A 57,671-nucleotide genomic window follows, 5' to 3' on the forward strand; every position below is an offset into this window, starting at 1 on the left:
CTGACCCAAATCACACTAGGCGCTGCGGTAGGCGAAGTCGTATTAGGTAAAAAAGTGGGCAACCGCGCCATGCTTTGGGGCGCCATTGCCGGCACCTTGCCCGACCTGGATGTGGTGGCGAATGTGGTTTCCGATGAGATCAGTGCGCTGGCTTTCCACCGGGCCATTACTCACTCGGCGCTATTTGCGATAGTGGCACCCCTCGGAATGGCCTGGCTCACCCATCGCCTGTACATAAAACGCGAAGAGCGACAGGGAAGATTCCGGTACGATCTTACCAAGGTCTGGCTGGGGCTGATGGCCATCATCACGCTGGGAAGCATTGGTATGCCGATCGGTATTTTTGACACCCTCAAGATCGGTTTTGCGGTGAGTAGCACCATGATTGCGCTCGTAATCATGGTCTATACACGCGAGCGATGGCGAAAACGACAAAGTCTGAATAGTAATGCCAGTGTACGGGGCTGGGCCTGGCTGTTCTTCTGGGCCATTCTTACCCATCCGCTGCTGGATTGTTGTACGACTTACGGCACCCAACTGTTCCAGCCATTCTGGGACTATCGGGTCGCTTTTAATAATGTTTCCGTAGTAGATCCCCTGTATACCCTTCCGTTTCTGGTCTGCGTGATCATTGCCTCCCGTATCACCAATAATTATCCGCGCCGACGTCTATTCAACTGGCTGGGTATTGGGCTGAGCAGCGCCTACCTGCTCTTTACCTTTTTTAATAAATATCAGGTTGATCAGGTATTCCAGCGTTCCCTCGACGACGAGCAGATCGTCTATAAACGCTTTTCTACTTACCCCACCATTTTCAACAATCTGCTCTGGCAGGGAATTGCCGAGGGCGACAGCAATTATTACCACGGGGTCTATTCCATTCTGGACGAAGATCCCAAAGTGGAATCCTTCACCATCATTCCGAAAAATCACGAATTCCTGCATCCCCACGAAGGGGATCGGGTGATTGAGATCCTACAGTGGTTCTCCAATAATTATTACAGCGTTTCGAGGCTCGATGGCGGGGATCTGCAGTTTAATGACCTGCGTTTCGGTTCTATCGATCAGACCTTTGATGAAAGTAGCGATTACATATTTTCTTTCCGGCTTAGTCTGGATGAAGAACATATTATCGAGGCGCACCAGCGGAGGGCCCGTGGGCAGGCGGCCGAAAATGCAATGTCCGACCTGTGGGAACGCCTGAAGGGGAAATAACTCCCCTCCAGGACTTTTCTTTTTTTAGGCAAAAAATGCGAATATCCCCAATGCAGCCGAGACAAATCCCCAGTACTGCATTTTAATCCAGAAAAGCGTGTGATCGTTTTTAAACTCGATCTGTTCACCGGTCTGGTTGTCGGTCATTACCCTTCCCGGTGCGGCGTTCCATTTAGTGCCGAGGTACCAGACCGCGGCGCCTCCTAAAATGTAGCCAAAACCAGAAGCAATTGGAGTACTACCGAAAATGAGTTGAAAAATGAGGGCGGTGCCAAAGGGGATTACCAGGCTGAGGAAGCCCAGTCCTTTCCAAACAATCATGAGAAAAGTTTTTGTTATCAAAGAGAGTACTATCAGTGGCTAAGATAGCTTTTTCTCGCATATGAAACCGCCAAACTCCGGTGTAATTGCATCTCTCCCACCAAAATCTAATCATGAAAAGAATGCTATTCTCAATGCTCGCAGCAAGCCTGATCACGATCTTCGGCTGCGGGGAAACCACGCTACAATCGGATCAACTGGTACGTAAATGGGAAATGGGGACCATTATGCAAAACGGGCAGGACGTCAGTGATCAACACAATCCCGAAAACAATCGCTGGATCGAACTTAAGGCCGACGGCACCTTCGTCAGCGACGGCGATCCCTACGGACGCAATACCGGGAAGTGGAGCTACGATGAAACCACCAGTGAACTTTTTCTAGACAGCGATGCCGGCGAAGGAGACGACAGTTACTGGACCATCAGTTCCACCGGTGATCAGTTGGTACTGAAAGGCGCCCGCTCGGAATTCACCCGGGAATTCAGCATGGTCTGGAAAAAATAAGCGGAATAAACCGGCCCCGGTTTATTGCAGCTGCAGCTATTCAACCGCCGGAGGTGACTTGCGATCACTCCTGAACAGCGAAAGTCACTTCCGGTAATAGTTGTCCGTCGAACTGATTGGGCGTAACCGTCAGGTGCATCAGGCGGGCTAAAGTCGGTGCAATATCCACAGTAGCGACCCGCCGGTCAATCCTTTTAGCCGGCAACCCAAAGCCGTAATATACCATGGGAACGTGGTTATCGTATTCGTAAGGAGAACCGTGGCTCGACCCGTTGGCCGCGTAGGCAACCAGATAATTTTCCTTGTACCTCAGCTTAATATCGTGGCCCCGCCCCGGGAATGTGGATCGCTGATAAAGCTCCAGATAAGGGCGCGTGGGATGCTCGATCTCCAGATCTTCCTGTGTGAATGCATCTTCAATGAAATACATTTTTTCCAGCGCATCCGCGATCTTTTTGCGCAATTCCTCCGGTTTTATACCCTTTTTGCCGGCTTCCTGATAATTCAGGCTCACACCCGTATAATTAGCCGTGTGGATGATGGGCGAGCTAAGTCCCAGCGATTGCTGCATATTCTGATCAAACTGATCCATGATCTCCCGAAACTGGGTGATCGTGATCCGCTTGGCATCGATACCTTTTTCAGCGGCCACCTCCGGCATTGTCACTACTCCGTGATCCGCGCTCAGCACCACCAGGTAATTATCGCGTCCGACCTGCTGATCCAGGAAAGAAAAGAACTCTTCCAGGTATTCATCCAGCCGCAGATAATAATCCATGACCTCCTGGCTATCCGGCCCGAAATGATGGCCGATAGCATCGGCGGTGGAGCAGCTGATCATCAGCATATCCGGTACCTCGTCGGCTCCCAGCTGGTTGCGTGTGACCAGCTCACGGGCAAAACGCAGGGTGAACTTATCTCCGAAGGGAGTGGTCCAGAACATTTCCCGTTCCCGGGATTCCGGGCGTACGAAACCTCCCATGCGGATCTTGGTGTGCGGGAATTCGGGCAAGAAGCGGGCATTCTCCTGGATAACGCCGTCCGGTCCGGCCAGTCTTTCGTATACGGGATCATTGCCCAGTCTTTTATGCCAGCCCTTTTCGATCTCGTCTTTTAGATATTCCCGGCCTACCAGCTCTCTCGCCCACTGCGGATATCTGTTGCCGTAGTAAGACGAAGAGATGTAACGACTGTTGATATCATCGTACCAGTAAGCCTGATCCGGTTGTTTACCTCCGAGCAGGATCGCCGATCGATCTTTGAAAGCGACCGCATATACCTTACTCTGGCGTTGGTCCTTTTTCAACCAGTCTCCGATACCCGGTACCGCCAGACTCACGGGCGAATGACTGGGGCCGTTCTCATCCGCGCCTACCATAGAAGCCCTCGGATCCTCCACGGCGTACTGCATTTTTTGGGTGCTGCGGTTATAGAAATCATTGGCAATAATGCCGTGGCGTTGCGGATAGCAACCGGTAGAAAGGGTGGCATGCCCCGGAGCCGTCAGCGTCAGGCCGTGTTCATGGTGGGCATTTTCAAAGACCATCCCTTCTTCCCGCAGGCGCTTCAAACCGCCGGTATACAGACTGGAAAAACGATCGAGGTAAGAGGATCGCATCTGATCGACGGAAAGCAGGATCACCAGACGGGGAACAGGGTCTCCACCCTTATCCGTCATCACGGGTGGCTCGTAACTGGTGGGGGCGGAACTAACTTTTCGCCCACAGGACAGAAAAGTTAGTACAAGGACTAACAAAAAGGTATGTAAAAAAGGCAGCTTGTTCTTCATTGGAATATGCAATTGTCATGGGTAGATGATCAGCGGCAAGGTCCGGGATGGCTTCGGATTTTTTCCGAATGCTGTAGAAACCGGAATCGCTTTACCGGAGCAACCAGAATTATTTATTAAAGATACAATGGAATACCCCTTTGAGTTGTATCTTGATCCTCAAGAGGCCATTTTAAGTCTCCGACAACCGATACCGTTCCGCCCGGCATTAGCCGCCCAGGTTTTCCAATGCTTTGACTCCGGGGGAGACTACAATTAAAAATAGGCTACAAGATCCTGTAATTTCTTGACCATCAGAACCTGTACATTATGACCCGCAACTATCTGCTCGTTTTACTCCTGCTCATCAGTAGTTTGGCCTGTAAAACGAATCGCCCGCTTACTGATCCCAATTACCAGACTGCTATTGCCCAGGCGCGGAAACTGGTGCAGGATACCCGTCGTGACAGCCATTTCCCGGGAATTGCCGTAGCTGTTTCCGTTAAAGGCAAACTGGTTTGGTCCGAAGGTTTCGGTTTTGCCGATATCGCCGAGCAGGAACAGATCGATCCCGACCGCCATCTGTTCCGGATCGGCAGTATATCTAAACCACTGACGGCAACCGGGCTGGCTTTATTGTACCAACAGGGAAAAATAGATCTGGATGCCCCGATCCAGACGTACGTACCGTCTTTTCCGGAAAAGGAATACCCGATTAGCTTACGGCAACTCGGTGGTCATCTGGCGGGAATCCGGCACTATAACGGCACCGAATTCTTAAGCGACAAAAAATACGAAACCGTACTGGAAGGGCTGGATATCTTCCAGGATGATCCGCTTCTGCACGAACCCGGCTCCAAGTACGCCTACAGTAGTTACGGCTGGAACCTGATCAGTGCGGCTATGGAAACAGCCGCCGGCGAAGATTTTCTCAGCTACATGGAAGAGAAGGTTTTCGATCCGCTGGACCTGGAACACACCTTTGCGGAGCATATGGATCAAACTTATGAGGACCGGGTGAGTTTTTACGAACTGAAGAATGACCAGCTGGAATTGTCACCCTACGTCGATAACAGCTACAAGTGGGCCGGTGGTGGTTTTATCTCCACGGCGGAAGACATGATCCGCTTCGGCAATGCGCACATGCATCCCGGCTTTCTGAACGAAGAGACCTGGCTGACCTTTACCCGGAGCCAGACCGATAACAACGGAAAAATGACCAACTACGGCATCGGCTGGCGCAGTGGTGAGGATAACAAAGACCGGGAATGGTTCGGTCACAGCGGAGGCTCCGTGGGCGGCACCAGTTTTCTGGCTATATATCCGGAACAGGAGATCGTGGTGGTCACCCTGGTTAATCTAAGCAGTGCCCGACTCAATAATCTGCCGTTCCGGATCGCCAATCAGTTCCTTACTCAGTAATACTGATCAGTAGGAAGTCAAATTGATGCTGGTTCCCGTTGGGGGCGTAGGGGGCATCTCTCAAATAGCTGTAACGCACACCAAAATCTACTTCCAGCAAACGCAGGAAGCGAACATCGAAGCGCAACTCGGCACCGTAGGAAAATATGTCATTTTCGAAATTGAGCTGTCCGTAGTCGATAAATCCGTTCAGTTTGATCCGCTTGACGAAAGCCAGCGGACCGATCGCCAGATCCGGATAGGCGAGGGGCAGCGTATAATTGGCCGATAAGCGCACGATATCGTCCGCACCAATAGCTCCGTAGCCCCGCGGGTAGATGAAGAAATTGGAGAAGCGGTAATTATCCAGGCGGTCCAGTTTCTGGTATCCCGCATTCAGGTAAAACCCATGCGAGGGGAAGAAGGCCGGCAAATAAATATCTCCCCGGGTCACAAAATTGAATCCGGAAAATAAGTCATTGCCCACCGTCGCCCGGTATCGCGTATCGGTTACGATACCCCAGTGCGGCGTGAGGTGCTGTACCGCCTGCCTCCGGAACAGTCGCCAGCGCAATCGCAGATCGATGGCATTCAGATCCGTTTCGGCCAGAGGCTCCAGGTATAGATCCCGGAAACGGGGCGTATTATTGGGCCCAACATTGATCAGGGTATCGATACCGCGATCCGGGTTATCCACATTTCCCTGTGGGTTAACGTGAAAACGATCGAATCTGGCGATCAGATCCAGCCGGTGTACGGCATTGCCTTTGGAAAAATTGAATGGCAATTCCACCCCGGCGGTAAGCTTATTCTCCGTCCATTCTTCCACGTAGGAAGCAAAACGGACAATGGAATCGCTTTCCGCCCGGTAGTTGATCAGTCGGGCCGCGCGGTTCTGGTAGCTGTATCCCAGGGTAATGATCGGGAACAGCTCAGCGTACCGTAAATTGCTGCTGAAGGTCCATTCTTCTTCGTTCAGATTGTAATAGGCGCCGGCGTCGATGGACAGGGTGCCGAATTTATTATCGGAAAGAATGCTTGCCCCCACTTCCGGCGGATCCAGTTGCGGCAGCCAGGAATGAACGTTGATCAATCCGCTCGTTTTATTAAACTTCCGAACGGGGAATTTCTCGTCCGGCACCGTCGGCACGATCGTACCGCCCTCCTGTCGGGCCAGTTCTTCGGCATAGGTCGGTAATCGATCTTCTGGGGCGTTTACGTCGACTGTTCTCCAGGTACTTTCATCGAGCTCTTCCTTTAGTATATCAAAACCGTTGGTGCGAAAAGCGCTGTAGGCCAGCATCCGGCCGTTGGGAGAAACCGCCGGCTGAAATGCCCCGATCGGATCCTCCGTGATCTGCCGAATGGCGCCGCCACCGAGGGGAACCGTATAGATCTGATTGACGCCGGTATAACCCGCGGCGAAATAAACGTTATCGCCCCGTACTTCCGGATGGTTGAGCTGCCGGGGAGTAGCGGGCGTAATGGCCTCCATGCGGCCGGTAGCAGGATCAATTCTGTACAGTGCCTGTCTTTCGTTCCTTTGTCCGATCACCACGATGGCCGAACCGTCCGATGTCCAGCGCGGGAACTGAAAAAAGTAAACATCCGGATTGGGTATTTGCCGGATAACTTCCCCTCCGGCCGGATCGATCACCACCAGGCTACAAGTCCCGTTGGGCGTAACCTCTACGGCTACGATCCGGTCGCCCCTTTCGGTGATCGCCGGGGAGAAGTACTTGGATTGACTGGTTAGCTGCCGTTTGGAACCCGTGGATATATCGTAGGTACGGATCACGGAATAGGTCTGATTGGAACGGCGAAGATCAAATCCGTACTCCGCCCAGACCAGCCGGCCATTGCCCTGCGAAAGGGTGGACTCCGGTGCGCTCAGCAGTACCCCGGAGTTTGTCAGTTTTTGTTCTACGCCATCGGGACGCAAGCGATAGTACATCGGCAGTTGATCGTATCCCCTTTTCTCTACGACCAGGTCCGCGTCGTCCAGCCAGCGCGGATTGGTATAGTTGACGACCGTTTTTTTCCTAAAGCGATTTACAATGGGGCTTTCTTCCAGAGCCCGCGCGCCGGGGGCTCCGCTCTTCCATTTTGATTCCAGGTCCTGCCGCATGGCCTGGTAAAATTCCCTGGTACCGAGCCCGGTCCGTTTTTTCAGACTTTTACTAAGCGGGAAAAATAGCCCTTTATAACGGACGGCGTCGTTTACTACGCCGGACCACAGTTCCTCTCCGAAGCGGGTACGCCCGTAGCCCACCATATAATAACCCAGACTGTACCAGTTGGGCACAAAATCTTTCAGAGATCCGGCGGCGGCCTTTTCGTATCCATAGTCGATGCCGTCCAGTATCAGTGCCCGCTGTTCCATGGTGAATGCCGGTTGCCGGCCCCGACCGGACAGGGTGAGGGCCGTTTCCTGTACGGTAGCGTCGCCTTCGAAAAACCAACGCGGCAAAGCCGTAGCGGTAAAACCACCCCAGGCCCAGGAACCGAAGATCGAGCGGGCCAGACTGGTCAGTCCCCGGCGGGAATTTCCAAACTGCTTGACGTGCCGGAATTCGTGGATCGCCAACTGATCCAGCCAGTCCGTTGCCATATTAAAAGGAGTGGGGGTCAGGTAAAATTCCGAGCGGAACGGGCCAACCGTCACGAAGCCGTTGGGCACCACCGTCTGGTTTTGCAGCAGGATGGTGACCTTTTTCATTTTGTCGCCAATAGAGGCATTGTTGTGATCCCACAGATAGTGCGCCACATTTGCCACCCTTTGGGCCCGGATATCGTTCCCTTCCGGAAAGATAACCTGTACCTTATCGGTATTGATCTGCTGCCATTTCAGGCCAAAAGGGTTCGCTCCGATCGTATTGGCCGGGATCTGCGCGTGCAGGCTTACGCCCCATAACCCCAGCAAGAAGAGGATGAAAATTCTCATAAAAGCATTTTAAGGATGCTAATTTATTACAAAAAAAACTGGTCGACCAAGAAGGTCCGGAGATTAAGTGGAAGGAGGGAAACAAATCCTGGTCTTAACAGTTATACACGAAAGGAAATGAGAATAATTAGTGCCTTGTTGTCGTTTCCCGTAGAATAATAATTTTTTTTCTTGTTTTTTCAAGCGAGGTGATGGTACTTTGCATAAATATTCGAATGCAATAAGAAATGACTGATTTTTCATTTATAGCCAACGCACATCCCAACTATATAGAGTCCCTCTACGAACAATACCAAAGTGAACCGGAGGAATTGGAGAGTAGTTGGCGGGCCTTTTTTAAAGGTTTTGAGTACTCCAGTGGTGGGAACGGCAACGGCAGCCATACCGGCGGCGGCGTTGCTACTGAACAATTATCCAAAGAGCTGAAAGTACTTTCGCTCATTAAAGCATACCGCGACCGCGGCCACCTGTTGTCTACGACCAACCCGATCCGGACCCGCCGGGACCGGAAACCGACCGTGAACCTCGAAGACTTCGGCCTCAGCGAATCGGACCTGAAGCTGCCTTTCTTCGTCAGCAAGGAAGTAGGTCTGGAAAACGCGACGCTGGGCGAAATCCTGGCCAAATTGCGCCGGATCTACTGCGGTAATATCGGCTTTGAATACCATCACATCAACGACCGCGACCGCCGTCGCTGGATGCGCGCGCGCATCGAAGCCCACGATCCGGCCGACTACAATCTGAATAAAGGAGAAAAGCGCCGTATCCTGGAGAAATTGAACGGTGCGGTGATGTTCGAGCGCTTTCTGCACACCAAATATATCGGTCAGAAACGCTTCTCCCTGGAAGGTGGTGAAAACGCCATCGTGGCCCTGGACGGTATCATCCGGCAGGCTGCCAGCGACCGGGTGGAAGAGATCGTGATCGGGATGGCCCACCGGGGCCGTCTGAATGTACTGGCCAACATCATGGGTAAAACCTACGGCCAGATCTTCAACGAATTTGAAGGAACCGCCGTACCGGACCTCAGTTTTGGGGACGGTGACGTAAAATATCACCTGGGTTATTCTTCCCAGATCCAGATGGACGAAAAGCTCGTTCACCTGAAACTCGTACCGAACCCCTCCCACCTGGAGGCCGTCAATCCCGTAGTGGAAGGTTTCGCCCGGGCCAAAGCGGACATTCTTTACGAAAGTGATTACGATCGTATTCTGCCGATCCTCATTCACGGGGATGCCGCAGTAGCCGGTCAGGGTATCGTTTACGAAACGGTACAGATGAGTCAGCTGGAAGGTTATTACACCGGCGGTACCATCCACTTTGTGATCAATAACCAGATCGGGTTTACCACCGACTGGGATGATGCCCGTTCTTCCACCTATTCCACCGGCGCGGCGAGCGTGGTGCAGGCGCCCGTTTTCCACGTCAACGGGGATGATCCGGAAGCAGTGCTGTTCGTAGCCAAGATGGCGATGGAATACCGTCAGGAATTCAACAGCGATGTGTTCATCGATATGGTTTGCTACCGTAAACACGGCCACAACGAAGGGGATGATCCTCAGTATACCCAGCCGGAGATGTACCAGATCATCAACAACCACGCCGATCCGCGGGAGATCTACTCCAAAAAGCTGATCGAAAGAGGGGACCTGGACGCCGAACTGGCCAATGAACTGGAAAAGGAATTCTGGAACGTGCTGCAGGAACGTCTCGACGAGGTAAGAGAACACCCGCTGCCCTACGAATACCAGGAACCGGAACTGGCCTGGAAACAACTGAAAAAGAAAACCACGGCGGAAGACTACAGACAGTCACCGGAAACGGGCGTGGATCGTAAAACGATCGATAAGATCATCGATCACCTGATGACTCTGCCCAAGGGTTTCACACCACTGTCTAAAGTCAAACGTCTATATAAAGGCAAGCAGAAGTTGCTGGATGAAAACCAGCTGGACTGGGCAATGGCCGAATTGCTGGCCTATGGCACCATCCTCCTCGACGGACACCATATCCGGATGAGCGGTCAGGATGTTAAGCGGGGTACTTTCTCCCATCGGCACGCGGTGATCCGGGATGCCAAGACCTTTGAAGCCGTCAACCGCCTGGACAATATTGCCGTTCAGCAGGGTGAATTCCGCATCTTCAACTCCTTCCTCTCCGAATTCGGAGTACTGGGTTTTGAATACGGTTATTCGCTGGCCACGCCCGAAGCCCTGGTGATCTGGGAAGCGCAGTTCGGTGATTTCGCCAACGGCGCCCAGACGATGATCGACCAGTTCATTACGGCCGGCGAAAGTAAATGGCAACGGATGAGCGGTCTGGTTATGTTGCTGCCCCACGGCTACGAAGGCCAGGGACCGGAGCACTCCAGTGCCCGCCTGGAACGTTTTCTGCAGGCCTGTGCGGAGTTTAACATGACGGTAGCCAATGTGACTACCCCGGCCAACTTCTTCCACCTGCTGCGTCGCCAGCTGGCCCGGCCTTTCCGGAAACCACTGGTCGTAATGTCTCCGAAATCGCTGCTGCGTCATCCGGAGTGCATTTCCAGTATCGAAGAATTTGAAAGCGGACACCGTTTCCAGGAATTGATCGACGATCCGGAAATGGGGACAAAAGCGAATAAAAAAGTAAAACGGCTGCTGTTCTGTACCGGTAAGATCTATTACGATCTGCTGGCTTACAAACGCGAACAGGACCGTCAGGATGTAGCTATTGTCCGGCTGGAACAATTGTACCCGCTGCCCGGAAAACAGATCAATGCGGTATTCAAGAAATATCCGGAAGCCGATCCGATCTGGGTCCAGGAAGAGCCCAGCAATATGGGTTCCTGGCAATACATCAGCTCCATGATGCACAACGAAGAAGTTGGGCTGAATAAGGATCTGGCTTTTGTAGCCCGCAAATCCAGCGCGTCTCCGGCCAGTGGATTCAAAAAAGTACACGATGCCGAGCAGGCGGATATTATCCGCAAGGCTTTCGGTGATGATAAATAGCAGCCAGGCTTAACTGGATAAAAAAAGGGATACTGACCGGCTGGTCGGTATCCCTTTTTCATTTCCTGCTGTGCTGACATCAGATTGGCTTGGGCAATCCAACACAATTTGAGTGCAGTACATCCGGAAAAAAAACAACGTCAGCGGGAAATCTCCCGACGATGTCCGCCCGACCGATAGACGCTATTTGCCAATATAGTTGTTTGGTAAATTATCCTCTCCTGCGCTACTCCTCCCGGATCAGGGCACTTACCCGTTTGGCGCGCAGGGCCGGCGGTATACTGGCCATCAGTCCGATCGCCAAAACCGTCAGCACCACGATGATAAAATCAAAGAAGCGCAGACTAACCGGATAGCTGTCGATGGAAGCATTACCGGGGATGGTAATGATGCCCACCGTTTTCTGAAGTGTATAGATGCTGATGGCCAGAATGAAGCCGATGATGAGGCCGATTGCCGACAGCAGCAGTCCCTGGTTGAGGAAGATGTTACGGACCAGGTTGTCCGTAGCGCCCATCGATTTCAGGATCACGATATCCGATTTCTTTTCCAGCACGGCCATCCAGAGCGCCCCGATGAGGTTAAAGGCGATCATGATCATCATCAGACCGGCGATGGCGTAACTGAGCCATTTTTCGATCTTCATCAGCTTGAAAAAGGATTCCTGTTGCTGGTAGCGGTTCTTCACACTAAATTCTTCGCCCATAACCTCCTGGATCGCATCGATGGTCTGGTCGGTTTCAAAACCCGGCAGCAGTTTGATCTCCAGGGCGCTGAGCTGGTCACTCAATTGCAACAGACTCCGTACGAACTCCAGGTCCGAAAGGATGTATTCTTTATCAAATTCCTGCTGGGCAATAAAGGTGCCTACCGGATAGAGGTATTGCGTACGAAACGGCGTGGGATCCATGGGGTTAGGCCGGCGTTTGGCCATATACACCCCGATGCGATAAAAGGGATCTTCAATATCTACCGCCAGTTTGTTGCGGATACCGATCCCCATCACGCCGTAGGTGGATTCTTCATTTTTGAGCGCAAACTTACCTTCCCGCATGACCGAATCGACATTCGCCACATCTATATACTGATCGTCTACTCCTTTAATAATACCGAAGTCGACGTTTTCCTTGTACTTGAATACCGCCACTTCTTCCAAGGTGCGGGAGATAAAAGCCACTCCCGGTACGGATTTCAGTTTTTCGATCTTGATGCTATCCTCGGTAAAGGTCTTACCCTGCAGTGGGGCCACTTTCACATCCGGATCAAAATTGCTGTACATACCGGTGATCAGGTCCTCAAAACCATTGAATACGGATAATACCAACAATAGCGCAGCCGTACCTACCGCAATGCCGAATACCGCAATACCGGTGATGATATTGATCGCATTGGTGGATCGCTTGGCGAATAAATAGCGACGGGCTATTTGTAAGGATAAATTCATAGACCAAAAATAGGTAGGATACGGAGAAAAACGACGGTATCTCCTAAAATTATATGTTAGAACCTCTTTAATTTTTAGTATTTGGCCCGCGGCGCTTACCCATTTGCAGCTATTTGCCGAACCGGACCGACCGTACTCTCCGGGAAACCCTACGCTTTACATTTCAGTAGCGGACATAGGGTTCATCTTATCCGGGATCACTAAAACGCCCGGCTCCTGGAAATGTTTTAAGGCAGTGTCCGGTAGTCTTTCACCGGTTTAAAAGGAGATTTCACCCTTACCGTGGGTACATCTTAACGCCACCAGACACATCCTGGTGAACCTACACATCTTTCCACCTAAAGAATCACTATTATGAAAAAGTTTACCACCATCGCTTTTTTTGCATTTTTCCTGATCGCCACGACCATTCAGATCGCCCAGGCGCAGGTAATCAGCAGAACCAACACCACCCAGGACCTTTCCGCCGCTTCGTACACCAGCGGAGCTATAAAAGGTTCCATTGTCATTGCAAAATCGAGCATTCCCAACACGACCAGCATCAATCAGATCGCCGGGATCATCAAACAGGGCCTGAGGGCTTTCGAGTTTGTCCCGCAAAATAATGGCCTGGTATCCGACCAGTACATTCACGTCAATAAGGTCAGTCCGGTGGCCGCCACTACCGATATAGCGGTAAAATCCAATACAGCCAATTTTATTATCGAATACACTATTCACAAAGTGCCCCTTATGCGGCCGATGGTAGTCCGGTTAACCGGTCAGGCGGCAAAAGACATCCGTTTTGCGGTAGAACCCATGTTGAAGAATTTCCCGGTCGCATACCTGACCGGTTGCGATCGCACTTTTGAGTGCTACAACTTTAAAGGCATCTTCATTCCTTATATCAAGTAAACCAATCCCGCCCGAAAGGTCGGATTTTGCTTCCGCAAAAGATCCCAAATTGCTCTCCGGAGTGGTTTGGGATTTTTAATTTTTAAGGAAATGTAGAATCTGGAGAAGAAAATTCAGGGGAAGAACAAAATTTTTATTCTTTTTTTTCAAAAAAAACTTTGCCGAAGGAGGCTAAAAAATACAGCAGATCAATTCAAAAACAATTTATGATGCTAAAAATCAATTTATTATAAAATAATCATTCCGGAAATCATACTCAGTAAATCTGCAAAATGTACTACCGGACCTGCCTTCACTTATTGATATTTGTATCATCAAAGGAAATGAACGGGAATAATAGCAACGTTCAATAATAAGACGACCTACTACTAACAACAGGAAAAAAAATTGCAGACTCACAATGTGAGTCTGCAATTTCCTGAGAAAGTAGAGATCCAATGATAAAACTTAAACCTCAAAAGAAATAAGGGTATCAAAGGATATCCTTGTATTTGGTATGTAGATAGCCTCTCAAAGCTCTTTTGGAAAACCGGTTAGCACAATCTGACCGGTTTCTTTTTTTAGGCTGATAACAAAGATATATATAATTCGAGCAAAAGGAAAGTTTTTAACTAAATTCTTGATGATAAAGTTGGTATACTTTCCTGATTACCCACTTCTTTCACCTCTTTATACGGCCTACCTCAAGTTTAGTTGCATTACGGATTCAAAATATTATACTTTTTATACTTTGTATAGATATTAATCCTATCCACCAATCATTTTTCCCTGCAAAACAAGTTGTTAAATAAAAAATAAGGCCCGAAGCATTCCGGGCCTTAAGTAGTGCGCTGGTCGAACACCTTACATGGTGTATCATAGTGTAGTTTTCCCAAGCGCAACATTTTTTCCTTGTTTCCAGGCAGAAAGGAGGGTGTACCCACTAGGAGGTACACCCCATCCACAGTAATCTACTTGAAAATTGTACGTAACCTGAATCAATAATTTTGGTAAGATTAAACTCTCAAAGCTCAGCTTTATAGCTCAAAAGGTTGTTATAGTCCATGCAGCCTAAGAATTGGTGGTCGCGGAAGTTCCGAACACACCGGTGCTCAACATCCGGCCGGAAGCAACAATACCCGCTTCCAAACTGAATCTTACGCTGTACAGACAAAAAATCGGCTAAGGGAAAGATGAATAGAAACTTTTGCTCGTTTGGTATTAACAGCTACCTTCGCCTGGAGGCCGCGATCCTTATCTATAAAAAGCAGGACCATGTCAACTAACGAAAGTAAACGAACCGAGCTAGGCCAGTTAGGCGAATTCGGTTTGATCGAACATTTAACCAAAAATATCAAATTAAAACATCCTTCATCGGTTAAAGGAGTGGGGGATGATGCTGCGGTCCTTGATTATGGCTCGGGGAAAACCGTAGTGTCGACCGATCTGCTCATCGAGGGGATTCACTTTGATCTATCTTATACGCCATTAAAGCATTTGGGTTACAAATCCGTGGTGGTAAATCTATCGGATATTTACGCCATGAACGCCCAGCCCAAACAGATCACCCTATCGTTGGGTATCTCCAACCGGTTTTCGGTAGAAGCGCTGGAAGAATTTTACGCCGGCGTACAGGCAGCCTGTGATTTTTACGAAGTGGACCTGGTGGGCGGCGATACCAGTTCTTCCAACCGGGGTCTCATCATCAGCGTAACCGCTCTGGGGACCGGCGATGCGGATAAACTGGTATACCGCAATACCGCCAAAGTCGGAGATCTCATCTGCATTACCGGAGATCTGGGTGCGGCCTACCTCGGGCTGCAGATCCTAGAACGGGAAAAGCAGATCTATTTGTCCAACCCGGACGTTAAGCCGGATCTCGAAGGACAAAACTACCTGATCGGCCGCCAGTTGAAACCGGAAGCCCGCAAAGACGCCATCGCTGCCTTTGCGAAAGCAGGCCTGGTACCCACAGCGATGATCGATATTTCCGACGGCCTTTCTTCCGAGCTATTCCACATCTGCGGACAATCCGGAGTAGGCGCCTTCGTAGAGGAGAGCGGCGTTCCGATCCATCCGGACGCCCAGATGCAGGCGATCAATTTCAACCTGGATCCTATTACCTGTGCCCTGAGTGGTGGTGAGGACTACGAACTGCTTTTCACCATCGACCCGGCGGATATCGACAAGGTCAAATACCTGCCCGATATCTACATCGCCGGTGAGATCACTCCCGCCAGCGATGGGATCAAACTGCATACCAAAGGTGGGAATATCCACGATATTCAGGCGCAGGGATGGCAGCATCTGGGAAAAACCGACGCGTAGGTGCGGGGACTTCAATACAGAATATCAACCTATTGATCACTACATATGAAAACTAGAATCTTAAGTTTATGTTGTCTGCTGATCCTGGCTGCCTGCGGCAGTGACAGCACGACCGACGAAGCGGACAACGGCGAAACAACGGAAAGCAATACCGTGCCGGTACCGGCCTTTAATCGTGATTCTGCCTATCAGTACGTGGCCCGCCAGCTGGATTTCGGGCCCCGCGTGGTAAACAGCGAAGGACACGCCCGGATGAAAGAATGGCTGGTAAAGGAAATGCAGTCTTTCGGGGCGACGGTTATCGAACAGCCTTTCGAAGCGAAGGCCTATACCGGGGAAACGCTGAATGGAACGAATATCGTTGCCCAGTACAATCCCGGCGCATCCAATCGCATTTTACTGGCCGCCCACTGGGATACCCGCCCCTTTGCGGATTCTCCCATCAATACCGAAAGGAGAGATGAGCCCATCCTCGGTGCCGACGACGGAGCCAGCGGTGTGGGCGTACTGATGGAAGTGGCCCGCCAGCTCGGACAAAACCCGATCGATCTCGGAGTGGATATTGTTTTTTTCGATGCGGAAGATTACGGAGAATCGAAAGAGGAATACGCCAATGAGGAAGAGCAGCGCGCCAGTATTTATTCCTACGGCCTGGGCGCCCAGCACTGGTCGCGGAACAAACACACCGGTTCCAGCTTTCAATACGGTATCTTATTGGATATGGTCGGCGCCCGCAATGCTTACTTTCCCAAGGAAGAGTACTCCCGCTATTTTGCCGCCAATGTGGTGGATAAGATCTGGAAACTCGCCCAATCCATGGGTTACGGTAATTATTTTGCCGATGCCGAAGGAGGTGGGGTAACGGATGACCACTTCTTTGTGAACACCATCGCCAATATTCCGATGATCGACATTATCAATTTGCCGCCCGATTCGGCCAACAAAAGTTTCGCCGATCATTGGCATACTCACAATGACGATCTGGATGTGATCGATAAGCGCACCCTGCGCGCCGTAGGCCAGGTTATCCTCGCTGTCTTGTACCGGGAACACAACGGTACTATCTGATCCTGGTACCCGGGATACAGCGCGAACGATCAAGAGCCACGAAATGCTTTTCGAGTCTCCTTTAGCCGGAGGCCGGAAGCACTTCGCGGCTCTTTTTTTGGCCCCGTTCCGATCCATTTACCGAAACGGCCCCATTGCTGATCACTTGTTTATCCTCACCAAAAGCAGTTTTTGAAAAAAAATTTAAAAAAAACTGAAAAAAGATGAGTACAAAAATCTGACCGCCCGCTTATCCAGGTGTATTTCATTACCAAATAACGAATAAAAACAATCGACCGATGTTGAAAAACCTAATGAAATTAACCTGGATGATCGCCGCAGTTGCCGCTTTCGGCCTCTTCCTCACCGCCTGCGAAAAAAATAGCACTTCCACTTCTGAAGATGTGGAAAACTACACGGATCTGGCCATGTTCGAACTGCAGGAACGTGCCGGTTGCGGTCAGCGCGGATGTTTTGAATTTGTGTTCCCCATTACCATTGTTTTCCCGGATGCCACCGAGGTGGAAGTAGAAGATTACGAAGGACTACGCGATGCGGTCTATACCTGGAGAACCGATAATCCCGATGCTACCGAACGGCCTACTTTTGCATTCCCCATCGAAGTGGTTTCTCAGGACGGAGAAGTGATCAGTGTGGAAGACAGCGCGGCGCTGATGCAGCTCAGACAACGTTGCCGCCGGGCTTTTGGTCACCATCGCCCCGGTCACGGAGGCCGCCACTGCTTCCGCCTGACGTTCCCGCTGGATGTTGCTTTCCCCGACGGCACCACGGCTACGGCTGATGATCCGCGAGCTCTGCAGCAACTGCTGCGCGAATGGCGCCGGAATAATGAAGGTTCCGAAGAACGGCCAGAGCTGGTATTCCCACTGACCGTTGAAATGCAGGACGGTACTACTGTAGAAGTAGAAAGCAAGGAAGCTCTGCAGGAACTGAAAGCATCCTGCAGCGACGAAGGCTAAACCGGCCGGCAACTGACAAACAGTTCCAAATGAAAACAATCCCCATTCCAACAACGGTCTGTAGACTGTACGTGGAAACCAAATGATCCAATCGCCAAATCATTATAATGCCTGCGAGTGAGTGTAATGCTGCTAGTAATCCCTAATTACCAATGAAAACGCTCCCTTCATGAGTGTTGGCTTGAACCTTCCCGGAATATTTCGGGAAGGTTTTTTTTTGGTTAAGAATGTAAATGCTTACTTAAGCCCCTCTCCCCGCCCGCGGTTTTTTCTTATTTTAAGTGCAGCTTAGGTCTATCGGCGAAGTAAAAATTACCTAAAACCTGCTTTTCCGGAGCCAATTACCGGAAATTACGCAACGAATGTGCGTATTCAACTCGACTGCTATGGAAAAAACCGAGAATCTAGAACCGGCACCGGATGCTCCCTGGAGCTGGATGAAGAAGTTTTCATTCCGATTTGTCGGCGTTTATCTCCTGCTCTACATTTTTCCCTTTCCCGTTGCTTATCTACCTTTTACCAGTTTTTTCACTACTGCCTATTCCCGGCTCTGGGAGAAGATCATCGATTGGGTAGGACTTCACATTTTTGATCTGGTATCGATCAGCCACGGCATGACCGGGAGCGGAGACCGCACGCACAACTACGTTGAGCTATTCACCAAATTGGTGCTGGCCTTGCTCATCGGTGCCATCTGGACGGCGGTGGACCGTCGTTCCACCCATTACCGCAAGCACTATCACTGGCTGACGGTCTGGGTTCGGTATTATCTGGGTGCTCTGATCATCGGCTATGGTTTTGCCAAGGTTTTCAAAACACAGTTTCCTTTTCCCGGGCTGGCTCGTCTGGTCGAAAACTACGGGGATTCTTCGCCCATGGGACTGGCCTGGAATTTTATGGGCTACTCCAAAATGTTCAACCTGTTTACCGGTCTGGGAGAGGTTATTGGCGGGTTTTTACTCTTTTTCCGTCGCACAACTACCATTGGCGCATTCGTTTTGATCTCTGTGATCAGTACCATCGTCATGATGAATTTCGCCTACGACATTCCCGTTAAACTGTTTTCCACTCATCTGCTGCTGATGGCCCTGTTTTTGCTCACGCCCGATATCCGGCGGTTGTACCGGTTTTTCATCAGCAATGAACCGGTGGCACCGGCGGATCTCTCGTCCCCGATCACCGATAAGAAATGGAATACCGTACGGATCGTGCTGAAGGCACTATTCATCAGTTATGCAGTGCTCAGTCAGTTGTATTCTGGCCTGCAGCGAGAGAAACAATGGGGAGACCACAAAGTAAAGCCCCCACTCTACGGTATTTACGAGGTGGAGACCTTCATCCGCAACGGAGATACCATTCCTCCTTTACTAACGGAGGATAGAAGATGGCGGCGGTTTATCGTGCCCCGCTACGAAGGGATCGGCCAGGTACAATATATGGACGATCAACTCACCACCTATAAATTCGAAGCGGACAGTACCCTCCAAACCGCCACGCTGCGGGCAACCGAATCTTCTCCCGGAGGCAACATAGTACTGGAGCACCCGGATTCCAATCTATTACAATTGCGGGGAGTATTCCAGGCGGATACGCTGGAGGTACACCTGCGCAAAAAGGACCTCAACGACTTTCTGCTGGTGAATCGCGGCTTTCACTGGATCAACGAAGTACCTTATAATCGATAATTTTTAAATCTTTTTTTATTTCGGTAAAACTATTTTAGTCCGGAGTCCATCCTTATATCAAAAATCACTCACTATTCGTGGAGACACCCGACCATAAGCTGATCAGGCAGGCACAATCCGGAAATCGCAGTGCATTGAACCAACTGTTTGGTCAGTGGTATCCGCGGGTATACAATATGGCCTTTCGCTATTTCCACGATGAGGATCTGGCGGCCGACGTGAGTCAGCAGACCTTTGTGGCAATTCAGAAAAGCCTGCCGCAACTTCGGGATCCCCAGGCATTCAAATCCTGGTTGTTCCGAACGGCGATCAATTGCTGTCATACGCTGGCGCGACGACGGCACCGGCACCAGGCCTCGATGGAGGTGATTAGTCTGCAGCCCAAACGGGACCAGCCGGTGACCCCTTATCAGGAGCTGGACCGCAAGGAACGCTCCCGGATCGTACTGGCTGCACTGCAGGAAATTCCGGAAGAGCAGCGTGAAGTGATCGTTATGAAAGAATACGAAGGGCTAAAATTTCGGGAGATCGCCGAAATTCTCCAGCTCTCCGAAAACACCGTGAAATCCCGACTGTATTATGGCCTGAAGGCCATGCGCAAATTATTAGAAGATTGTAGACTACACAAAGACTTGTTGTATGAATAATGTGGATCGTCAAGCCCAAATGATGGACTATCTCTACGGAGAAATGACCGATCAGGACCGTCGGGAATACGAGCTTTGGTTGGATCAGAACCCCTCCGTTCGGCAGGAGATCGAAGAAATGCAAACGAGCCGGCAGTGGCTGGCCGATGTAGAGACGGTACAACCCAGCCCCCTGTTGGTGGAATTAAAACCGCAAACCGGGATCAGCCGCGCGTGGCTGTATCGGGCCGGAGCCGCTGCTGCGGTCCTGCTGGCCCTCTGGATGTTTAACTTTCAGATCCGAACCGATCAGGGTGGTGTGATCCTCAGCTTTGGGAATCCGGTACTCCAGCAGCCGCAGCCCGTGGAGGAAACGGACGCGATCCCGGCCGCCGTCTGGGAAAAGTTCCTGGCGGAACACCAACAAAAACTGGAGCAGCAACTGCTTAGCATGGATTCCAGCTGGCAAAACCGAATGGTCGCCATGCAAAAGGAAAATAAACACCAGTGGCAGCTCATCACTAATAATCAGGCCCACCAGGTCGCTCAGGTCAAAAAGGAATTTACGGAGCAGGAATTGCCCCGGCTGGCCGGCCTGATGCAACAGTTACAGATCGAACAGCAGGAAGAACTGCAGCTACTACTGGTCGAATTCTGGAACACCTGGCAGGAAACCCGTCAGACGGACCTGGAGCATATCGACTTCCAAATGACCAACCTCTACGAGGATGTCGAACGGAACCAGCAGGCTTCGGAAGCACGGGTAGTGAATTATATTCAAAATGTAGCCGGAAGATGAGGTTTTGACAAATAGCTGAAACCATCGAAAAGCTGCGCCTTTTCCACACCAACACAATTAAAAACACAGAAAGTACGGATACCGAGCGTGCCGGCACCTGCAAACGGGTGCCCGGACAACAGGTGCCGCTTAAAATTCAACTGACATGAAATACCTTGCAATTTTACCACTGCTGTTGATCACCGCTGTGCTCTGGAGCCAGCCGATAGACAACAAACGTATGAAACGCGATATAGAAGTAGCCGAAAATATTCTGCTGGCCCTGATCGAAGATGCTTCCACCACCAGTCATCAGGGCTTCCGGGTAGAAGGCACTTATCTGGAAAGTTACGGCCTGCTTTTCACCGTTCAGCGCAAATTTGGCCTGCTGAGCGTCGGCGTAGCCCCCGCTGTGATCTGGGACGGCAATCGGGCCATTAGTGGTCGCGTCGAATCCAGAGCGCGGGGCGAAGCCCGTACAACACAGCCGAGGAGGGGCACGGGCTATACCATCAAGGCGGATAGTGCCCAGGTCATGAACAACGAAGAGCTTCGGGAACTGTCCGAGACCTTTCTTGCGGATTACGGTTACCTGCTGACCCAACTCCCCGACAATGAGAAGATCTGTATCAAATACAGCGAGGGGCAAAAAAACGGACTGTTTGGTGCGACGAATATACTTGCTTACACCATGGACGGCCAACAAATCGAAAATGCTTCTTCTCCCGGTTTTACCATGACGGTTTCCAAAAAAGCAGTAGAGGATCATCGCACCGGAAAAATTGATCGCAATGCATTGATCTCCCGGATCGAATATACCGAGAATAAAGCCTCCAATTCCGAAGAGGACCGGGAACTGGTACTGCTGAACTCGATTTTCCAACGGGCCTACCAGCGGGATCTAAGCGACGGCTTCTTTATGCGCGGTGGTGGTAATATGGAACGCATTCCCGGACTGGGGGTCATCTTTTCCTACCGATTCGCCACCAAACACGAAGGCGATCGTTTCTTCTTCAATAATGGAGAGTTTAAATTCTACTTTCCAAATAATGAAGGGGAAAAGGCCGACGTGCTGCGCAGGCTGGAATTGGATGAAGAGGACGTAGCGGATGAGGAAGCGCAGGAAGAACCCGATTTTGAGGAATTTCTGGAAGATTTCAAAGCGAATGTGGTCGAATACGGCAGTACGGTGCGCAAATTGAACGGAGATGAGGTACTGAGCTTCGAATTGAGCTTTCCCTCCTGCGATGACTGCGATGACCGCCCGGAGCAGGTAAAGATCACCGCCAAACAATCCCTGCTGGAACGCTACCGGACGGGTGGTATTGACCTCGACGAGGCAATCGGACAACTCCAGGTAAGCTACCGGGAATAGCCCAATCCACAGAACATACGCCCCAGACAGGAGGAGCAGATACCTACGTCTTCCTGTCTGCTGCTAATTTTTCCGGTAGCCGGAAGGCATGCGAATCCGCCAGGATCAATTAACAACACTCCATGACTGACCTACGCATTTCGTTACTGTTATTGACATTACTTTTGCTGGGAGCCTGCTCTTCCGACCCGATGGAGGTTTTAGAGCAGGCCCAGACAAATTTCCAACAGAGCGAATACATCCGCTACCAATTTACTTCCTACTGGCCGAACCCGGCGGGAAAGGTGGACACCACCAGCGGAAAGATGACTTTTCTCAAGCAGGATAATGACCTTTACCCCTACAGTTATATCGGCCGGGATCCCCGGTTCGATCTGATCTATATTGATAATCGCTTCCAGAAGGTGGATCATACGGACAGCCTGGTCTATAATTATTCCGCAGCCGATCTGGAAAAAGACGCACACTCCGTCCGGGAAAACACTTTCCTCCATTTTTCTCCCCTCAAATTTTTGCAGGAAACGGATTGGACGTTCGAAAAAGATACTATCGTGGACGGCAATGAGCTGCTCGGGTTTAAGCGTGTGGAAATGGATACCACTATTGAGGATAAACATATCTACGTAGAGAACCACATATTTCTGGATCCCGCAGCGGCAACCCTGAATGTGTACGAACGGCGGGCTTTTCTGAACGGTGAGAATTCCCAGAACATCATTTTACACTTTGCGGATTATGATTTTGCCAACGATCCGGAGCCGCTCACCTATAGCTTACCGCAGCATTATCGGTCCAAAGCCTACGGCGACCGCGAAAAACTGCAATTGCTCCAGGCCGGCCAGCCGGCGCCGGATTTTGACCTGACGGACACCGATGGGCAATCCGTAAAACTGGCCGATCTGAAAGGGCAAAAGGTCTTACTGGATTTCTCAGTGATCAATTGCGGATACTGCAAACTGGCACTGGAACACCTCAATCAAGAGGACTATGAATTGAGTCAGAATCTAAACGGGATTTACATCAATCCCGAAGATGATGCGGCGGATATGCGCGATTATGCCGCCAAGATACCGGTGCCTTTTCCGATACTGGCCGGTGCCAAAGACGTCGGACGCGCTTACGGCGTTTCCGCTTACCCCACCTTTTTCATCATTGACGAAGAGGGCATCATCGAACGGGTATTTCTCGGCTACGAAAAAGAATTCCTGGAAAGTATAAAGGCTACCGAGTTATAACGACGGTAAGTCTTCACCCGACTGAAACTTTAAACCGGAGCCGTATGGTTCCGGTTTTTTAGTTTCTCTTAGATCGCAGATTCTTTCGAATGGATCGCGAAAATTTTCGGTGATCCCGGCGATTGTTTATTTGTTGCTCGTAAAAGCCGAGAAAAAAAGTATTCGGATTCTTCATTAAGGGCTGCGCTCCTTCCGCGCGCCCGAAACCGAAAACCACCATACCGTCCGCGGATTGAAGGCCCGCATCCGAATTTCCCAGATAAGAGAATAAGTCGCTGGCCTCATCCGGATGCAGTTGGGCCAGATAGAGCACCCGGTCCGACTCTTGGTGGCCGAAGTACGCCCACCGGAACTGATCGAACAGCTTTCCTCCGTCGGCGTAATTAAGCTGATCGTCGTGGGGGCCGCTCTGATCCGTTCCGAAGTACTGTGCGGCGGGCTTGAATTCGCCCCCCGGAGTACCCTCATACAGGAACCAGTAGGCGTGTTCCGGATTGACCTGTTGGATATCGAGCCGGGCGTAATGGTCAAAAAAGGTCCAGGTCCATTGCCATTTGCCACTTTTACTGACACTGCGGATCGACTGCTCACCGAGCTGTTCACTTTGGCACTGATCGTGTCCGGGGTGCCCGGCACCGGCATCATCGGATCGAAATACCAGATTAGGAATACCCCGGTAGGCAGATGCAGCGGAAGCCGGATACTGATCCCAGGGTTCTTTTTTGAAAGTGATCCAGTCCTTTCCGTCCGGATCGATCATGCGGGATAATCCGCCACCGGCGCGGTCGTAATAATATACCGCTCCCGGGGTGGTGATCAGGAAATGATTATGGCCTTCGTAAGTGGTCTCACTTATAGTTACCTGGGCCGATAGTCGACCCAGCGAAAGCCCAATTACTAACATCAGGATAATGCGCGTCATGTGTATTGGGATTTAATTCAGAATATTCGAGAGCGTAAGCTAAGCCAGTCGCACCGATCAATGTGCTTCCAGCCAGTCCTTACCTTCTCCCATACCTACCAATATCGGCACTTTCAGGCCGGGCAGGGCATTTTTCATTTGTTCTTCAATGATCGGCTTGATGGTTTCCAGCTCGTCTTTGTGGGCATCGAATACCAATTCATCATGTACCTGCAGGATCATTCTGGACCGGAAACCTTTTTCTTCAAAGATCTCGTGAATGTGGATCATGGCCATTTTGATCATATCCGCCGCCGTGCCCTGGATAGGGGTATTGATAGCGATGCGTTCGGCATTACTCCGGGCCAGTGAACTCCGGGAGTCGATATCCCGCAGATAGCGTTTGCGCCCCAGCAGCGTGGTCACGAATCCGTTTTTCCGGGCGTTCTCCACGGTATCATCCATGTATTTCTTTAATCCCGGATAGCTGCGGAAATAGTTATTGATCAACTCCTGGGCTTCCGTCCGTTTGATATTCAGCTGACGGGAAAGGTTGGTAGCTCCGGCTCCGTAGATGATACTGAAGTTGACGGTTTTGGCCCGGTAGCGTTGTTCCCGTTCCACCTCATCGTAGGGTACGTCAAATACCCTGGCGGCCGTAGCTGCGTGGATATCCTGGCCTTTCTGGAAGGCCTCCAGCATGGCTTCGTCTCCACTGATCTCGGCAATTAATCGTAGTTCGATCTGTGAATAATCCGCCGCCAGCAGCACAAAATCTTCACTGCGGGGGATAAAAGCCTGCCTTACTTTAGCCCCTTCCGGCGTCCGGATCGGGATATTTTGCAGGTTCGGATTGTTGGAACTCAGTCGACCGGTAGCGGCAATGGTCTGGTTAAACGAACTGTGGATCCGGCCGGTCCGGGGATTGACCATCAGCGGCAGTGCGTCTACATAAGTAGACCGCAATTTCGATAATCCGCGATGCTTCAGGATATCCGCCACCAGCGGGTATTCCGCCGATAATTCGGTCAGTTTTTCTTCGTCCGTTGAATACTGTCCGGTCTTCGTACGCCGCCAGCGATAGGGGATCTCCATTTTTCCAAACAACACTTCGCCCACCTGTTTGGGAGACGCCAGATTGAACTTGGTATCCGCCGCTTCGTAGACACTTTTCTCCAACTCCTCGATCTGTACGGAAAGTTCCTTGGAATATTCTTTCAGGAAATCAACGTTGATATTGATCCCTTCTTTTTCGATGGCCGCCAGCACTTCGATAAGCGGCTCCTCCACATCATCGTACAGCTTTTTCAGCCCTTCTTTTTCCAGATTGGGCAGAAAGAACTCGTACAACTGGTAAGTGATGTCGGCATCTTCCGCCGCGTAATCCTTCACCCGCTCTACGGCTACATCCCGCATGGTGAGCTGATTTTTACCTCTTTTGCCGATCAGGGTCTCAATGTGCACTGTCCGGTATTTGAGGTAGCTTTCGGACAGGTAGTCCATATTGTGGCGCAATTCCGGCTCCATCAGATAGTGCATGACCATGGTATCGAAATAGTGGCCTTTTACCTCCACGTCGTACCATTTGAGCATAATCACATCGTATTTGATGTTCTGGCCGATCTTCGCGATCTTATCATTTTCAAAAACTGCTTTGAACTCGCCGATCAACGCCCGGGCATCATCCTGATCCTCGGGAACCGGCACGTAGTAGGCTTCTCCGGCCTTAACGGCAAAAGACATTCCCACCATTTCGGCCGCATTGGCGTCGATCCCGGTAGTTTCCGTATCGAAACAGAAGACTTTTTGTTGGGAGAGCATCTTGATCAGGTCGGCCCGTGCTTCGGGGCTATCTACCAGATGATAATCGTGTTCGGTATTGCCCAGGTGCTTATCGGCCACCGAATGTTTGGGCAGAGAGGAAGATTTAGCCAATGGCACTATGGCATCCGGCTCGCCAAAAAGGTTGCCCTGTTTGGCGGCTGCTTTAGCTTTCGGCGCCGGATCGGCCCCTCCACCGAGTATCTGTTTAGCCAGGCTCCGGAATTCCAGTTCTTTAAAAACTTCCGTCAGCGCTTCCCGGTTGATGGGATCGATAATGTAGGTCTTCGCATCAAACTGGATCGGGACTTCTATATCGATCGTGGCCAGTTTTTTGGATAGCAGCGCCTGCTCCGAGAATTCTTCGACCCGCTCCTTCTGCTTCCCCTTCAATTGGTCGGAATTGGCGATCAGGTTCTCGATGGAATCGAACTGTCCCAGCAGTTTGGCCGCCGTTTTTTCTCCGATACCCGGGATGCCCGGAATATTATCCACGCTATCGCCCATCAGGCCCAGCATGTCGATCACCTGATCCACGTGTTGAATGTTCCATTTTTCGCAGATCTCCGGTTCGCCCATGATGTCTACTCCATTTCCCTGACGGGAAGGCTTGTAGAGAAAAATATTTTCGGACACCAGCTGTCCGTAGTCCTTATCGGGTGTGACCATATAAACTTTGAAACCTTCAGCTTCCGCCTGCTTGGCCAGCGTACCGATCACATCGTCGGCCTCGTAGCCGTCTTTCATCACGATGGGAATGTTGAATCCCTCTACGATCCGGTGTACATAAGGCAGGGCTATCGCAATATCCTGCGGTTGTTCTTCCCGGTTGGCCTTATACGGCTCGTACATCTCGTGACGGAATGTGGGCGTCGAGGGATCAAAAGCAACGGCAATATGGGTTGGGTTTTGGTTTTGCATCAGATCCCAAAGCGTGCGCGTGAATCCGGTCATCGCCGAAGTATTAACACCTTTGGAATTGATCAGTGGTCGGGTGATGAATGCAAAATGAGCGCGATAGACCAGCGCGTGCCCATCGAGCAGGAATAATTTTTTCTCTGACATGCTTATTTGGTTTTCGGAGGCCAAGATACGTAAAAAGGAAGTTTAAAAGCGGTTGAGCGGGCCCTCGTTGAGACTTTAAAAGGAAAGAATGTTCGCCCGCTCATCCGACCGGAGAACTCCGGTTCAGTTTTCACTCCGGATCTTTCTCTATCTAGAAAGTAGTGGCGTATTTGATCAGCAGCTGCTGGGTCATACTCACCCGCCGGCCGGTCACCGGATTGCCTTCTTCGTCCTTGCGGATCCCGGACGGAAATTCGTAATCCGTGATCTGTACCTTCACATCGTGATCGTAAAAAACATTCACCAAAAAGGCCAGCTGGATATTTTTGAGGATCTTCAGGTTGACCTCATTCGTCCAGTCCACGTCGATATTCTGCGGTTCCCGCACGTAGTTGGAGAAGAGCGTCAGCGCGGAAGTAACCGTCATTTTTTCCTCCATAAAATTACTGGAATAGTTCATCCGCAGCAGGGAGCCTAACTGGGCATCGACATTGTCATAATCCACATACCGGCCATCCACCTGCATGCCCCGAACCGGGTTACCGTGCACTCCGCGGGCAGCGATATCATTGTCGGCCACAATGATAAACTTACCGCCCACCGGCGAATAGTAAATGGACAGATTTTCGGCCGGGTTATAATCAATACCCACCGACAGGGTGATCGTAGCCGGAGAGAATAATTTGGACTGTAAAGGATCGCCTTCGTAGGTGGTATCAATACTCGTAATATCGCTCAGATAAAAACCGGGGTAGGACTTCGGGCCTTCAAAGGTTTTGGTCAGCTGACTCAGAAAAGAGAGGTTGGCCGCATAATTGAACTTGGAAGTATCGGCCGCCTTAAAACCGATCTTGGAGTTGAATCGCAGCTCGTCGATCGCTTTCTGAAAAGGGATCTTATCGCTGGTGCCCTGTGCAATGATGCCCGAACCGAGCCGCTGGATACCAAACTGCCAGGAGACGGTATTATCCCAGGCGAGGCGTTTCTTTTTAAATTTCGCAAAATAATTGACCGCTCCTCCAAAACCGAGGCGGTTCTGTCCGGCGCCTACCTTGGGATTGATCTGCAGTAGCTGGGACATATCAACCCCCAGTCCGGCACCGTGCCGCCAGCCGTCGGGCACCTCTTTTTTATCCTGTGCGGAAAGCGAATGGAATGACCCAATAAAAATGCTGAGGAGGACAAATACAAAGGTCTTTGATCTCATATGGATTGCTTTAATTCGGTGTTCAATTCAAAGCGCGCATAATAGCTCAAATAAAAAAAATGAGGTTTACTAAACTGGGTCAGTTTAGTAAACCTGGCTACAAAAATTTATTTTGTTGGTTAGGAGATGATCAGCCTTGGTCGTGTACGGAAAGAGATTCCGTGGTGAGTTTACTCAGTGGGATGATCGTACGCATGGCTCCCGAGCGCAGCGTCAGGGAAGTATTGTCGATCTCGATCACTTCGCCCTTCACTCCGTCTACGGTAATTACGTCACCGATCTTGATCTTATCCTTATTATAGAAGGAAGAAAGGAAGTTGGCTACCAGATTCCGGGATGCCAGACCGTAACCAATAGCGAAGGCAAAAATGATGCCCGCCAGGATGATGGAAATATTCTGCTCGATGAAGGTGGTCTCGATATTGCCCTGCTTGAGGGCCATCATGATAATGTTGATGAAGACAAAGTAAAATACGGCCGTACTGATCACTCCCGCGGCGGGAATGCCGAGCGATTCGCAGGTGGTTTTGATCAGGTTTTTCAGCAGGTCGGCCACGATCAGACCGATCACCAGTACGATGAAAGCCGCGATTGCATTGGGAATGTAATTGAGTAGTTCACCCATTAAATTGGAGATCACCGCCATCCCCAGCACGTCGGTAGCAGCGATGATAAAAATGAAGAGCAGCAAATAGTAAATGATCTTCGGAATCAGCGTACTCGGTGTGATCTTGATGTTGTTCTTATAGAACAGGTCGATCTCATTAAGCCGGTTGGCCAGCCGGTCTATACCGATCGTTTTCAGGAGCTTGCGGAGGAATTTGGCGATCAGTTTGGAGATAATGAAACCAATGACCAAAAGCAACAGGGCGCCCACCAGATTATCGATGACGCCCAAAAAGTTGCGACCCAGCTCTTCCAGCACGCTGAAATTAGCTTGTAAATATAGATTCATGTTAATGGGTTTGAAGTATGGGTGCTTTTTCTAATACGCTTGTGTGGTAGACCTACCGGATTCCCCGGTCCAGGTCCGCAGGCCCTTTCGGCCCGTTCTCATCTCTGCCGGTTGATGGAGGTAGCTGCTCGTGCGGGTTATTGGTTTTCACCTTTCCCCCGCCGGAAGTTACAACCATCATATCAAAAAACCGCGGCACATAGATCTCTACGATATTCCCGATGAATCGAAACAGATCCATACTACCATTCAAATCGGCTTTTATCCGGTCTATCTCCGGTTTATACCGCTCCTCGTCTTCTTGCTGTAATCGTTGAAAATTGTTCATTGATGGCTGTTTTGTACCGGCTTCCGCCGGCTTTTTTGAATTCCGGAAATAGCCGGTAATTCAGGTTAATACATCATCAGCCCGTCACGAAAAAGGCTCCTGAAACAACTCCCGCTTGGTTCGTTGAGCCCGCTCCTTGGCACGCTTGATCTGCATCTTAACGGCACTTTCCGTTTTTCCCAAAATTTCTGCGATATCCTTGATGGATAGTTCATCCTGATATTTCATCAACAGGATGGTCTTATCCCCAATAGAGATCTCATCCAGTACTTCTCTTAACTGTCTTACTTCCATTTGCAGCAATTCCTCGTCGATCTCCGGCCCGTCATCCGCTACATCCGCAACCTTTTCCATTTCATCGGAAAAAATATCCTGCTTTTTCATTTTCCGGATGTAATCAATGCAGTAATTATAAGTGATCGAATACACCCAGGTAGAGAATTTGGATTTTTCGCCGAATCGGGATAGGTTCAAAAATATCTTGGTAAAGATCTCCTGCGTAGCATCTTTGGCCAGCGCTTCATCTTTCAATAGCGAAATACACTTGCTGAAAATTTTGGTAGCATACCGGTTATACAGCAAGCTGAAGCAATTGGAAGCCTGCGATTCGAGGTAACTGTGGATCACCTCGATATCTTTCATGTCTTTGTTGCAAGTCTGTTTCAAACGCTTCCGGGTTGTTAGGTTTAGGTTTATTTAACTAAAACTAAAAGCCTGCGTCTGAAATAGCCAAAAGCCTATGATATTGAGACGCGAAACTTTGGAAAAGATACATATTAGAACGAAAAAAAGTGAAAAAAATCTTAATACCCGTTAAAATGTGTTAGTAAACGGGATCAATTGCCACCGACAAAGATAATTTTTTTTTGCCATGCGATCAGGGCGATCGCTGCGCTATTCGGATTCTTATACCCGACAGAACATTCCGGTATGTTTCGTTTTGCCGCTACCAGCCATCTCGTTCAGAACAGCAACAAGATACTACCCTGGATCTGTCGTCTGGGCCATCACCAGGTGGACCTAAAACCGGACACCATCGCTTCCTGGTATTTTTTCCGGTCGAATTCGTACAGCATCGGTGCTTTGTGGGCCACCCCCGTACGCCTCTTGTTAGTCGGGATCAGGATATCATAACTGAGCATCCGGCGGCGGAAATTCCGACGATCGAGCTTTTTCTCCAGGACCGTTTCGTATAGTGCCTGCAATTCGGACATGGTAAAATGGTCCGGCAGAAGATTCATACCAATGGGTTGATTGTTCAGCTCTTTTTTGAGGGTAGCGTGGGCCCGCGCCAGGATGTCCCGATGGTCCAGTATAAGCGACGGCAATTCGCTGATCGATCGCCATTCGCAGGATTCCGAAGTATAGTCCGGCGTAGGTGCTTTTACCTTGGAATATTCCACCAGCGCGTAATAACCGACCGTAACGAACCGCTGCTCAAACCAGTCCCGCAGTTCGGGAGCAATCACTTCCTGATCCACCATTTTCCGGGCGTGGTCGTTCTCATTACGCGCTACATCTCCGAACAGGTAAAACTGGCGCAAGAATATATTTTCCAGTCCCGCCCGCCGTTTCAATACTTCCGCCGCTTCGGCATCCACGTCTTTATCGACTTCCACAAAGCCTCCGGGCAGCGCCCACTTGTTCAGGTTCTTAAGTTTCAGGATCAGGATCTTCAGTTCATTCTCGTGAAATCCGAAAATAACGCAATCAATCGATAAACCGGGATGCAGTTTTTCTACATCAAAATTTTGCACGTGTTCTTTTTTTACAAAGCTAAAAAACTGTAGATAAACCTTTTCTCATATTTTAACTACTTTGTGAATCGCAAACTACCCAATATGTTCGATCAACCTCTCTACGTTCTGGGCGTGTTATGTCTCAGTACTCTGCTCAGCGAATGGCTGGTGCGCCGAACTTTTCTCCGACACCTGGGCACCGCGCTGGTGGTGATCGTCATGGTGGCCATTCTGGCCAATATCGGGCTGGTTCCTTCCGCTTCCCAGGGTTCACCCGTTTACGACGGCATCTTTACTTACCTCGCGCCCCTTTCCATTTTTTTCCTTTTGCTCGATGTCAATCTGGACAGCATCCGTAAGGCCGGAGCGCCCATGTTGATCCTTTTTGGGATCGGCAGTCTGGGCACCATGCTCGGGGTTATGGCGGGTATGCACCTGATAGACGGTGCCGAACAATTTGGTGAATTCTACCCGGCAATCAGTGGCATGTTTACCGGCACGTATACCGGCGGCAGCGTTAACTTCAATGCCGTTGCCATCCATTACAATATGATGGAAGAAGGGGTCATGTATGCCGGCATGGTAGCCGTAGATAATATCATCACCGCACTTTGGATGATCATTACCCTCACCATACCCCTGCTGTACCGGCGCTGGAAAAAACAACCCGTAGGTGAGCCGATCGCAAGCCCATCCACCGGGGAGGAATACGAAGCGATCGAAGAGGAGCCGATCAGCATCATGTCGCTCAGCATTCTGCTGAGTCTCGGGCTGTTCAGTCTGTTATTCTCTAATCTTACGGCCGACTGGCTGGCCGGTATGGGTATCAACTTTCCGTCCATCCTTATCCTGACCACTATTGCACTCGTCCTCGCCCAGATACCGGCCATCCAGCGTCTGAGTGGCGGGCATATTCTGGCCCTGTTCAGTGTCTATCTGTTTCTGGCGGTGATCGGCGCATTCTGTGAATTTGCCGCCCTGGGTGAAATGGGGGACCTGGCACTTAGCTTACTGGTGCTGGTCGTGACCATCGTCATCGTCCACGGTCTGCTAGTATTCGGGGTGGCTGCGTTGGGAAAACTGGACTGGGATGTAGCGGCGGTCGCTTCCCAGGCTAATATCGGTGGTTCTTCCTCCGCTCTGGCCCTGGCCAAAAGTCTCAACCGTATGGACCTGTACCTGCCGGGGATTTTGGTGGGTGCGCTGGGTAATGGCCTCGGCACTTATCTCGGTTTCCTGGTTGCCGGTTGGTTGGGATGAGCCCGGTCCCGGCAGTAGCTACCCGTTGCAGGTATCGGCCCGGCAACAACCTGCTGAGGATTTTGGGCCTGATTTGAATCCCTTCCCGGATCCGGGCAGTATAATGGAGTAGGTATTGATCGGAATTATTCATTTTGCAGCCACTTAAGGCCATGATTTCCATAACTTTGCAGGCAAGATGATCAAAAGTTTAGTTTGATGAAGGAAAAACTCCAGAATTTTATTGCCCTCGGAAATACCGCCGAAGCGATCCAACAACTGCGGGCGCTCAAACCCGCTCTGGGAGAGAGTTTACAAAATGAAATTACCCTCCAATCCGCCCGCTTCGAATCCTATTCCCGGGACCGGCGGAACGGCGTACTGTCCAACGAAGAAGAGAATATTCAATTGGCTAGGATTAACGACGCCCTGTTGGGCATCATCCAGCAGTTGCCCGCTGAGATTCCCGGCATCCCCTCCCGGAAAACCAGTGCCATGAAGTGGGGTGGGATCATCGTTGGCGCTATTACCCTATTGGCCGCAATTGCCGAGTTGAGCGGCTACAGCCTGCGGGATCTTTTCCAGGCAGACACTCCGCCCCCTATTCAACAGGAAACCCATGGAAATCAAAGTCCGGCAGTGATCGGTGATGATACCGAGATCAACTACAACAATAACTGGGGAGACGAAGCGGAAGAAGAAAAAGCGGACACTACCCAAAAACAGTAACGATATGCGACGCTCCGGTCTTTTTATCCTTTGCCTGTTCTTCTCTCTACCGTTTTTCGCCCAATCTATCAATCAACAAACTTCGGGTGATCAAAGTCCGGCGGTAGTAGCCGAAAACATTCGCATTACCTACGGTGTGCCGCCCAACATCACATTGGAGATCATCAAAGTTTACGAACGGGCAGGTTCTTCCCCCACCCAACGCAATGCCGCGGTGCGGGAGCTGATCAAAAAATACAAAGCGCTGGGGAACAAAGGAGGCGAACTGAATAAAGCCCAAAGGGCCAATCTGGGCCTTCCGGCCAACAGTCCGCTGGTGAGTATCCTGAACTATGATCTGTTTCTCTCTACCAAGGGCAACCAGAGTCCGGCCATCTACGCGCCCGGTGGTTACGCCGAGATTTGGTACGGCATCCCCCCGGAAGCGTTCAAGGGGATCTGGAATTTACTGGAAGACAAACAACTGGCCCTGGAAGATTTTGAAAAGCGATTTCAGGAACAGATTGAGAAATACCGACAACTGGAAGGAGAACTGGCCGCCCGGGCCGACTACGATAAGATCGCCGCGCGGGCGAAGGAACAGCTGGAACGGGGCGATTTTGCCGGAGCCGAACGCATACTGGAAGAGGATGTTCTGCGTCACAATAAGGAATCGGCTTATCGCAATTACCAGGTAGGTACGGTCAAGGAACTGAATCTGAAACCCCGGGAGGCTACTGAATTCTTTATGCTGGCCGCCCTGCTCGACAAGCAAAATCCTGAATACACGCTCGCCTACGGGCAAAACCTTTTACAGCTGGGAGATTACAAAAACGCGGCCGGGCAGTTTGAGCTATCCCTCGGCAACTTACCGGCCGAACAGTCACAGGGGGAAGCCGCCGCCCGCCGGTATAATCAACTGGGAGATACTTACCGTAGCCTGGGGCAATACGATCAGGCAATTTATTACCACGAGCAGGCCCTGAACATCCTGCTGGGACTCGATCAGGAGAGTGAATTCCGGATCGCGAATAACTACAACAACCTCGGACTCGCCTACGTCGGCAAGGGAGAAATCAACCGGGGTATCGACTACTACCAACAGGCGCTGGAGATCTACCAGAAGAACCCCGAAGCTTTTTACCCACAGATCGCCATTGGATATAACAATCTGGGCTCAGCCTACTCCTACCGGCAGGATTTTCCGCAGGCACTGGAGTATTACGAATTTGCCCTGAAAGTACTGCAGGATATCTTCGGCGAAGATCACCCGGCGGTAGCCACCAGCTACAACAATATCGGGTTTGTTTACGGCAATATGCAGCAACTGGAACGCTCGCTGGAGTATTTCGAGCGGGCATTGAATATACTGCAAAACATTTACGGCGAATTGCATCCGAATTTTGCCCGTACTTACGGGAATCTCGGCGTGGCCTACGCCTACAAAGGCGATACGGACCTGGCTCTGGAGTATTATCGAAAGGTACTCGATATCGACCTCCGGATCTTCCCCGACGGCCATCCGGATATTGCCGATGATCATACCAATATCGGGCAGGCCTATCTGGACAAGAAAGATTTTCCGGCCGCAATTGATCACTTCCAACAGGCACTGGCAATTGATCTCCAATTTAACGGCCCACACCACCTGCGGATCGCCAGAGACCAGTCTAATCTGGGATTCGCATTCCTGGGTCAGCAATCTTACGAACGAGCCGTAGAAAGCTATCAGCAGGCTATTGAAGTGTATAAACAGCTGACGCAGGGCGATCCCCAAAAGCTGGTCACCATCTTCAATAACCTGGGTGCCGCCTACGCTAAGCTCCGCAATTTCCCCAAGGCGATCGAAGCTCTGGAAAACGCCAAATCACTGGTCAGTGAGTTCTTTCCCGCCGGGCACCCCTATCTGCAGCAATTTAACCGGGACATTCAGTATTTGCGGGACCAGATGAAATGATCATACGCTTAGGTCGAACCCTAAACAAGCATTTGACAATATGGACAAAACCAAATTGGCAGTTGAAGCCTTCGATGACTTCGCCGATCAGTACCAGGAAAAATATATGGACCTGGAACTGTACAATGATTCCTTTGATCGCTTTTGCACCCTGATCCCTCAGGATGACGCCGCCGTTCTCGATCTTGCCTGCGGCCCCGGCAATATCACCCACTACCTTTTGCAACAAAGACCCAACTGGCAGATCCTCGGTACGGACCTTTCCGAAAATATGCTGGCTCTGGCCCGCGCCAATAATCCGAAGGCTCAATTTCAAATACTGGATATGCGGAATACCCGCAACATCGGGCGAAAATTTGAAGGGGTCATCTGTGGTTTTGGGTTGCCCTACCTCAGCCGGGAAGAGGCCATAAAGATGATTGGTGACCTTTCTCAGGTACTTGTTCCGGGAGGTATCCTTTATCTCAGCACCATGGAGGATGATTACCAAAAATCCGGGCTCAAAGGGCCCAGCTCGGGTGAAGGCAAAAAGATCTATATCCATTACCACGAAGAGGGCTATCTTCGTACAGCGCTGGCCGAAAACGGCTTTACCATATTGGATACGAGCCGTATCGATTTTCCCCAGCCGGATGGCAGCACCACTGTTGATCTGGTGCTGATTGCCAGGCTGGGATGAACGGTACCCTGCACCTCACTGCCTATATAAAAACTGTAACTTTCAGAGGCATACCCGACCCTTATGAAAAAGTCCTCCGTGTTTTTCTTGATCCTTCTTCTTTCTCCATTTATCGGTGGCCTCTACGGTGTGTTACACGATCAGATCACCTTTACGATCTCACCGGAGTACTATACCAAATTTAAATTCTATCAGTTTGGATTTGTTACGGCGGGAGACGAATGGGTGCCGGATCATATTCGTCTTTACGTATCCCTCGTAGGTTTTCTCGCTACCTGGTGGGTCGGGCTGATCATTGGGGTCGTTCTGGCGCTAACGGGTTTGTTTCAGGAGAATGCCAAACGCATGTTCCGTATCACCTTGCGGGCGATAGTGCTCACGCTGCTGATAGCCATTGTTGCCGGTATACTGGGATACCTCTACAGCATTTCTGCCCACGATGCGGAGACTATCGCATCCTGGCTACCGGCCAACATTGATGACAAACAAGCTTTTTATTCGGTGGGAAGCATCCACAATTTCAGTTATCTGGGTGGTCTGATCGGTCTGGTCATCGCAGGAGTCTGGTCTTTTTGGAAAAGCCGTTTTAAGGATAATCAGCAGTCTATTGCTCCGAAAAATTAAGGTGAGTTTCCCCTTCATTTCCCAGCAAAATGTAAGCTGGCTGGATCTCATGCAAGATCCCTAATTCAAAAAAAGTTGGACAATTTGAATTCAGGGGGAACTTTCCGCCGGTAGAATTGGTAATTACAGGCAAAAGAAAAACACATCATGCTCACCAAGCTAATCCATATCCATAATCTGGTCTGCCGCCCATCCGGTGCGGGCAGGCTAAGGCGTGGTTGAGCATTTAATACCTCTTCAGAGCCGGCCTTTCCGTAACGCGTGGGAAGTCCGGCTTTTTATTCTCATTTAATTTTTTCGACTACGGTGCGGCAGGCAGATGGGCCGGCCTTACCGCTGCTATTGCCCGGCAATAGCCTAAAGTGATATCCAATGTTTACTACCATAATTGCCATTTTTATCATTTCCTTTTTTGTCCTGATGATCGGTGTCGGTATCTGGGGATTCATCAAATTGAATAAGATCGGCCTGTTGCAGGGATTCATGCGCGGAAAGTGGTTAGCCAGTCTGCTGACCAGCCTGCTGGTGATCGCCTTCCTGACCGGCTCCGTTGGTCTGCTCGCAAAAAGCAGTTGGGCCCAGCCGCTACTGGTTTACACCATTTATATCTGGCTGGTTTACGTCTGGCTCTACAACCTGAGGATCATTCTGAATATGGTCGCCCTACTCCAAAATGAAAAGCCTACAAGCATTTCACATTTCATGGGGCGCTCTCAGTTCTACGATGACCTGATCCACAAAACTATTGAGTTGAGTAAAAACCCAGAAGGGGAAGAGGACGACGGGCAGGAAGCCCACGCGGCAAGTGATCCACCACTGGAGGAGATGCTGAACGATGAGACTATGTTCCCGCTGCTTTTTCAGATCGGTATCCGCAGAAAAATAAAGCGGAAACTGATCGGGCTGCTGATCCATACCGTCATCTTTTTGACCATTCTTACATTTATAAGCTAAATTGAGGGATCGGAGCCGGTAGCTCATCGTAGTGAATTACCGGTTCCACCAGGCACTAAAAATAATCCATTATGTACTTCCTGCTCTTTTACAAAACTGTGGACAATTTCATTGAAAAACGTGCTCCCTATCGGTCAGCCCATCTGGACCTGGTCAAGGAAGCTCAAAAAAACGAATTTCTGATCATGGCCGGCGCCCTGGCCGAACCGGCCGACGGCGCGGTACTGGTATTCAGGGGAGAAGACGCCAGTGTCGCGGAAGATTTCGCCCGCAACGATCCCTATGTACAAAACGGGCTGATCACGGAATGGTCCGTTCGTCCCTGGACGGTCGTGATCGGCGGGTAGTGTACCGCCCCGTAAAACCGGACGGCCGCTAAAAATATAAAAACCGGTAAATCCCCATGACCATCAAAAACGAACATAAAACACTGTTGATCCTCGATCTGGATGAAACACTGATCTACGCTACTTCCGAGACATTGGAACGACCGGCGGATTTCACGATTGCTCATTACCAGGTGTACAAAAGGCCCTATCTCGACGCTTTCCTACAGCAGATCCGGGAACATTTTCTCATTGCGATCTGGTCATCCGCATCGGACGATTACGTGGAAGCGATCACCGGGGAGATCCTACCTGCCAATATTGAACCGGAATTCATCTGGGGTAGAAGCAGGGGTACTTTTAGCCGAAGGCCGAGAATTGACGAATACGGTTATTATGTAGACCTCTATTCGGGCCATTATCGCCTTACCAAACCCTTGAAAAAGGTAAAGCGACTGGGGTACGACCTCCGTCGGATACTGATCGTTGACGATTCCCCCCATAAAGTGGAACAGAACTACGGGAATGCCGTTTATCCCACGGCTTATACCGGACAACCCGGTGATAAGGAGTTAAAATTTCTGGCACCTTATCTCCTGAGTCTGAAGGACGAACCCGAGGTACGCCGGATCGAAAAAAGGGGATGGCGGCGAAAAATAGAGCTATCGAATGGAGCTGATCAAGGATGAGCGATTTTTGCTACTATACGTGACGCGAAGTGGTTTGGGATCTTCCCAACTGCTTCGGTCAGTATATACGTAGTGCGTCCGTTTGGGAGCATGACTGCATATACATCCTGGTGAGTTCGCATTTCTTTTTCCTCATGCAATTTTGCTGTTTCCTTTAGTCAAGCCTATATTCAGAACGAGTGATAATACAATGAGCAATACCAATCGGAATAAACTCAAAGATTCCCACTGGGAAGCTCTTTTAGTCAATTCCTGATTCACCGTATCATCGTATTCCGTATTTACAATTTCCATAAGTTCGGGAACGAAATAGATAAATGTCGTGATCAGAACGAGCACGTAGCCAATTAAAGGAAGTAGCACATGTTTCCGTCTATCAGTTTTCCAACTTATAATTAAGGTGACGGTAAATAGTAGGAGTGTCACAGGATGAATACTTTGCCAGAAAGGGGCCGGATTAAGTCCAAATTCTCCTTGAAACATACTAAGTGACTTAGGCGGAGCATCATAAGCTCTTGGCCAAACAGCGAGGTGTTCGTAAACAGCTGCTCCAATAATGATAGCAAAGCTCAAGCATAAGAGAGCATAAATTAAATCCTTGTAACGTTTCACAATTTCAGGTTTTAAGCTATTAGTAGATTTTCCTTTTTTAATCTCAGCACACAAACTTTTGGAAAACTATTTTATCGGTTTGGGTGCATCTTTAAAGTGTCCGTATTTACCCAGGAATTTGCCTATCAGAACTGTAATTGGAAAAATAACCTTCTTCACAAAAGCGGGAATTTCTTTCAGGTCGTATTCCGATTTATAGCGAGTCATCAGAAAAGCACTATCGAAAGGGTCACCTTCAGGTTTTCCGGCTTTGGACATGGAACTATAAATACCAGAAAGAAAATAGTCAAGTGAATTGGCCGGCTTTATCCAACCTTTACATTCCAGGATCTCACTGCCTGCATTCCAGAATCGATGCATCTGCCCTCTGTGAAAAATAACGGTCTCTCCGGCTTCAAGTATTTTTTCTTCCTGCCCATCTATTTGATACCCCATGACGCCCTTTACTACGGTCAGGCTTTCTTCCTGCTTGTAATGAACGTGAAAGGGAGGACCCGATCCGGGTTGTACCTGATTGTAGACCGTCATCTTTTTTACGCCATCTTCCTCTTCAATGTCATGAAAGGTTATGAGTTCCCCCATCGGATTGCTAATAGTGTGCGGAAATGCAAATGGATACTTCATGATTTAGTTTTTTGTAAATTTAGTACATTGTACTAAACAATCCAAGAAAGACTTAGTACATTGTGCTAATTAATTTTTTTATGGCACAAAAAACGAGGGAAAGAATATTGCAAAAGGCTCTTTTGCTGTTCAATGAGGTGGGTTTTATTGAAGTGGGAGTTAGGGAGATTGCCCGGGAACTGGAAATAAGTCCTGGCAACCTTTCGTATCACTTCAGTAAAAAGGAAGACATCTTATTTGCTTTGTTGAAGCAATTCTCAGAACAAAACAGCAAACTGTATAATGAATACTTTTTAGCACCTCCCAATAATGCGCAGTTTTTGACGCTTATAAGCAGGATATTTGACTGTCAATATAAGTTTAGAGGTGTCTATATAGGCAATCAATTTGTGCAAGCGGAGATTAAGAACGAAGATCGTTTTGATTATGCGTCTATTGCTGCCAAAAGAGCGGCATCCTTTAAAAAGATATTCGAGGATCTACATCTAGCGGGACAAATTTCCGTAACCGCAGAGGATATCTCCTTTCTGGTCGCTCACATCACTTTGTTTGGGCGGTTTTGGATATCAGAAGCCACCTTATTCAACAAATCTCCTGATAAAGCGCAAGTGATTAAGCACTATGTGTCATTGTTGTCCAAACAACTTTCGTTATTCGCTACCGAAAAAGGCACCAACTCGATAGATGATTTTTGGAGCAAATCATCGTGATTGGAATGGACAACTGCTCATACCTATTGCTATTCCTGGTCGAGTTTGCCCATCTTCCCGTGGAAGGAACTACAGCGACCGGGTGTTGGCTTCAGCTTTCCTGTTTCAAAGTTTTTTCCATTCGGGAATTCTTTTGGGAGGATTAGGGTTATCTAATCCCACTTGATCTACTAACCCTAATTACTCGATCTCATCATGAATCATCCAATCACTGCCTCGGAGCAGCATTCGGCTTTTAAAGCCTTTAAAGAAATGCTGCTCTACTGGGCCGCTGCGGCCCGCCCTTTTCGCTGGTACTTCCTGGGCATTTATTCCTTTTACGCCATCGGCATCGTTTCCGAACACATTCTGATCCCGATCTATTACCAAAAGATCGTGGACGGAATGGTCGTTGCCTCTACCGAAATGACCCCGGACGTATTGCAAAGCAAGTACGCTACCCTGCTCCGTTTTATCGTTCTGGTCGGTGTATTGTCGGCCACCAGGATCGTGATGTACCGGATCGGCGACTGGTTTTTCGATCATTTCCGGCTCGGCACGGTCCGTAACCTGGAAAACGGTATGTTCGGTGATTATCTGCGGCACGGTCGGAGATTTTTCGTCAACAATTTTGCCGGGTCCTTACTCAACGACCACCGCCAGATGCGCGGCGCTTTCGATGTGTTTATGGATCACGGCACCTTTACTTTTTTCTGGTGGCTGATCGTTTTCACCGGTAGTCTGGTAGCCCTGAGTTTTATCTTTCCCCTGGGTGCCGTCGCCATCCTGATCTGGTTTTTGGTGTACCTGATCATTGTGATCGAGGTATCCAAAAAGAAGTACGTGCACGAACGGAAAGTGGCCAAACTCAATTCCAGCATGACCGGCCTGCTGGCGGACAACCTCAGCAACGCCATGACGATCAAAACCTTCGGTGCGGAAAAACGCGAACAGGATCATTTCCGGCATCGCAATGAGGTCCGGCACCGCGCCCGGCACCGCAATAAGTACTGGAGTCGGTGGCGGAATGGCCTGCAGGGCGGTATGCTCGTCATTCTGGATGTCGGCATCCTTTTACTGGGTGCTTATTACTGGATGATCGGTAAGATCAGTCCGGGTATCATTGTGCTCATTCTCTATTATGCCGGTAATATTTCCCAGGAGGTCTGGAATTTTTCGCGCATGATCAACGCGATGACGCAGTCTTTCGCCGATGCCAACAAGTTTATGGAGCACATCCGCATCAGTCCGGATATTGCCGATCCGGATCAGAAGGAAAGACGCGGGATCCGCCACGGCATGGTCCATTTCCGGGAAGTGAATTTCACCTACCCGGAAGGTGCACGGGTATTTGAAAATTTCAACCTTGCCATCAAAGCCGGCGAAAAAGTTGGTATTGTAGGACCGAGCGGTTCCGGAAAATCTACCCTCGTCACACTGCTGCAGCGACACATGGACGTACAGGCGGGCAGTATCCTGATGGACGGGGTAGACATTCGTCAACTCCGGCAGGCTTATCTGCGCTCCAAGATCTCGCTGGTACCCCAGGATCCCAGCCTGTTCCACCGCAGTCTACGGGACAATATCGCCTACGGGAAACCCGAAGCGACCATGGAGGAGATTATTGCAGCGGCCCGCAAGGCCCAGGCCCACGATTTCATTCTGGAAACGCCCCAGGGCTACGATACCATGGTGGGCGAACGGGGTATCAAACTTTCGGGAGGGCAACGACAGCGGATCGCCATTGCCCGCTCCATTCTCGAAGCGGAGTCAGCGCCGATCGTCATTTTTGACGAAGCGACCAGCTCGCTGGATAACCGGGCGGAAAAAGAGATACAACAGGCCATTGATGCGGCCCTATCGGAATCTACGCGGACGGGCATCATTATTGCGCACCGGCTATCTACCCTGCGCAATGTGGATCGGATCATCGTACTGGATCAGGGACGGATCGTTGAGTCCGGCACCCACACCCAACTACTGGTAGCCGGCGGACTGTACGCCGAACTGTACAATAGCCAGATGCTGGGGGTGAATTAAAAACCAGATGGGCGGGGTTATTCGGTTCCAAATAATTGCCATCCGATTTTTGGAACTGAATGCCCCTGGCCCCAAATGGGCAGGAATTGCAGGAACTGTTCTTTTTCTGGGAATTAACCCATATATTAGGACAAATGATATATCGGACGATGCCGCTGAACAGATCGGCTTTCCGAACAATCCCAGCAATCTGTAAACACAATTTATTAAATATCTAAAACCAGTTTAATCATGCCCACCTTCGAAGAAACTTCTGCAGCATTCAAAAAAGAGATGAACAATCTGGGGATCTTCTACCACGAGGAACTGTACGATGCCATCACCAAATACCTCGGGCCGTCTATCCACGATAAAGATGCTGCCCTGGTCGCCTGTTCGGACCCGGATGAACTGAAAACCATCAAAAACAATTTCCTCATTGGAAAACTTGGGCTGGAAGACGGCCCCCAACTGGATGCAGCGATCCAGGAAATTTGCGGTGGTTTAGGTTCCTCCAATACCAAGAAGCACCGCGCGTCCTTTTACTATTTGCTTACCGCCATTCTCAATAAAGAATCGGTTTTTATTGACGCCTAAGTCTCGGGATGCATCCCTGAATGATACCGTTACTCCATCCCCGCATGCGCAATGTGCGGGGATGGAAATTCTTCCCTTTTCGTAGTCCGCCTGGTTTATTGCAGACTATTCAACACCGCATCTTTGTAGGAATCTCCAATGGGTATTTCGATCGATCCGATCTCAATGTCCTGCCGCGTGAAGGCGGTCACTTTATCCTTGTTGACCAGGAAGGACCGATGTACCCGGACGAAACGTTGATCCAGTTGTTGCTCGAAAGCAGCCAGACCGTATTTGACCACTAAGGTTCCCTGCCGGAGGTGGATGCGGATATAATCTTTCAGGCTCTCCACGTACTGGATTTCATCCAGCAATACCTTGATATTTTTCCGGTTACTCTGAACGTAAATGTGTTCCCGGGGAGTTTGGTCGGTTAGTGCCCCCAAACTCGATTTAAATTTATCAATTGCCTGCAAAAAGCGATCGAACAGAATGGGTTTTACCAGATAATCCACCGCATTGAGGTCAAAGCCCTCCACGGCGTAATCCCGGAAGGCGGTCGTAAAGATCACCCGGGGTTTTTCGGTTAAACCCCGAAAAAAGGTGGTGCCCTTCAGCAGGGGCATTTCTATATCCAGAAAAAGCAGATCGATCTTTTGCTGTTGCAGGATGGTGCGGGCTTCCAGAGCGTTAGCGCACGCGGCAACCACCACAAACTCATCGAGATGCTCCAGATGGGTAGCGATCAGTTCCCGGGCCAGGGCTTCGTCATCAATGATCAGGCACTGATATGGCATGCGGTTTCAATTTTAAAGTTACAGCGTAGAAATCTGCCCGGTCTTCGACTTCCAGCCAGTTCCGCTGCGGATACAGGAAATCCAGTTGCTTTTTAATATTCCGGAGGCCGATGGAAGCCGTTTGACCGTTGGCCCCGTTTTGCCGGGAAGCCGGTTTGGAATTGCAGATCTCGAAAAAGATCTCCTCCCGGCCGGCCCGCAATTTCATCTGTATCCGGGCCTGTCCGACTTCCTCTTTAACGCCGTGCTTATAGGCATTCTCCAGGAAAGTCAGCAGGATTAAGGGAGCTATTTCTATCGCCTTTTCGATCTTGTAATCAAAATCGACGATCACCCGGTCTCCGTAGCGAATCTTTTCCAGATCGATATAATTATTCATCAATCTGATCTCGCTGGTCAACGCAACGTAGCGGTCATCGCAATGATAAAGCATGTAATCCAGGATAGCCGACAATTTGGCAATCAACTCCGGGGTCTTATCGGATTTCTTCAGCGCCAGCACGTAGAGATTGTTGAGGGTGTTGAACAGGAAGTGCGGGTTGAGCTGATTTTTCAATAATTTCAGTTCGGTGATCCGTTTTTGCTCCCGCAGGCTCATCACCTCCCTTTGATCGCGGTAATACTTCAGAGCCGTCAGAATAGCTACGGGAAAGAGGAACCAGCTGATCTCAGTAAAAAAGAAATTGGCATCCAGGATGCGATCGTAAAAATCAAAGCCCTTATAAATGTCCGGGTATTTGGGGTCAAAATAAAAATGACGGTAGGCGGTATAAAGTACGTAGGTGATGTACACACTGGCCAGACTGGTTAGCAAAAATAAGATCCTCCGTTTTCGGTGCAGGAGACGCGGCAGAAGCACGGAAATGATCACGTAGGAAAGTACGATCTGTAGTCCGGTCTTTACCAATAGCTTTTCAAAAAGCGCTGCTTTGTCCGTATAGGTGGGCCAGGCCGTGCTTACATAGTAAAAATAGAGCACCAGCCAAAAGATCACTTCTACGATAATATCCTTTCGTCGCAGCCAGGCCCTTCGGATCAATAGGGCTACGCTATTCTCCTTATTTTCGTTCAAAGGCGGCCAGGTTTTGTTCAAAAACTGCCAGATTATCCAGATTCTGGGCTTTAGCTAAAGCTACGGCCTTTTTATAATTTTCCAACGCTTTGTCTCTTTCCCCGCTCCCGGCCAGTGCTTCTGCGTAACTGTCGAATGCATTTGCCGATTCGGGATGGAGCCGGATATTGGCCTCAAAGAGTAGCAAAGCAGCCTCCCGTTCGCTTCCCAGCAGATAGTTGTATCCGAGGCGGTTGATATCCAGTTCGCTGAGGATGCCATTATTGAGCATTTTCCGTACCTCAGGGTATACCCGCTCCGCTTCGGAACTGCCGCTTTTACCGTGTACCGCATCCAGCGCCGTGAGCAAGGGCGCAAACAGGTTTTCCCGGTATTTTTCGGCGGCGGCAGCGGCCAGTTCTTTTGCTTTCTCCAGGGCTTCTTCTTCCGGCACCTGCACATCGGGAATCACACCGACGCCCTCCCAGTTGGACTGAGTGATCGGATTCAGAGAGCGGGCAAAAGGAATGCGAACCCGAAAACCGCCCGGAAGACTGTGAGAACGGGTAGGATGCGCGCCACCCCGGGTAACTTCTCCGACGATGGTGGCCCGACCTTGCGACTGCAGGGCATAAGGCAGGCCTTCGGCGGCGGAAAAGGTCCGGTCGCTGGTGAGAATAAATAAAGGCACGTTGGGTCTTTTTCGCCCGTTGACCTCCACCGTTCGGTATTCGCGGGTGTGATCATTGTAGCGGGAATAGATCGAAGTTAACAGCATATCTTCATCGAAAAAGTAGCTACACAAATACTGCACCGTGGACGGGCTCCCACCCATGCTGTACCGCAGATCAATGATGAGTGCATCGGCCTTGCTGAGTTTTTCCAGGGAGTTATCGAGTAAACCCAGGTTAACTTCCCCGCCTCCGAAAAAACGCATATCGAAATAGCCCACATTGTCCTCGAAATATTGATAACCATTGATCATAGATGGGTTGTAACGAGTGAGTCCCCGCAGCGGATCGGGTTGCTCTACCGGAGTTTCTGCCGCCGGCAGTTGGGGAGCCTGCACGCCCAAATGGTAATCCCTCGTAATTTTCCGCATCTCCCGGGTGAGCGCTCCGGCCAGATCTTCCGGCGCTTTATAGGCATCGAAATATCCATCCTGTTGTAGTTGTTCCAGATGAGCATTTACCTCTTCTGCCTTATCCAGGAAGATGTACTGTTCGAGCATCAATTGCTGGATCGATTGAATAATCTCCGATGTAGTCTGGGCGGTAACCTGCACGGAACAGCTCAGGAATAAAATGAGCAGACCGTGAAAAACTGTTCTGAAATACATAATAGAAAATGATTTTACGGCACGAAGTTAAGGCAAGTATTGCGGTAGCGGGATATAAGTAGCCGAATCGGCAATAATCGCAAACCGGGAGCGATTTCCCGAGGACCAACCCGTATAAGCCACGGCCCAATACAGGTGCAGGAACTAAAACGGGTGATTGTAAGTTATTGTCGTCAAACCGTTTATTTTGAATTTTAAAATCATGACACTCAAAGAAATCGTAAAGAACAATCAGGTCCATTTTAGCTCTTACCGCAAAGGCGTACTGTACTACAGCGTTGTTGTGGAAGACAAAACCTATCGTTTCCCGGTGCCCATTGAGGATACCGGAGATGCTACCTTCCTGGATACGGATAAAGCCATGCTTTTTATGCGCTACATCCGCAAGGCGCTTAAGGAGCAGACTTTCGAATTGATGTTGTCCCACTAAGCCATAGCCATGTCTGCACTACACATAGCCTTACAACAGGCCGCCGAATCCCGGGGAGTTGCGGTATCCGACCTGGAGACTTTTGATTTTCCTTTTCAGAATATCCGGGATATCAGTCCGCTAAGGCAACTCACCAAAGCGTGGAGCCTGGGACTGATCGGCAACAACATCACGGATATCCGTCCGCTGGAAGAGCTGATGGAGCTGCAACTGCTCAACCTGCATTACAGTTCCATCAGTGATCTTTCCCCATTGCGCAGGCTGGCCAAATTAGAGGAACTGGACCTCCAGAACAACGGGCTGACCGATATCCGCATGCTGGCCGAGCTACCCGCCTTAATTCGACTCTATATCGGTGCCAATCCGGAACTGGAGGACCTCTCCCCACTGTGGGAAATGACCACGCTGACAGGACTGGACATCGGTGAGATCTCGGAAAGTATGGATTTTTCATTTGTGCAGCAACTGACCGAATTGCAATCACTGCTGCTCTACCGCAGCGGCCTGCGGGACATCAGGTTTCTCGAACCGCTGCGCAACATGCGGTGGCTCTGGCTGAATTACAACTCCATTCGCGACATTTCCGCACTGGCCGGTATGCAAAAACTGGATACTCTGCACCTGATCAGCAATCCCGGGGTGGACCTTACCGGACTGCAGGCCTTACCCCAACTAAAACAACTTTCACTCGAAGAAAACCACCTGAGCGATCTAGGTTCGCTATCCGGTCTGACTTCCCTGGAATACCTTTTTCTGTCGGATAACGAGATCGAGGATCTGGGGCCCATTCGTGGGCTGACCCAAGTCAAATCACTTAGCCTGGCCAACAACCGGGTAAAGGACCTAAGTCCATTATTGAACCTGGATCAGCTGCGAAATCTGAGTTTGAGCCATAATCCGGTTTCCGATAATGATCCGGTCATTGAGCAGTTGCGGGAAAAGGGCGTCAAGGTTAATTTGAATGGCCCTCAATGTTCTTTACGGTAATCAATACCCGAAGCAATAAGGATTAATCCTCATGGGTCAACCTGATCACAAAGCTGGTCGATCCCGTCTCCTGGTACTGCAGGCAGGCGTTAGCCGAACTGATCGATTCCAGATAGATCTTGTCGCCGCTTTCACTCTTTTGGATGAGTGCCCGCGTTCTTTCCATTAGCGTATCTCCCCGGTTGATCACCTCAACGGCCATGTTATCGCTCGATAGAAACAATGCATTAAAACTAAAAACCTTACAGGCGGCATCGGTACCGATTATCTCGTAGATGTTGTTCATGCGGAGCAATTCTGCTTTCTGCATTTCTATTTCCTCCGATACCGGAGCATTTGAAAAGCTAAGCATATACAACAGAAGGGAAAAGGTCATCAGGAGCGCTTTGGTGTACATCAGTTTTATTTTTGTAATGAAAAATTTATGCCGCTCTATACTGGCGGTACTAATTTAGGATAAATAACAAACTGCTTCTAGTGGAATAGAACGGCCATCTACACGAGGCAAGTGTTTCCTTTTCTTGCTGGAATAAAAATTTTCTCCCGGAAACTAACTCAAAACCGGTAGAACAGGCATGTAATTGTTACCCATTGACTTTAAAGATCACGAACGCCTTAAAAGCTTTAATTTATTATTGGTATTTTAGTAAAAATTGATCACGATCACTGCATATACATGAATGTTTAAAGGACGATATTTTGTAGACAAGCGAACGACCAGCATGCTCGAAATCCAGAGAGTAAGAAACTTCACCTTGTACGAGAGCCCAATCATCAAATGGCTATTTTTCTTCGTAGCAGCGTTAATGATTATAATTCCGGTCGGAATTTTCTTTTATCCTCCAATTATTCTGGCTTGGAAATACCTGCCGGGGTATTTTGTCGTCGCCTATTTAATCGCCGGTTTTTCCAACAATAGCTTTGCCGTTACCGCACATGGTTTCTATGTCATCAACCCTAATTACCCGTTTAAGAAATTTCGCCATTCCCCGAACTTCAAAATCAAAAATATCCGTATTGATCAAACTGGTACCTTTTGGTGGCTCTTCTTTCCAATGGGGCAGTTTGGAGGCAATTGTAACTATGTTGAAATTACGACCATAGAAGGTCAAAGACACAAATTTCTCTGTGCAGGTCTTGACCTTGATGCTTTCGATGAAAATGATACAGAGGAGACACTTGACACCCTACACGATAATCTAAAAAGGAAAAACATTCCGGTCCAATTCAACTTCAGTTAAAAGAAAACTATTTTCAGTATGGAATCAATTAATACCAAAGCGCATGAATCCAATCGATAATTACCCAAACATGAACGGCAACTTTTTCCCTAATCGAAAACTCAAATGGATCTTATTCCCCTGTATTCTGATTAGTTTGCTGCTCCAGATAGAAGCGACAATTTCCTATTTTAAAATAGAACAGATCCAAAGCGAATCCTCAATATTTTTTTGCTTTTATAGCCCGTATCAGAACACCTGGATTGTTGAATTATTGGCACAGACCGGTTTGGCAATCGCCATTTTTCTCTTCTTTAACAGAAACAGGGAGGTCCCATTGACCGGATTCCAAAAACTCACCCTGCTTGCCCCAGCTTTAATTCTGGTAATGGATCAAATTATGCGTCATTTGATGTGGTAGATTCCCGTTCTAATATTCACCTGATTTCTACTTTAGCCCATCGAAAAGAATTGCCATTTGGAATTAGCCCAAGTATTTTATGTCCAACATAAATTGCCTCTCCATGCTTGATGCGCTACGATACGAGTTTTCTGTAATGACCTGGAAAAATCATTTGACGCTATGGGGAATTCTTCTTTTCTGTTACGGCATCTGGGTTTATCTGCCATTAGATCGAGCCAACTACAGAATAAAACGAGCAAAACAGGAAGCTAACTATACCAGCGAAACTCCAGGCCAGCTCCTAAGCATCCGTAAATTATACCTCCCGGCCGGAGAAAGGGGTATTATTCGTTTTGTCGGTCATGAGCTGCGCTATAAAGCTAACATGCAGGGTAGGATAATTGAACACACCGAGATTATCCCTAAAAACCCTGATCCGGATATTAATAGTTTGCTTAAATCGATGATGGACGGGGAGACGAGGATCATTGTCAAGTTTCCAATGCAGAAAAATGGAAAGAGCCTGGTGAAACTTATCCCATAATGATTTAGATAAAATGTCAGAGGCAGAGAAAGGGTTAAAGCTTTGTGGCGAAATAGTGCACATTATTGCTCACAAGCCCCCTCTATCTCCACTCGTGTCCGGCAACCAACCGCATTGCCGCTAATCGTTATATAATTGGAGCTTTCCGTATTGCTTAAAAAATCACAAATGCTCTTTACGTGACAGGTGGTGAGTTGGGGCGAATCCATGAGTTCAATTCCGGTCATGGTCGCCGGATCAATATTATCCAAACCACTTAAACTACGCAATACCGCATTGTCACCCACAAATAATCGACCGCCCCCGATGGAGGTCAGATTATTCAGTCCTCTCAGATCTCCTAGCGCAGTATTCCCCTCTATACTCAGGCTTATTGACGGATATCCGGTAGTTGATGGCGAACCCAGAGCAGTTAGATTATGTAAGGCATCCAGATTGGTAAGCGCCGCATTACGCTCTATATAGAAGAACCGACCAATAACGGGAACATTTTCTATTCCAGCCAGACTGGTCAGCCGATCATTATCCCTTATGGTGATCGAACTGATGAACTCTAAATTTTCCAGGCCTTCTAAACTTCTTAGAGCGTTATTGTCACCTATTTTTAAGACGCCAATTGAAACTATATTTTTCAAACCCTTTAAATTCAATAAAGCATCATTCTCGTATATTTCCAGGGTACCTATCGACTGCACATTTTCTAATCCTTCCAGGTTTTCCAGAGACTCATTTCCGACTATTTTTAATCCCGCAGCAGTTAAATTTTCCAGGCCTCTCAGACTGGTAAGTGCCGGGTTGTTTTCTATAAATATGCCCAATGAAGTAAAACCACTTAACCCATTCAGGTCTTTTAGCCCCTGGTTCCCGCGGATCAGTACCCTGCCGAGGACGGAAGTAAGATTTTCCAGGCCATGCAGATTTTCCAGCGTATAGGTATTGATAATATCCAAACCGCGCACCTCGGTCAACTGACTTAAACCTTCCAGACTCCGGATACTGGCACCATCGATATATACCCAGAATTTACTCAGGTCCACACATTCCGGATAATCTATGCTAAAGTCATCAATTTGCTTTTGGGTGCTAAAGGTTAAAGTGTAGTCGGGCAAGGACAAGCTACTGGTTATTTGTACATAATTGCCTTTGGGGCAAATGCTTACCCGTTCAATCGGCGGTTCTTTTTTACAGCTGGCTAAACTGAAAACTGCCCAAACCAAGATCAGACCGAAAGACCATTTTATGGAGACGTTCATGATGATTTTTTTTGGTGGGATGTAATATCCCGTGACAGTCTATCGATATGCTGCCGGGGACGCTTCTATTTGCAGTAATAATTGGCCTTTTTACAGACTTTCACAATGATCTTAATTATGAGTCGATCTACATTTGATCAGTGGGCTGATTGAGGAGTAGCTGGATAAGCGTACAAATGCAGGTTCAACTTTTAAAGTGAAGTGAGACCGTGCCGTGTAGCAATAACACATCAAAAAAGCCCTGATCATGGAAAGATCAAGGCTTTTAGTAGTACGTATTTTTTTGTGCCTGGTGTTCCCACCAGAAAACTAGCCTTTATCACGACGAATGCCTGGTACAACCACCAAAATCACCAGGTCTGTCAACCAGGACGGCCTATTTAAAGACCATCAATCGATGGACACCCACGGTTCGTTGGCCCGATTTGACAATTACGGCATAAACACCATTGGTTAATCCAGTCAATGGCAGAGCAATGCGGTTATTTTCAACCTGATCCAAATGATACACCTGTATGACCTGGCCGTGCATATTGAAAAGATAGACATCGGCTTCCTGATCGGTCTTACCCATGAGATCAAGGTTTGCGATCTGACTTGCTGGATTGGGATGTAAGTTGGTAGAGAATTCAGCGTGATCTTCTAACTTTCCAACCTCAATATGCTGTACTGTTGCCGTATGCTCAAGAATTTTTCTCCCCTCACCTGCAATCTCATCCCTACCAAGGGAAATAGTATTTGGCGTATCCGCAAGAACTGATGATTGTCCAGCTCCGCATCCCCTGATTTCCACATCATCAATAAAAACCTGGTCATTATTGGCCGATGCATCACAACGGAACCTAAACTGGGTACTAGCCGTAAAGGCAATGCCGTCAATACTCACGGTTTCATTGTACCTCTGATCGTTTACGAATTCGTCGTTGAGATTCCATTCTTCAATAGTGGTGAAAGAATTTCCGCCATCGGTAGAGATCTGCAGCCAAAAGTCTTCGTTAGCATTATCCATCGATCTGGTAATGTAAGAAAAGGAAATCTCGGCGGATGAATAAGCTGTCAGGTCCAGGTTGTCGGTCGTCATGACGGAAGTGTTGGTATTATCCTGCAAGCGAACCGTAAAACTTCCAGAATTAGCGTAAGAAGCATCGCCGCTACTCCGCCAGGCATCGTTACCGCCATCATTCCAGATGCCCCATCCGCTTTCAAAATCTTCAAAATTAATAGTCGCGCAATTTCCCGGGACCGTTACGGTAATGTAGCCCACTTTGGTTTCCACATCATTACCAACTGCATTCGTGGCCGTGAGTGTTACATCGTAGATACCGGCCACAGCATAAGTAACCTGTGGATGTTGAGCCGTACTGGCGGAAGGGGTTCCACCCGGAAAACTCCAGCTCCAGCTACTTGGGCCGTTTGTCGATTGATCCGTAAATGAGACGGTTCCGCCCTCTTCAATGCTCGTCAGGTCGGCCGTGAAGTCGGCAACGGGACTGAAGTCGTTGTCCGTGATACTTAAGTCGAACGTTGCCGGAGAAGCAATGGAAGCATTGGTGCCGCCGGTAATATTTTGGAGCGTAAACGTCAACGTTTCGGTAGCCTCTTCCAATAAGTCGTCCGTTATCGTAAGCGGAATGCTTTCGCTGGTCGAACTACCCGCGGGGAAGGTAACCGTTTGGGTCGTGTAATTATCGATATCCGCCGGATCACCGGCCGTTAGCACCAGATCAACGCTGGTGGCCTGCGTGCTACTGGGGTTCGATATAGAAAGAGTAATATTTATCTGACCGGCGGCTTCACCAACTGTCGTTCCGGAACTTGCAAATTGTACGCCGGTATCCAAATTACCGAAGGGCGTACCGTCTTGTCTCACACCGGGTGAAGCCTGGGCATTAGTCCCATCTTCATTAGAGTAGGCCGAGGTGAGCGGATGCGGCACAAAATCTCCGGTGATATCCGGACTTCGCACAAAAGCAACCGGTCGGGTGGCCGGACCGTAGGTAAAGCTCAGTTGGGTGACATCGGCACCATCTTTGATGAACACCTGGTCACCGGTATTGACCAGCCCGAGCGAAGTGGACTCACTGGCGGTCTGGACGATGCTGTTCCCAAAGGACCCGCTGGGCGTGCCGCCACCAAAAACCACAATAGCCCCTCCGGGCGGAACGATGGTATTAGCCGGGAAGATATGCCGGTCGGCCCCATCATTAATTTTCCAGCCCGAAATATCGGCCGGAGCGGTGCCCTTATTTACCAATTCGACATATTCATCGTAGTGGTAGCTATAGGTGCCGTCGCCATTCGAATCGAATCGGGTAGCTCCCCCTGCACTTGCGTCTGATCCGGCGGGCCAGGGCATGAACTCATTGACGACGAGGTCCGGATCGTCATCATCCAGGATACTCAGTGCATGGGCCGACATCGTACCAATAGTAGCGCTATTTCCTCCGGCCGGGTTTTGCAAACTGAAGAGCAGCGTTTCATCTCCTTCCAGATCCTGATCATCGGTAATGGTCAGATCCAGGGTTTGGGAAGCACTGCTGCCGGCGGGAAAAGTAATGGTCTGAGTCGTATAATTGTTCACATCAGCCGGATCACCAGTGGTCAACACCACCTCAACAGTAGTGGCCTGACTACCACTCGGGTTTTGAATTTCGAGTGTCATCGTGGTCGTTCCGGCCGTTTCATCTGCTGAAGACAACACAGGGGAAAAAGTTACCACGGTATTGGGGCCGCCGTCTGCAACAAATACCCGGGCGAGCGCATTGCTCATTTTGGTCCAGCCACTTACATCATTGCGCAGCCGGGTCTTTTCCTGTTCAATGTGGATAAACCGACCATTATTGCCGGTAGAAATTTCCAGACAGGGGTCAGCGGACGCATTGATCATCCGGCCCTGTACATTGGTGGTGCCAGTGAGTCGGGTCCAATTGTCGAGATGCGCAATTTTAAAGGTCAGGACATTATCTTCTACAAAAAGTTCGTCCCTGATACGGGCGAGGAAATCAAGCGGCAGTGGCTGAAGCGGCGTGCCGTTACTCAGGATAACGTACGGATCGGAACTTTCCTTACCAAAGCCATGCAGTTGAATGAAAATGGAATTGGGAATGGCGTCGAAAAGATTCTCCGTAGTAGTATGGAAGATCGTATTGGTATTATGCGGGTTGTCGGATATTCTGAAGGCTTCGCTGTTCCCGCACGCGCTGGTAGTACCGCTGCAACTGGAAGCGGTAGAATCGTTACAGCGGTGGGTGCCGCTTAGGAAAAGTGCTCTGGCCCCGATCTCCCGGAATACATAAGCAGCTTGTGATCCCGTATTAGTGTCGTATTTCGGATGGGGGCCCTGGATGATAAGTGTGGACCGATCCGGTGCCGGATTAAACACGTAAATGCCCCAATAATTGGAAGCAGAGGAAAGCTTTTCTACAATGTAATAAACCGAACCGGAGACGTTATCGGTGTATTCGACCAGGCGATAGCCTAGCCCGGCAAGGGTAGTGTGGGCCTGAGCGTACTGCGCGTTCATGACTTCGGTAATGGCGGTATTCCATGTATTGCTCTCCCCGATGGTCGGTTCGCTGAATTCATTGCCGCCCGATCCGGGGAACGCACTGATCTTTCCATCGATATAGGCCAGAAAATCGCCCGAGGCCTGATCCTGCCCGAAACTAAGCGTGATGGACAGGAGACATAAAACGGTTAGGGTTGCTAGGGTTTTCATAATATTTCATTTAGGGTTGGTGGTTATGTAAACTGAGTATTGGTTGTCTTATCCCTTAAGATCATTGTTCAGGGCATCTAAAAGGGCCTGACTTGATAAACTGGAACAATTTATCTATATATAAATAACTGGTGTTAATTTCAATAAATATTTGGTGTTTTGCAAATTGATGGGTTGACTATTTCTTTTTACGTGGGATGGGGGGATTTTGTTCCAGTTTGGATTATGTGCTGGGGTGGTGTTGATTGGGAGGGTCGTCTTAAAAAATAGGTCTATCGCATGTTTTACTTTTCTGGCTAAAGTACATGAGGAATGAATACGTAAGATCCCGGCATTTTATGTGCATATAAGGTTTCACCTGCGACGGGTTATGCACTGATAGTAAACGTAAATCCAGGGCTGAGTCAGTAGTACCAACGAAAAAAGCCCTGATTACTGAAGATCAAGGCTTTTAGCAAAACGTATTATTTTATGCTGAGTGGTCCTACTTGGTTTGAGACGTGTTTTTATTGCCTTGATTTGATTGTTAGTTATTTATGGGTGGATTTGGAATTTGATCAAGATGGGATAAAGGGAAATAGTTAAAGCTTTTCAACTCTTATGCCCTCCACCTGTTCAAAATGTCGGTCTTTAGTAAGTAAAGTAAGACCATGCTCCTTGACAAGCGCAGCAATCCAAATGTCGTTTTCCGAAATTGGCCTCTCCTTGGCCGGAAGTTGATCTTTGATCTAACCGTAGATCCGTGCCGTTTTTTTTTGTGATATCCAAGATGATTACCGTTTCTTCAAGCTTCTCAATTTGTAATATCCGCTCCGGCGTACGATTGGCTTTGTGAGCACCATAAAAAAGTTCACCTATCACGATAACCGGAAGATGAACTATAGTTATTTTTTTAGTTCTGGAAATAGCGTTCTGGTCTCCTCTGAAAATATTGATGATTGCATTGGAGTCCAGCAGGTAATTACCATTCATCCTCATCAATTTTTCTTGACTCTGCTATCGCGCTATCCTACACTTTAGCTTCTTCCTCGTCCATAACGCCGGCAAACTTCAGTTTTGTAGGCGTTACGCGAACATATCTTTTCCGAAACCATCCGTCGAAGAGACTCTGAAGTGTATAGATTCACAATGAATTCAGGTATTGCGCTCTGGCTTTAGTCAAACGGGAAATTCGTCTCAGGACAACGTAATGATATGATTCGTCTTTTTCAACAAGCTCCAAAGATTTGAACTTGTCTATTTCAATTTATTCCGATCAAACCGTTGCATCAAAGCCCTTGATTTACCGTAATTCTCCTTGATTCTATCCATCTTGTCTTTAAAAGTCGTTTGATCATTTCGAAATACTGCCAGCTCTTTTAGATCTCTCAGAGTAGCCGTAGCAAGATCGTAAGACCTGCCAGTTTTAAGCTCCAGGTTTTCATAAACACTTTGCCAAAGAGCTATCTCTTCCCGAGCTACTTTTTCCATTTTACTGCGATGTGCCTCTGCCGCCCGCCTGGCTTCTTCCTGCTGCCGTTCCTTTTCCTTTATAGTGCTCAATCCCAGCAACTCTGAAATAGATAAAGTCTCAGTCATAGGTTGAGTTGGCGATTTATCCAAAGTTTCCAATTGCCGGCGAAGTTTGATATCCAGGTTAATTTCTCCGGCCGCCAACCGAACCAGGTAGTCTATACGATCTTTTTCCGGCAATTGAAGAATCAACTTTTTGAAGTTCTTTTCAAGTTGGCCGGTATCTGTACTTGCCTGTTGGGCTGCAGCAATAAGGTCAATATCAATCTCGAAAAAATCAACTAAGGTTTTTAGAGCCCCATTCATTTTTTTCAGATTGGGTGGAATGGGAGGAGCTGGTATCTCTAAATTATCTTCCTCATTTCCTTCCCACGGTTCCCATTGGGCTTTAAAGGCCGCAAGTTTTAGCCAGAAAAGGTACAAAGCCCGGTAATCTCCGGTAAGGATCCCCTCTCTTATTGCAACAAATTCACCTACCCGATATGCCTCTTCATCGATCCATTCTCCTCCTTCTTCATCCGACCAATAAAAATCGAGCAAAAAGCAGTTGTGCCTTTCAATCAATGCCAAATGGGTCGTAAAAGAATCGTCGGCATTGATTAAGAATTTACTTATTGCGTCCTGATCCACTAGCTTCTTTGGAAAGCGCATCATAAGCCGTTTGGAACCCCAATTGGCCAGGTAAAGCATAATATCAAAGTACTCCTCAACAACCTTTTCTTCATCTTTTGGGAAATCACCATAAGCGTACGAAAAAGTAGCCGATGTAGAGGTAGGTTGAGTTCGACTCGACCAGGATCCTACTTCACACTGTTCTTCAGTCGTCAATGGCCGGTCAACTGCCTTAAATTGATAAAGTTGAAATTCACTCATAGCCATTCCATATTTTCAGAATGAGATAGCTCATTTTTTATTAAATCTGATGCCAGGGAGTCGATTTCGCCCTCGGATGTTTTTTATGCCAGGCCCCGAACAAGGCCAGTTCGGCATTTACTTCCTTGATTGGGAAAAATTCCGGGTTGTAATCTTCATAAGATTCCGGAGGTTCATCCCCCCAGAAAAAACGATCCGGATGATTGGGATCCTTCAAAGCCTCCAACGCATACAAGTATCCTCCCATTCCTCCGCTATCTTCGATTGGGCAGCGGCCGTTCCCTTCCAGGCAGAAAGGGACCACCAAATCTCC

53 protein-coding genes (2 of these 53 cut by a window edge) are annotated in these 57,671 nt (G+C 49.2%); 30 read left to right on the top strand and 23 right to left on the bottom strand.

All coding sequences use genetic code 11. From position 1 onward, the window contains the following. Window positions 1-1,215 carry the 3' portion of a metal-dependent hydrolase gene (locus CRP01_RS22170; protein WP_099152304.1) on the top strand. It extends 9 nt beyond the left edge of the window, so the window shows 1,215 of its 1,224 coding nt (coding positions 10-1,224); the start codon falls outside the window, past its left edge; its stop codon occupies window positions 1,213-1,215. Window positions 1,216-1,239: 24 nt separating this feature from the next. Here the strand turns inward: CRP01_RS22170 and CRP01_RS22175 are convergent, their stop codons facing one another. Further along, window positions 1,240-1,536: a hypothetical protein gene (locus CRP01_RS22175; protein WP_099152305.1), complete on the bottom strand. Its 297-nt coding sequence runs from the start codon at window positions 1,534-1,536 to the stop codon at window positions 1,240-1,242. 113 nt (window positions 1,537-1,649) lie between these two features. Between CRP01_RS22175 and CRP01_RS22180 the strand changes: the two genes are divergently transcribed. Further along, a complete protein-coding gene (locus CRP01_RS22180; RefSeq protein WP_143473491.1) occupies window positions 1,650-2,042 on the top strand; it encodes a hypothetical protein in 393 nt (130 codons plus the stop codon). Window positions 2,043-2,106: 64 nt separating this feature from the next. Here CRP01_RS22180 and CRP01_RS22185 read toward each other — a convergent pair whose 3' ends face one another. Continuing rightward, window positions 2,107-3,831 carry an alkaline phosphatase family protein gene (locus CRP01_RS22185; RefSeq protein WP_099152307.1) on the bottom strand — a complete coding sequence of 575 codons (1,725 nt, stop codon included), beginning with the start codon at window positions 3,829-3,831 and terminating at the stop codon, window positions 2,107-2,109. 25 nt (window positions 3,832-3,856) lie between these two features. Between CRP01_RS22185 and CRP01_RS42400 the strand changes: the two genes are divergently transcribed. Further along, complete coding sequence (locus CRP01_RS42400) at window positions 3,857-4,090, top strand: hypothetical protein (RefSeq protein ID WP_099152308.1); 234 nt, start codon at window positions 3,857-3,859, stop codon at window positions 4,088-4,090. Window positions 4,091-4,140: 50 nt separating this feature from the next. Then, complete coding sequence (locus CRP01_RS22195) at window positions 4,141-5,232, top strand: serine hydrolase domain-containing protein (RefSeq protein WP_099152309.1); 1,092 nt, start codon at window positions 4,141-4,143, stop codon at window positions 5,230-5,232. Here the strand turns inward: CRP01_RS22195 and CRP01_RS22200 are convergent. Further along, window positions 5,222-8,155, bottom strand: a complete 2,934-nt coding sequence (locus tag CRP01_RS22200; protein ID WP_099152310.1) for a TolB family protein — start codon at window positions 8,153-8,155, stop codon at window positions 5,222-5,224. The two genes, CRP01_RS22195 and CRP01_RS22200, sit on opposite strands and share 11 nt — an antisense overlap. A 227-nt stretch (window positions 8,156-8,382) precedes the next feature. Between CRP01_RS22200 and CRP01_RS22205 the strand changes: the two genes are divergently transcribed. After that, window positions 8,383-11,148 carry a 2-oxoglutarate dehydrogenase E1 component gene (locus CRP01_RS22205; protein ID WP_099152311.1) on the top strand — a complete coding sequence of 922 codons (2,766 nt, stop codon included), beginning with the start codon at window positions 8,383-8,385 and terminating at the stop codon, window positions 11,146-11,148. A gap of 226 nt (window positions 11,149-11,374) precedes the next feature. Here the strand turns inward: CRP01_RS22205 and CRP01_RS22210 are convergent, their stop codons facing one another. After that, on the bottom strand, window positions 11,375-12,592 hold the full coding sequence (locus CRP01_RS22210; protein WP_099152312.1) for an FtsX-like permease family protein: 1,218 nt from the start codon (window positions 12,590-12,592) through the stop codon (window positions 11,375-11,377). A 354-nt stretch (window positions 12,593-12,946) separates the two neighbouring features. Here CRP01_RS22210 and CRP01_RS22215 point away from each other — a divergent pair, with 354 nt between their 5' ends. The 9 genes from CRP01_RS22215 to CRP01_RS22255 all read left to right on the top strand — a co-directional run bounded on the left by CRP01_RS22215 (window position 12,947) and on the right by CRP01_RS22255 (window position 23,519). After that, window positions 12,947-13,486 carry a hypothetical protein gene (locus tag CRP01_RS22215; RefSeq protein ID WP_099152313.1) on the top strand — a complete coding sequence of 180 codons (540 nt, stop codon included), beginning with the start codon at window positions 12,947-12,949 and terminating at the stop codon, window positions 13,484-13,486. Window positions 13,487-14,740: 1,254 nt separating this feature from the next. Next, a complete protein-coding gene (gene thiL, locus CRP01_RS22220; RefSeq protein WP_099152314.1) occupies window positions 14,741-15,793 on the top strand; it encodes a thiamine-phosphate kinase in 1,053 nt (350 codons plus the stop codon). 45 nt (window positions 15,794-15,838) lie between these two features. Next, the gene (locus tag CRP01_RS22225) at window positions 15,839-16,861 is read left to right on the top strand and encodes a M28 family peptidase (protein ID WP_099152315.1); all 1,023 of its coding nucleotides are present in this window, start codon (window positions 15,839-15,841) and stop codon (window positions 16,859-16,861) included. A gap of 278 nt (window positions 16,862-17,139) precedes the next feature. Continuing rightward, on the top strand, window positions 17,140-17,820 hold the full coding sequence (locus CRP01_RS22230) for a hypothetical protein (protein WP_099152316.1): 681 nt from the start codon (window positions 17,140-17,142) through the stop codon (window positions 17,818-17,820). Window positions 17,821-18,206: 386 nt separating this feature from the next. Further along, window positions 18,207-19,505, top strand: coding sequence for a hypothetical protein (locus CRP01_RS22235; protein ID WP_099152317.1), 1,299 nt, complete (start codon window positions 18,207-18,209; stop codon window positions 19,503-19,505). Window positions 19,506-19,582: 77 nt separating this feature from the next. After that, entirely contained in the window at window positions 19,583-20,152 is a 570-nt protein-coding gene (locus tag CRP01_RS22240) for an RNA polymerase sigma factor (RefSeq protein WP_262510334.1), read from the top strand. After that, window positions 20,145-20,930, top strand: a complete 786-nt coding sequence (locus CRP01_RS22245) for an anti-sigma factor family protein (protein ID WP_099152319.1) — start codon at window positions 20,145-20,147, stop codon at window positions 20,928-20,930. Before CRP01_RS22240 ends, CRP01_RS22245 begins: the two co-directional genes overlap by 8 nt. A gap of 145 nt (window positions 20,931-21,075) precedes the next feature. Next, a complete protein-coding gene (locus tag CRP01_RS22250; RefSeq protein ID WP_099152320.1) occupies window positions 21,076-22,284 on the top strand; it encodes a hypothetical protein in 1,209 nt (402 codons plus the stop codon). 122 nt (window positions 22,285-22,406) lie between these two features. Beyond that, window positions 22,407-23,519: a peroxiredoxin family protein gene (locus CRP01_RS22255; protein WP_099152321.1), complete on the top strand. Its 1,113-nt coding sequence runs from the start codon at window positions 22,407-22,409 to the stop codon at window positions 23,517-23,519. A 58-nt stretch (window positions 23,520-23,577) separates the two neighbouring features. Here CRP01_RS22255 and CRP01_RS22260 read toward each other — a convergent pair whose 3' ends face one another. The 7 genes from CRP01_RS22260 to CRP01_RS22290 all read right to left on the bottom strand — a co-directional run bounded on the left by CRP01_RS22260 (window position 23,578) and on the right by CRP01_RS22290 (window position 31,553). Further along, the gene (locus CRP01_RS22260; RefSeq protein ID WP_099152322.1) at window positions 23,578-24,441 is read right to left on the bottom strand and encodes a hypothetical protein; all 864 of its coding nucleotides are present in this window, start codon (window positions 24,439-24,441) and stop codon (window positions 23,578-23,580) included. A 57-nt stretch (window positions 24,442-24,498) separates the two neighbouring features. Next, window positions 24,499-27,306: a DNA polymerase I gene (gene polA / locus CRP01_RS22265; RefSeq protein WP_099152323.1), complete on the bottom strand. Its 2,808-nt coding sequence runs from the start codon at window positions 27,304-27,306 to the stop codon at window positions 24,499-24,501. Between the two features lie 151 nt (window positions 27,307-27,457). Next, window positions 27,458-28,513: a DUF3078 domain-containing protein gene (locus CRP01_RS22270; protein ID WP_099152324.1), complete on the bottom strand. Its 1,056-nt coding sequence runs from the start codon at window positions 28,511-28,513 to the stop codon at window positions 27,458-27,460. Window positions 28,514-28,643: 130 nt separating this feature from the next. After that, window positions 28,644-29,468 carry a mechanosensitive ion channel family protein gene (locus CRP01_RS22275; RefSeq protein WP_099152325.1) on the bottom strand — a complete coding sequence of 275 codons (825 nt, stop codon included), beginning with the start codon at window positions 29,466-29,468 and terminating at the stop codon, window positions 28,644-28,646. Between the two features lie 52 nt (window positions 29,469-29,520). After that, window positions 29,521-29,796: a hypothetical protein gene (locus tag CRP01_RS22280; protein WP_099152326.1), complete on the bottom strand. Its 276-nt coding sequence runs from the start codon at window positions 29,794-29,796 to the stop codon at window positions 29,521-29,523. An 84-nt stretch (window positions 29,797-29,880) separates the two neighbouring features. After that, window positions 29,881-30,462, bottom strand: a complete 582-nt coding sequence (locus tag CRP01_RS22285; protein WP_233752734.1) for an RNA polymerase sigma factor — start codon at window positions 30,460-30,462, stop codon at window positions 29,881-29,883. Between the two features lie 341 nt (window positions 30,463-30,803). Next, complete coding sequence (locus tag CRP01_RS22290) at window positions 30,804-31,553, bottom strand: NUDIX hydrolase (RefSeq protein WP_099152328.1); 750 nt, start codon at window positions 31,551-31,553, stop codon at window positions 30,804-30,806. Window positions 31,554-31,637: 84 nt separating this feature from the next. Here CRP01_RS22290 and CRP01_RS22295 point away from each other — a divergent pair, with 84 nt between their 5' ends. The 8 genes from CRP01_RS22295 (at window position 31,638) to CRP01_RS22330 (ending at window position 38,711) form a co-directional block, all read left to right on the top strand. Then, window positions 31,638-32,795: a DUF819 family protein gene (locus CRP01_RS22295; protein ID WP_099152329.1), complete on the top strand. Its 1,158-nt coding sequence runs from the start codon at window positions 31,638-31,640 to the stop codon at window positions 32,793-32,795. 198 nt (window positions 32,796-32,993) lie between these two features. Next, a complete protein-coding gene (locus CRP01_RS22300) occupies window positions 32,994-33,503 on the top strand; it encodes a hypothetical protein (RefSeq protein WP_099152330.1) in 510 nt (169 codons plus the stop codon). Window positions 33,504-33,507: 4 nt separating this feature from the next. Further along, the gene (locus CRP01_RS22305) at window positions 33,508-35,439 is read left to right on the top strand and encodes a tetratricopeptide repeat protein (RefSeq protein ID WP_170110493.1); all 1,932 of its coding nucleotides are present in this window, start codon (window positions 33,508-33,510) and stop codon (window positions 35,437-35,439) included. Window positions 35,440-35,479: 40 nt separating this feature from the next. Beyond that, the gene (locus CRP01_RS22310) at window positions 35,480-36,118 is read left to right on the top strand and encodes a class I SAM-dependent DNA methyltransferase (RefSeq protein WP_099152332.1); all 639 of its coding nucleotides are present in this window, start codon (window positions 35,480-35,482) and stop codon (window positions 36,116-36,118) included. A gap of 63 nt (window positions 36,119-36,181) precedes the next feature. Beyond that, entirely contained in the window at window positions 36,182-36,742 is a 561-nt protein-coding gene (locus CRP01_RS22315) for a hypothetical protein (RefSeq protein WP_099152333.1), read from the top strand. Between the two features lie 372 nt (window positions 36,743-37,114). Next, the gene (locus tag CRP01_RS22320; RefSeq protein ID WP_099152334.1) at window positions 37,115-37,696 is read left to right on the top strand and encodes a hypothetical protein; all 582 of its coding nucleotides are present in this window, start codon (window positions 37,115-37,117) and stop codon (window positions 37,694-37,696) included. Between the two features lie 71 nt (window positions 37,697-37,767). Beyond that, on the top strand, window positions 37,768-38,043 hold the full coding sequence (locus CRP01_RS22325; protein WP_099152335.1) for a YciI-like protein: 276 nt from the start codon (window positions 37,768-37,770) through the stop codon (window positions 38,041-38,043). 56 nt (window positions 38,044-38,099) lie between these two features. Then, a complete protein-coding gene (locus CRP01_RS22330) occupies window positions 38,100-38,711 on the top strand; it encodes an HAD family hydrolase (protein WP_099152336.1) in 612 nt (203 codons plus the stop codon). 132 nt (window positions 38,712-38,843) lie between these two features. Here the strand turns inward: CRP01_RS22330 and CRP01_RS22335 are convergent, their stop codons facing one another. Both CRP01_RS22335 and CRP01_RS22340 read right to left on the bottom strand, forming a co-directional pair. Further along, on the bottom strand, window positions 38,844-39,323 hold the full coding sequence (locus CRP01_RS22335) for a hypothetical protein (protein WP_222845793.1): 480 nt from the start codon (window positions 39,321-39,323) through the stop codon (window positions 38,844-38,846). 66 nt (window positions 39,324-39,389) lie between these two features. After that, window positions 39,390-39,947 (bottom strand): cupin domain-containing protein, encoded by a 558-nt coding sequence (locus tag CRP01_RS22340; protein ID WP_099152337.1) that lies wholly within the window; start codon window positions 39,945-39,947, stop codon window positions 39,390-39,392. A gap of 80 nt (window positions 39,948-40,027) precedes the next feature. Here CRP01_RS22340 and CRP01_RS22345 point away from each other — a divergent pair, with 80 nt between their 5' ends. The 3 genes from CRP01_RS22345 to CRP01_RS22360 all read left to right on the top strand — a co-directional run bounded on the left by CRP01_RS22345 (window position 40,028) and on the right by CRP01_RS22360 (window position 43,252). Beyond that, the gene (locus tag CRP01_RS22345; protein WP_099152338.1) at window positions 40,028-40,657 is read left to right on the top strand and encodes a TetR/AcrR family transcriptional regulator; all 630 of its coding nucleotides are present in this window, start codon (window positions 40,028-40,030) and stop codon (window positions 40,655-40,657) included. Window positions 40,658-40,852: 195 nt separating this feature from the next. Then, window positions 40,853-42,676 (top strand): ABC transporter ATP-binding protein, encoded by a 1,824-nt coding sequence (locus CRP01_RS42860; RefSeq protein ID WP_099152339.1) that lies wholly within the window; start codon window positions 40,853-40,855, stop codon window positions 42,674-42,676. Between the two features lie 231 nt (window positions 42,677-42,907). Beyond that, a complete protein-coding gene (locus tag CRP01_RS22360; RefSeq protein ID WP_099152341.1) occupies window positions 42,908-43,252 on the top strand; it encodes a DUF2853 family protein in 345 nt (114 codons plus the stop codon). Between the two features lie 95 nt (window positions 43,253-43,347). Here CRP01_RS22360 and CRP01_RS22365 read toward each other — a convergent pair whose 3' ends face one another. Genes CRP01_RS22365 through CRP01_RS22375 form a run of 3 tightly spaced genes read right to left on the bottom strand, consistent with a single transcriptional unit; the run spans window position 43,348 to window position 46,418 of the window. Next, the gene (locus CRP01_RS22365; protein ID WP_099152342.1) at window positions 43,348-44,028 is read right to left on the bottom strand and encodes a LytR/AlgR family response regulator transcription factor; all 681 of its coding nucleotides are present in this window, start codon (window positions 44,026-44,028) and stop codon (window positions 43,348-43,350) included. Continuing rightward, a complete protein-coding gene (locus CRP01_RS22370; protein ID WP_099152343.1) occupies window positions 44,003-45,100 on the bottom strand; it encodes a sensor histidine kinase in 1,098 nt (365 codons plus the stop codon). The genes CRP01_RS22365 and CRP01_RS22370 overlap by 26 nt, the downstream gene beginning before the upstream one ends. Further along, window positions 45,087-46,418: a S41 family peptidase gene (locus tag CRP01_RS22375; protein WP_099152344.1), complete on the bottom strand. Its 1,332-nt coding sequence runs from the start codon at window positions 46,416-46,418 to the stop codon at window positions 45,087-45,089. Before CRP01_RS22375 ends, CRP01_RS22370 begins: the two co-directional genes overlap by 14 nt. A 202-nt stretch (window positions 46,419-46,620) precedes the next feature. Between CRP01_RS22375 and CRP01_RS22380 the strand changes: the two genes are divergently transcribed. Further along, on the top strand, window positions 46,621-46,848 hold the full coding sequence (locus CRP01_RS22380) for a hypothetical protein (protein ID WP_143473493.1): 228 nt from the start codon (window positions 46,621-46,623) through the stop codon (window positions 46,846-46,848). A 9-nt stretch (window positions 46,849-46,857) separates the two neighbouring features. Next, window positions 46,858-47,835 carry a leucine-rich repeat domain-containing protein gene (locus CRP01_RS22385; protein WP_099152346.1) on the top strand — a complete coding sequence of 326 codons (978 nt, stop codon included), beginning with the start codon at window positions 46,858-46,860 and terminating at the stop codon, window positions 47,833-47,835. A gap of 22 nt (window positions 47,836-47,857) precedes the next feature. Here the strand turns inward: CRP01_RS22385 and CRP01_RS22390 are convergent, their stop codons facing one another. Beyond that, entirely contained in the window at window positions 47,858-48,232 is a 375-nt protein-coding gene (locus CRP01_RS22390; protein ID WP_099152347.1) for a GldM family protein, read from the bottom strand. Window positions 48,233-48,557: 325 nt separating this feature from the next. Between CRP01_RS22390 and CRP01_RS22395 the strand changes: the two genes are divergently transcribed. The 3 genes from CRP01_RS22395 to CRP01_RS22405 all read left to right on the top strand — a co-directional run bounded on the left by CRP01_RS22395 (window position 48,558) and on the right by CRP01_RS22405 (window position 50,002). Beyond that, window positions 48,558-49,076 carry a hypothetical protein gene (locus CRP01_RS22395; protein WP_143473494.1) on the top strand — a complete coding sequence of 173 codons (519 nt, stop codon included), beginning with the start codon at window positions 48,558-48,560 and terminating at the stop codon, window positions 49,074-49,076. 43 nt (window positions 49,077-49,119) lie between these two features. Further along, entirely contained in the window at window positions 49,120-49,476 is a 357-nt protein-coding gene (locus CRP01_RS22400; RefSeq protein WP_099152349.1) for a hypothetical protein, read from the top strand. A 103-nt stretch (window positions 49,477-49,579) separates the two neighbouring features. Beyond that, window positions 49,580-50,002: a hypothetical protein gene (locus CRP01_RS22405; protein ID WP_099152350.1), complete on the top strand. Its 423-nt coding sequence runs from the start codon at window positions 49,580-49,582 to the stop codon at window positions 50,000-50,002. Window positions 50,003-50,064: 62 nt separating this feature from the next. Here CRP01_RS22405 and CRP01_RS22410 read toward each other — a convergent pair whose 3' ends face one another. From CRP01_RS22410 to CRP01_RS22435, 6 genes are all read right to left on the bottom strand, one after another. Further along, the gene (locus tag CRP01_RS22410) at window positions 50,065-51,117 is read right to left on the bottom strand and encodes a hypothetical protein (RefSeq protein ID WP_170110494.1); all 1,053 of its coding nucleotides are present in this window, start codon (window positions 51,115-51,117) and stop codon (window positions 50,065-50,067) included. A 514-nt stretch (window positions 51,118-51,631) separates the two neighbouring features. Beyond that, the gene (locus CRP01_RS22415; protein WP_099152352.1) at window positions 51,632-54,973 is read right to left on the bottom strand and encodes a lamin tail domain-containing protein; all 3,342 of its coding nucleotides are present in this window, start codon (window positions 54,971-54,973) and stop codon (window positions 51,632-51,634) included. A 581-nt stretch (window positions 54,974-55,554) separates the two neighbouring features. Continuing rightward, complete coding sequence (locus CRP01_RS43470; protein WP_394337765.1) at window positions 55,555-55,647, bottom strand: PIN domain-containing protein; 93 nt, start codon at window positions 55,645-55,647, stop codon at window positions 55,555-55,557. Beyond that, complete coding sequence (locus tag CRP01_RS22425; RefSeq protein ID WP_170110495.1) at window positions 55,604-55,945, bottom strand: PIN domain-containing protein; 342 nt, start codon at window positions 55,943-55,945, stop codon at window positions 55,604-55,606. The genes CRP01_RS43470 and CRP01_RS22425 overlap by 44 nt, the downstream gene beginning before the upstream one ends. A 264-nt stretch (window positions 55,946-56,209) precedes the next feature. Then, window positions 56,210-57,358 (bottom strand): hypothetical protein, encoded by a 1,149-nt coding sequence (locus CRP01_RS22430; RefSeq protein WP_143473495.1) that lies wholly within the window; start codon window positions 57,356-57,358, stop codon window positions 56,210-56,212. A gap of 40 nt (window positions 57,359-57,398) precedes the next feature. After that, window positions 57,399-57,671, bottom strand: partial view of a plasmid pRiA4b ORF-3 family protein gene (locus CRP01_RS22435; RefSeq protein WP_143473496.1) — the final stretch only. It continues 330 nt past the right edge of the window; 273 of the gene's 603 nt are visible here — the last part of the coding sequence; its start codon lies off the right edge, out of view; it ends in the stop codon at window positions 57,399-57,401.

The sequence above is a fragment of the Flavilitoribacter nigricans DSM 23189 = NBRC 102662 genome (genome assembly GCF_002646595.1).
Lineage (GTDB): Bacteria > Bacteroidota > Bacteroidia > Chitinophagales > Saprospiraceae > Flavilitoribacter > Flavilitoribacter nigricans.

Excerpts from the sequence above, each read along its gene's own strand:
- CRP01_RS22360 (WP_099152341.1), top strand. The coding sequence starts at position 42,908 with ATGCCCACCTTCGAAGAAACTTCTGCAGCATTCAAAAAAGAGATGAAC.
- CRP01_RS22260 (WP_099152322.1), bottom strand. The coding sequence starts at position 24,441 with ATGACGCGCATTATCCTGATGTTAGTAATTGGGCTTTCGCTGGGTCGA.
- CRP01_RS22325 (WP_099152335.1), top strand. The coding sequence starts at position 37,768 with ATGTACTTCCTGCTCTTTTACAAAACTGTGGACAATTTCATTGAAAAA.
- CRP01_RS22385 (WP_099152346.1), top strand. The coding sequence starts at position 46,858 with ATGTCTGCACTACACATAGCCTTACAACAGGCCGCCGAATCCCGGGGA.
- CRP01_RS22200 (WP_099152310.1), bottom strand. The coding sequence starts at position 8,155 with ATGAGAATTTTCATCCTCTTCTTGCTGGGGTTATGGGGCGTAAGCCTG.
- CRP01_RS22405 (WP_099152350.1), top strand. The coding sequence starts at position 49,580 with ATGCTTGATGCGCTACGATACGAGTTTTCTGTAATGACCTGGAAAAAT.
- CRP01_RS22225 (WP_099152315.1), top strand. The coding sequence starts at position 15,839 with ATGAAAACTAGAATCTTAAGTTTATGTTGTCTGCTGATCCTGGCTGCC.
- CRP01_RS22205 (WP_099152311.1), top strand. The coding sequence starts at position 8,383 with ATGACTGATTTTTCATTTATAGCCAACGCACATCCCAACTATATAGAG.
- CRP01_RS22300 (WP_099152330.1), top strand. The coding sequence starts at position 32,994 with ATGAAGGAAAAACTCCAGAATTTTATTGCCCTCGGAAATACCGCCGAA.
- CRP01_RS22210 (WP_099152312.1), bottom strand. The coding sequence starts at position 12,592 with ATGAATTTATCCTTACAAATAGCCCGTCGCTATTTATTCGCCAAGCGA.
- CRP01_RS22305 (WP_170110493.1), top strand. The coding sequence starts at position 33,508 with ATGCGACGCTCCGGTCTTTTTATCCTTTGCCTGTTCTTCTCTCTACCG.
- CRP01_RS22390 (WP_099152347.1), bottom strand. The coding sequence starts at position 48,232 with ATGTACACCAAAGCGCTCCTGATGACCTTTTCCCTTCTGTTGTATATG.
- CRP01_RS22415 (WP_099152352.1), bottom strand. The coding sequence starts at position 54,973 with ATGAAAACCCTAGCAACCCTAACCGTTTTATGTCTCCTGTCCATCACG.
- CRP01_RS22400 (WP_099152349.1), top strand. The coding sequence starts at position 49,120 with ATGAATCCAATCGATAATTACCCAAACATGAACGGCAACTTTTTCCCT.
- CRP01_RS22175 (WP_099152305.1), bottom strand. The coding sequence starts at position 1,536 with ATGATTGTTTGGAAAGGACTGGGCTTCCTCAGCCTGGTAATCCCCTTT.
- CRP01_RS22330 (WP_099152336.1), top strand. The coding sequence starts at position 38,100 with ATGACCATCAAAAACGAACATAAAACACTGTTGATCCTCGATCTGGAT.
- CRP01_RS22295 (WP_099152329.1), top strand. The coding sequence starts at position 31,638 with ATGTTCGATCAACCTCTCTACGTTCTGGGCGTGTTATGTCTCAGTACT.
- polA (WP_099152323.1), bottom strand. The coding sequence starts at position 27,306 with ATGTCAGAGAAAAAATTATTCCTGCTCGATGGGCACGCGCTGGTCTAT.
- CRP01_RS22365 (WP_099152342.1), bottom strand. The coding sequence starts at position 44,028 with ATGCCATATCAGTGCCTGATCATTGATGACGAAGCCCTGGCCCGGGAA.
- CRP01_RS22235 (WP_099152317.1), top strand. The coding sequence starts at position 18,207 with ATGGAAAAAACCGAGAATCTAGAACCGGCACCGGATGCTCCCTGGAGC.
- CRP01_RS22380 (WP_143473493.1), top strand. The coding sequence starts at position 46,621 with ATGACACTCAAAGAAATCGTAAAGAACAATCAGGTCCATTTTAGCTCT.
- CRP01_RS22270 (WP_099152324.1), bottom strand. The coding sequence starts at position 28,513 with ATGAGATCAAAGACCTTTGTATTTGTCCTCCTCAGCATTTTTATTGGG.
- CRP01_RS22315 (WP_099152333.1), top strand. The coding sequence starts at position 36,182 with ATGAAAAAGTCCTCCGTGTTTTTCTTGATCCTTCTTCTTTCTCCATTT.
- CRP01_RS22430 (WP_143473495.1), bottom strand. The coding sequence starts at position 57,358 with ATGAGTGAATTTCAACTTTATCAATTTAAGGCAGTTGACCGGCCATTG.
- CRP01_RS22275 (WP_099152325.1), bottom strand. The coding sequence starts at position 29,468 with ATGAATCTATATTTACAAGCTAATTTCAGCGTGCTGGAAGAGCTGGGT.
- CRP01_RS22340 (WP_099152337.1), bottom strand. The coding sequence starts at position 39,947 with ATGAAGTATCCATTTGCATTTCCGCACACTATTAGCAATCCGATGGGG.
- CRP01_RS22395 (WP_143473494.1), top strand. The coding sequence starts at position 48,558 with ATGCTCGAAATCCAGAGAGTAAGAAACTTCACCTTGTACGAGAGCCCA.
- CRP01_RS42400 (WP_099152308.1), top strand. The coding sequence starts at position 3,857 with ATGATCAGCGGCAAGGTCCGGGATGGCTTCGGATTTTTTCCGAATGCT.
- CRP01_RS22185 (WP_099152307.1), bottom strand. The coding sequence starts at position 3,831 with ATGAAGAACAAGCTGCCTTTTTTACATACCTTTTTGTTAGTCCTTGTA.
- CRP01_RS22215 (WP_099152313.1), top strand. The coding sequence starts at position 12,947 with ATGAAAAAGTTTACCACCATCGCTTTTTTTGCATTTTTCCTGATCGCC.
- CRP01_RS22250 (WP_099152320.1), top strand. The coding sequence starts at position 21,076 with ATGAAATACCTTGCAATTTTACCACTGCTGTTGATCACCGCTGTGCTC.
- CRP01_RS22310 (WP_099152332.1), top strand. The coding sequence starts at position 35,480 with ATGGACAAAACCAAATTGGCAGTTGAAGCCTTCGATGACTTCGCCGAT.
- CRP01_RS22345 (WP_099152338.1), top strand. The coding sequence starts at position 40,028 with ATGGCACAAAAAACGAGGGAAAGAATATTGCAAAAGGCTCTTTTGCTG.
- CRP01_RS42860 (WP_099152339.1), top strand. The coding sequence starts at position 40,853 with ATGAATCATCCAATCACTGCCTCGGAGCAGCATTCGGCTTTTAAAGCC.
- CRP01_RS22195 (WP_099152309.1), top strand. The coding sequence starts at position 4,141 with ATGACCCGCAACTATCTGCTCGTTTTACTCCTGCTCATCAGTAGTTTG.
- CRP01_RS22230 (WP_099152316.1), top strand. The coding sequence starts at position 17,140 with ATGTTGAAAAACCTAATGAAATTAACCTGGATGATCGCCGCAGTTGCC.
- CRP01_RS22255 (WP_099152321.1), top strand. The coding sequence starts at position 22,407 with ATGACTGACCTACGCATTTCGTTACTGTTATTGACATTACTTTTGCTG.
- CRP01_RS22180 (WP_143473491.1), top strand. The coding sequence starts at position 1,650 with ATGAAAAGAATGCTATTCTCAATGCTCGCAGCAAGCCTGATCACGATC.
- CRP01_RS22280 (WP_099152326.1), bottom strand. The coding sequence starts at position 29,796 with ATGAACAATTTTCAACGATTACAGCAAGAAGACGAGGAGCGGTATAAA.
- CRP01_RS22425 (WP_170110495.1), bottom strand. The coding sequence starts at position 55,945 with ATGAATGGTAATTACCTGCTGGACTCCAATGCAATCATCAATATTTTC.
- CRP01_RS22375 (WP_099152344.1), bottom strand. The coding sequence starts at position 46,418 with ATGTATTTCAGAACAGTTTTTCACGGTCTGCTCATTTTATTCCTGAGC.
- CRP01_RS22320 (WP_099152334.1), top strand. The coding sequence starts at position 37,115 with ATGTTTACTACCATAATTGCCATTTTTATCATTTCCTTTTTTGTCCTG.
- thiL (WP_099152314.1), top strand. The coding sequence starts at position 14,741 with ATGTCAACTAACGAAAGTAAACGAACCGAGCTAGGCCAGTTAGGCGAA.
- CRP01_RS22245 (WP_099152319.1), top strand. The coding sequence starts at position 20,145 with ATGAATAATGTGGATCGTCAAGCCCAAATGATGGACTATCTCTACGGA.